The organism is Kribbella sp. NPDC048915, from assembly GCF_040649595.1.
Classification (GTDB): domain Bacteria; phylum Actinomycetota; class Actinomycetes; order Propionibacteriales; family Kribbellaceae; genus Kribbella.
Genome location: NZ_JBEZFT010000004.1, coordinates 112,151 through 168,737, shown reverse-complemented (window position 1 = coordinate 168,737; position 56,587 = coordinate 112,151). Strand labels below are relative to the sequence as shown.

At 70.2% G+C, this 56,587-nt stretch carries 54 protein-coding genes (2 of these 54 cut by a window edge); 27 read left to right on the top strand and 27 right to left on the bottom strand.

The annotated features are described in order from the left end of the window. Positions 1-213, top strand: partial view of an MFS transporter gene (locus tag AB0B82_RS04095; protein ID WP_360162241.1) — the 3' portion only. The gene continues 1,008 nt to the left of window position 1, outside the view; only the last 213 of its 1,221 coding nucleotides appear in the window; its start codon lies off the left edge, out of view; its stop codon occupies positions 211-213. A gap of 69 nt (positions 214-282) precedes the next feature. On the opposite strand, the gene AB0B82_RS04090 is transcribed toward AB0B82_RS04095, so the two are convergent. Continuing rightward, positions 283-1,545 carry an HRDC domain-containing protein gene (locus AB0B82_RS04090; RefSeq protein WP_360162239.1) on the bottom strand — a complete coding sequence of 421 codons (1,263 nt, stop codon included), beginning with the start codon at positions 1,543-1,545 and terminating at the stop codon, positions 283-285. After that, positions 1,542-2,144: a DUF3000 domain-containing protein gene (locus AB0B82_RS04085; RefSeq protein ID WP_360162237.1), complete on the bottom strand. Its 603-nt coding sequence runs from the start codon at positions 2,142-2,144 to the stop codon at positions 1,542-1,544. Before AB0B82_RS04085 ends, AB0B82_RS04090 begins: the two co-directional genes overlap by 4 nt. Positions 2,145-2,276: 132 nt before the next feature. Between AB0B82_RS04085 and hemE the strand changes: the two genes are divergently transcribed. From hemE to AB0B82_RS04060, 5 genes are read left to right on the top strand one after another with little or no spacing between them, the layout of a single operon-like run. Beyond that, the gene (hemE, locus tag AB0B82_RS04080) at positions 2,277-3,326 is read left to right on the top strand and encodes a uroporphyrinogen decarboxylase (protein WP_360162235.1); all 1,050 of its coding nucleotides are present in this window, start codon (positions 2,277-2,279) and stop codon (positions 3,324-3,326) included. After that, complete coding sequence (locus AB0B82_RS04075) at positions 3,313-3,816, top strand: GNAT family N-acetyltransferase (RefSeq protein WP_360162233.1); 504 nt, start codon at positions 3,313-3,315, stop codon at positions 3,814-3,816. Before hemE ends, AB0B82_RS04075 begins: the two co-directional genes overlap by 14 nt. After that, positions 3,816-5,225, top strand: a complete 1,410-nt coding sequence (hemG, locus tag AB0B82_RS04070; protein ID WP_360162231.1) for a protoporphyrinogen oxidase — start codon at positions 3,816-3,818, stop codon at positions 5,223-5,225. Before AB0B82_RS04075 ends, hemG begins: the two co-directional genes overlap by 1 nt. Beyond that, a complete protein-coding gene (hemQ, locus tag AB0B82_RS04065) occupies positions 5,219-5,917 on the top strand; it encodes a hydrogen peroxide-dependent heme synthase (protein ID WP_360162310.1) in 699 nt (232 codons plus the stop codon). The genes hemG and hemQ overlap by 7 nt, the downstream gene beginning before the upstream one ends. A gap of 24 nt (positions 5,918-5,941) precedes the next feature. Next, complete coding sequence (locus AB0B82_RS04060; protein WP_360162228.1) at positions 5,942-6,340, top strand: VOC family protein; 399 nt, start codon at positions 5,942-5,944, stop codon at positions 6,338-6,340. Here AB0B82_RS04060 and AB0B82_RS04055 read toward each other — a convergent pair. From AB0B82_RS04055 to AB0B82_RS04030, 6 genes are all read right to left on the bottom strand, one after another. Beyond that, positions 6,337-8,367, bottom strand: a complete 2,031-nt coding sequence (locus AB0B82_RS04055; RefSeq protein WP_360162226.1) for an AAA family ATPase — start codon at positions 8,365-8,367, stop codon at positions 6,337-6,339. The genes AB0B82_RS04060 and AB0B82_RS04055 overlap by 4 nt on opposite strands. 110 nt (positions 8,368-8,477) lie before the next feature. Then, a complete protein-coding gene (gene msrB / locus AB0B82_RS04050) occupies positions 8,478-8,894 on the bottom strand; it encodes a peptide-methionine (R)-S-oxide reductase MsrB (protein WP_360162224.1) in 417 nt (138 codons plus the stop codon). Between the two features lie 73 nt (positions 8,895-8,967). Next, complete coding sequence (locus AB0B82_RS04045) at positions 8,968-11,379, bottom strand: lamin tail domain-containing protein (RefSeq protein WP_360162222.1); 2,412 nt, start codon at positions 11,377-11,379, stop codon at positions 8,968-8,970. 109 nt (positions 11,380-11,488) lie between these two features. Then, positions 11,489-12,859 carry an adenylate/guanylate cyclase domain-containing protein gene (locus AB0B82_RS04040; RefSeq protein WP_360162220.1) on the bottom strand — a complete coding sequence of 457 codons (1,371 nt, stop codon included), beginning with the start codon at positions 12,857-12,859 and terminating at the stop codon, positions 11,489-11,491. Then, positions 12,852-14,579, bottom strand: a complete 1,728-nt coding sequence (locus AB0B82_RS04035) for an FAD-dependent oxidoreductase (RefSeq protein ID WP_360162218.1) — start codon at positions 14,577-14,579, stop codon at positions 12,852-12,854. The genes AB0B82_RS04040 and AB0B82_RS04035 overlap by 8 nt, the downstream gene beginning before the upstream one ends. A gap of 117 nt (positions 14,580-14,696) precedes the next feature. Further along, on the bottom strand, positions 14,697-16,292 hold the full coding sequence (locus tag AB0B82_RS04030) for a M4 family metallopeptidase (RefSeq protein WP_360162216.1): 1,596 nt from the start codon (positions 16,290-16,292) through the stop codon (positions 14,697-14,699). 168 nt (positions 16,293-16,460) lie between these two features. Here AB0B82_RS04030 and AB0B82_RS04025 point away from each other — a divergent pair, with 168 nt between their 5' ends. Together AB0B82_RS04025 and AB0B82_RS04020 are read left to right on the top strand one after the other, a co-directional pair. Further along, the gene (locus AB0B82_RS04025; protein WP_360162214.1) at positions 16,461-17,549 is read left to right on the top strand and encodes a DNA primase small subunit domain-containing protein; all 1,089 of its coding nucleotides are present in this window, start codon (positions 16,461-16,463) and stop codon (positions 17,547-17,549) included. Positions 17,550-17,614: 65 nt separating this feature from the next. After that, positions 17,615-18,088: a carboxymuconolactone decarboxylase family protein gene (locus tag AB0B82_RS04020; RefSeq protein ID WP_360162212.1), complete on the top strand. Its 474-nt coding sequence runs from the start codon at positions 17,615-17,617 to the stop codon at positions 18,086-18,088. Positions 18,089-18,091: 3 nt separating this feature from the next. On the opposite strand, the gene AB0B82_RS04015 is transcribed toward AB0B82_RS04020, so the two are convergent. Together AB0B82_RS04015 and AB0B82_RS04010 are read right to left on the bottom strand one after the other, a co-directional pair. Beyond that, positions 18,092-18,856, bottom strand: a complete 765-nt coding sequence (locus tag AB0B82_RS04015; RefSeq protein WP_360162210.1) for an SDR family oxidoreductase — start codon at positions 18,854-18,856, stop codon at positions 18,092-18,094. 53 nt (positions 18,857-18,909) lie between these two features. Next, positions 18,910-19,704 carry an SURF1 family protein gene (locus AB0B82_RS04010; protein WP_360162208.1) on the bottom strand — a complete coding sequence of 265 codons (795 nt, stop codon included), beginning with the start codon at positions 19,702-19,704 and terminating at the stop codon, positions 18,910-18,912. A gap of 57 nt (positions 19,705-19,761) precedes the next feature. Between AB0B82_RS04010 and moaA the strand changes: the two genes are divergently transcribed. After that, positions 19,762-20,781 carry a GTP 3',8-cyclase MoaA gene (gene moaA, locus AB0B82_RS04005; protein ID WP_360162206.1) on the top strand — a complete coding sequence of 340 codons (1,020 nt, stop codon included), beginning with the start codon at positions 19,762-19,764 and terminating at the stop codon, positions 20,779-20,781. 84 nt (positions 20,782-20,865) lie between these two features. Here moaA and AB0B82_RS04000 read toward each other — a convergent pair whose 3' ends face one another. After that, positions 20,866-21,069, bottom strand: a complete 204-nt coding sequence (locus tag AB0B82_RS04000; protein ID WP_360162204.1) for a hypothetical protein — start codon at positions 21,067-21,069, stop codon at positions 20,866-20,868. 191 nt (positions 21,070-21,260) lie between these two features. Next, on the bottom strand, positions 21,261-21,671 hold the full coding sequence (locus AB0B82_RS03995; RefSeq protein ID WP_360162202.1) for a DUF3099 domain-containing protein: 411 nt from the start codon (positions 21,669-21,671) through the stop codon (positions 21,261-21,263). 84 nt (positions 21,672-21,755) lie between these two features. On the opposite strand from AB0B82_RS03995, the gene AB0B82_RS03990 reads away from it, so the two are divergent. The 5 genes from AB0B82_RS03990 to AB0B82_RS03970 all read left to right on the top strand — a co-directional run bounded on the left by AB0B82_RS03990 (position 21,756) and on the right by AB0B82_RS03970 (position 27,022). Next, complete coding sequence (locus tag AB0B82_RS03990; protein WP_360162200.1) at positions 21,756-21,968, top strand: dodecin; 213 nt, start codon at positions 21,756-21,758, stop codon at positions 21,966-21,968. Positions 21,969-22,893: 925 nt separating this feature from the next. Then, positions 22,894-23,598 (top strand): 3-oxoacyl-[acyl-carrier-protein] reductase, encoded by a 705-nt coding sequence (gene fabG, locus AB0B82_RS03985; RefSeq protein ID WP_360162198.1) that lies wholly within the window; start codon positions 22,894-22,896, stop codon positions 23,596-23,598. A gap of 57 nt (positions 23,599-23,655) precedes the next feature. After that, positions 23,656-24,432 (top strand): enoyl-ACP reductase FabI, encoded by a 777-nt coding sequence (fabI, locus tag AB0B82_RS03980; protein ID WP_360162196.1) that lies wholly within the window; start codon positions 23,656-23,658, stop codon positions 24,430-24,432. Continuing rightward, entirely contained in the window at positions 24,432-26,120 is a 1,689-nt protein-coding gene (locus AB0B82_RS03975; protein ID WP_360162194.1) for a Mur ligase family protein, read from the top strand. The genes fabI and AB0B82_RS03975 overlap by 1 nt, the downstream gene beginning before the upstream one ends. 50 nt (positions 26,121-26,170) lie before the next feature. Next, a complete protein-coding gene (locus tag AB0B82_RS03970) occupies positions 26,171-27,022 on the top strand; it encodes a hypothetical protein (protein ID WP_360162192.1) in 852 nt (283 codons plus the stop codon). On the opposite strand, the gene AB0B82_RS03965 is transcribed toward AB0B82_RS03970, so the two are convergent. From AB0B82_RS03965 to AB0B82_RS03935, 7 genes are all read right to left on the bottom strand, one after another. Continuing rightward, positions 27,023-28,081: a Dyp-type peroxidase gene (locus AB0B82_RS03965; protein ID WP_360162190.1), complete on the bottom strand. Its 1,059-nt coding sequence runs from the start codon at positions 28,079-28,081 to the stop codon at positions 27,023-27,025. A 58-nt stretch (positions 28,082-28,139) separates the two neighbouring features. Continuing rightward, positions 28,140-30,944 (bottom strand): cyanophycin synthetase, encoded by a 2,805-nt coding sequence (gene cphA, locus AB0B82_RS03960; RefSeq protein WP_360162188.1) that lies wholly within the window; start codon positions 30,942-30,944, stop codon positions 28,140-28,142. A gap of 6 nt (positions 30,945-30,950) precedes the next feature. After that, positions 30,951-31,988 carry a cyanophycinase gene (locus tag AB0B82_RS03955; protein ID WP_360162186.1) on the bottom strand — a complete coding sequence of 346 codons (1,038 nt, stop codon included), beginning with the start codon at positions 31,986-31,988 and terminating at the stop codon, positions 30,951-30,953. A gap of 25 nt (positions 31,989-32,013) precedes the next feature. After that, on the bottom strand, positions 32,014-33,417 hold the full coding sequence (locus AB0B82_RS03950; protein ID WP_360162184.1) for a glycoside hydrolase family 16 protein: 1,404 nt from the start codon (positions 33,415-33,417) through the stop codon (positions 32,014-32,016). A gap of 148 nt (positions 33,418-33,565) precedes the next feature. Continuing rightward, positions 33,566-34,462: a GNAT family N-acetyltransferase gene (locus AB0B82_RS03945; protein WP_360162182.1), complete on the bottom strand. Its 897-nt coding sequence runs from the start codon at positions 34,460-34,462 to the stop codon at positions 33,566-33,568. Between the two features lie 32 nt (positions 34,463-34,494). Then, positions 34,495-35,712: a phosphoserine phosphatase SerB gene (gene serB, locus AB0B82_RS03940; RefSeq protein ID WP_360162180.1), complete on the bottom strand. Its 1,218-nt coding sequence runs from the start codon at positions 35,710-35,712 to the stop codon at positions 34,495-34,497. A gap of 63 nt (positions 35,713-35,775) precedes the next feature. Beyond that, a complete protein-coding gene (locus tag AB0B82_RS03935; protein WP_360162178.1) occupies positions 35,776-36,510 on the bottom strand; it encodes a hypothetical protein in 735 nt (244 codons plus the stop codon). Positions 36,511-36,571: 61 nt separating this feature from the next. Here AB0B82_RS03935 and AB0B82_RS03930 point away from each other — a divergent pair, with 61 nt between their 5' ends. The 4 genes from AB0B82_RS03930 (at position 36,572) to AB0B82_RS03915 (ending at position 40,792) form a co-directional block, all read left to right on the top strand. Further along, positions 36,572-37,354: an ABC transporter ATP-binding protein gene (locus AB0B82_RS03930; protein ID WP_360162176.1), complete on the top strand. Its 783-nt coding sequence runs from the start codon at positions 36,572-36,574 to the stop codon at positions 37,352-37,354. Between the two features lie 677 nt (positions 37,355-38,031). Then, positions 38,032-38,553, top strand: coding sequence for an NfeD family protein (locus AB0B82_RS03925; protein ID WP_360162174.1), 522 nt, complete (start codon positions 38,032-38,034; stop codon positions 38,551-38,553). A 147-nt stretch (positions 38,554-38,700) separates the two neighbouring features. Then, positions 38,701-39,897 (top strand): SPFH domain-containing protein, encoded by a 1,197-nt coding sequence (locus AB0B82_RS03920; RefSeq protein ID WP_360162172.1) that lies wholly within the window; start codon positions 38,701-38,703, stop codon positions 39,895-39,897. 148 nt (positions 39,898-40,045) lie between these two features. Next, a complete protein-coding gene (locus AB0B82_RS03915) occupies positions 40,046-40,792 on the top strand; it encodes a sulfite exporter TauE/SafE family protein (RefSeq protein ID WP_360162170.1) in 747 nt (248 codons plus the stop codon). Here AB0B82_RS03915 and AB0B82_RS03910 read toward each other — a convergent pair. Continuing rightward, complete coding sequence (locus AB0B82_RS03910; RefSeq protein WP_360162168.1) at positions 40,776-41,456, bottom strand: TetR/AcrR family transcriptional regulator; 681 nt, start codon at positions 41,454-41,456, stop codon at positions 40,776-40,778. The genes AB0B82_RS03915 and AB0B82_RS03910 overlap by 17 nt on opposite strands. Positions 41,457-41,518: 62 nt before the next feature. Between AB0B82_RS03910 and AB0B82_RS03905 the strand changes: the two genes are divergently transcribed. Both AB0B82_RS03905 and AB0B82_RS03900 read left to right on the top strand, forming a co-directional pair. Further along, positions 41,519-42,472 carry a zinc-binding dehydrogenase gene (locus tag AB0B82_RS03905; protein ID WP_360162166.1) on the top strand — a complete coding sequence of 318 codons (954 nt, stop codon included), beginning with the start codon at positions 41,519-41,521 and terminating at the stop codon, positions 42,470-42,472. 9 nt (positions 42,473-42,481) lie between these two features. Next, positions 42,482-42,913 carry an organic hydroperoxide resistance protein gene (locus tag AB0B82_RS03900; RefSeq protein ID WP_360162164.1) on the top strand — a complete coding sequence of 144 codons (432 nt, stop codon included), beginning with the start codon at positions 42,482-42,484 and terminating at the stop codon, positions 42,911-42,913. Between the two features lie 18 nt (positions 42,914-42,931). Here AB0B82_RS03900 and AB0B82_RS03895 read toward each other — a convergent pair whose 3' ends face one another. From AB0B82_RS03895 to AB0B82_RS03875, 5 genes are all read right to left on the bottom strand, one after another. Next, positions 42,932-43,753 carry a helix-turn-helix transcriptional regulator gene (locus tag AB0B82_RS03895; protein ID WP_360162308.1) on the bottom strand — a complete coding sequence of 274 codons (822 nt, stop codon included), beginning with the start codon at positions 43,751-43,753 and terminating at the stop codon, positions 42,932-42,934. Positions 43,754-43,849: 96 nt separating this feature from the next. After that, entirely contained in the window at positions 43,850-44,962 is a 1,113-nt protein-coding gene (locus AB0B82_RS03890) for an NAD(P)/FAD-dependent oxidoreductase (protein ID WP_360162162.1), read from the bottom strand. Positions 44,963-45,051: 89 nt separating this feature from the next. After that, on the bottom strand, positions 45,052-46,602 hold the full coding sequence (locus tag AB0B82_RS03885) for a LuxR C-terminal-related transcriptional regulator (RefSeq protein ID WP_360162160.1): 1,551 nt from the start codon (positions 46,600-46,602) through the stop codon (positions 45,052-45,054). Positions 46,603-46,628: 26 nt separating this feature from the next. Beyond that, complete coding sequence (locus AB0B82_RS03880) at positions 46,629-47,159, bottom strand: YbaK/EbsC family protein (protein WP_360162158.1); 531 nt, start codon at positions 47,157-47,159, stop codon at positions 46,629-46,631. After that, the gene (locus tag AB0B82_RS03875; protein WP_360162156.1) at positions 47,156-47,452 is read right to left on the bottom strand and encodes a GNAT family N-acetyltransferase; all 297 of its coding nucleotides are present in this window, start codon (positions 47,450-47,452) and stop codon (positions 47,156-47,158) included. The genes AB0B82_RS03880 and AB0B82_RS03875 overlap by 4 nt, the downstream gene beginning before the upstream one ends. 104 nt (positions 47,453-47,556) lie before the next feature. Here AB0B82_RS03875 and AB0B82_RS03870 point away from each other — a divergent pair, with 104 nt between their 5' ends. The 5 genes from AB0B82_RS03870 to AB0B82_RS03850 all read left to right on the top strand — a co-directional run bounded on the left by AB0B82_RS03870 (position 47,557) and on the right by AB0B82_RS03850 (position 53,663). Further along, complete coding sequence (locus AB0B82_RS03870; protein ID WP_360162154.1) at positions 47,557-49,140, top strand: MFS transporter; 1,584 nt, start codon at positions 47,557-47,559, stop codon at positions 49,138-49,140. A gap of 72 nt (positions 49,141-49,212) precedes the next feature. Beyond that, complete coding sequence (locus tag AB0B82_RS03865) at positions 49,213-50,664, top strand: cobyric acid synthase (RefSeq protein WP_360162152.1); 1,452 nt, start codon at positions 49,213-49,215, stop codon at positions 50,662-50,664. Further along, positions 50,661-51,221: a DinB family protein gene (locus tag AB0B82_RS03860; protein WP_360162150.1), complete on the top strand. Its 561-nt coding sequence runs from the start codon at positions 50,661-50,663 to the stop codon at positions 51,219-51,221. Before AB0B82_RS03865 ends, AB0B82_RS03860 begins: the two co-directional genes overlap by 4 nt. 161 nt (positions 51,222-51,382) lie before the next feature. Beyond that, positions 51,383-52,510, top strand: coding sequence for a CaiB/BaiF CoA-transferase family protein (locus AB0B82_RS03855; RefSeq protein WP_360162148.1), 1,128 nt, complete (start codon positions 51,383-51,385; stop codon positions 52,508-52,510). 10 nt (positions 52,511-52,520) lie between these two features. Beyond that, on the top strand, positions 52,521-53,663 hold the full coding sequence (locus AB0B82_RS03850; RefSeq protein ID WP_360162146.1) for an acyl-CoA dehydrogenase family protein: 1,143 nt from the start codon (positions 52,521-52,523) through the stop codon (positions 53,661-53,663). Positions 53,664-53,666: 3 nt separating this feature from the next. Here AB0B82_RS03850 and AB0B82_RS03845 read toward each other — a convergent pair whose 3' ends face one another. Both AB0B82_RS03845 and AB0B82_RS03840 read right to left on the bottom strand, forming a co-directional pair. Next, positions 53,667-54,380 carry a GAF and ANTAR domain-containing protein gene (locus tag AB0B82_RS03845; protein WP_360162144.1) on the bottom strand — a complete coding sequence of 238 codons (714 nt, stop codon included), beginning with the start codon at positions 54,378-54,380 and terminating at the stop codon, positions 53,667-53,669. After that, a complete protein-coding gene (locus tag AB0B82_RS03840) occupies positions 54,377-55,012 on the bottom strand; it encodes a GAF and ANTAR domain-containing protein (protein WP_360162142.1) in 636 nt (211 codons plus the stop codon). Before AB0B82_RS03840 ends, AB0B82_RS03845 begins: the two co-directional genes overlap by 4 nt. A 466-nt stretch (positions 55,013-55,478) precedes the next feature. On the opposite strand from AB0B82_RS03840, the gene AB0B82_RS03835 reads away from it, so the two are divergent. Continuing rightward, entirely contained in the window at positions 55,479-56,075 is a 597-nt protein-coding gene (locus tag AB0B82_RS03835; protein ID WP_360162140.1) for a sulfite oxidase-like oxidoreductase, read from the top strand. Then, positions 56,045-56,587 carry the 5' portion of a ferredoxin reductase gene (locus tag AB0B82_RS03830; RefSeq protein WP_360162138.1) on the top strand. Its footprint extends 213 nt past the window's final position, so the window shows 543 of its 756 coding nt (coding positions 1-543); the start codon lies at positions 56,045-56,047; its stop codon lies beyond the right edge, outside the window. Before AB0B82_RS03835 ends, AB0B82_RS03830 begins: the two co-directional genes overlap by 31 nt.

Below are 56,587 nucleotides of genomic sequence, written 5' to 3'. Positions count from 1 at the left end.
GTGTCGACGGCGGCCGAAGTACTGCTGTCCACGCCGCAGGCGATCTCGCTCGCGCTCGGCAGCCTGCTGGTCAGCCTGCTCAGCTACCGCCAGATCTTCGTCGTGATCGCGACCGTGATCATGCTCGGCGCGATCCAGATCGTGCTGACGCTGCGCGACCAGATCCGCCAGGACCTGACCAAGGACGAGGAGCTGGTCAGTCCAGTGGCTTGAGGCCGGCCGCCGTCCGGAACAGGGCCGCGCGGCGGGTTCTTCGACGACGCCGGGCCGGTGCCGTGGTGATCAGTCGAGCGGTTTGACCGCGGCCTCGGAGTCCATCGCGTCGGTGAGGACCTCGGCGGTCAGGGCGATCTGCCAGGGGCGGGCGTGGTGCTCGCGGAGGAACGAGGTGACGACCTCGACGTTCACGTCCCGCGGCGGGGACCAGGCCAGCCGGCGGATCGTGTCCGGGGCGAGCAGGTTCTCGGTGGGGAGGCGGTGCGCCTCGGCGATCTCGGCGACCGCGGCGCGCGCGGCGGCCAGGCGGGCGGCGGCGTCGGGGTCGCGCTCGGCCCAGGCGCGCGCCGGCGGCGGACCGTCGTACCGCGGGCCCTGCTTGGGCAGCTCGGAATCGGGCAGCCGGCGGGCGTGGTCGATCGCCTCCCACCAGACCCGCATGTGGCGGTGCGCGCCGCGGCCCTTGAACGCGGTCAGCTTCTGCAGCGTGTCCCGGTCGGTGGGCATCGCGGACGCGGCCTCGACGATCGCGGCGTCCGGCAGGATCCGACCGGGGGAGATGTCGGCGGACGCGGCGATCTGGTCGCGGGCCTCCCAGAGCGCGCGGACCACGGCCAGGCTGCGGCGGTTCCGGACGCGGTGCATGCCGGAGGTACGGCGCCACGGGTCCGGCTTCGGCTCCCGCGGCGGGGCGTCGAGGATGGCTGCGAACTCCTGCTCGGCCCACTCCCACTTGCCTTCGCGGCGCAGCTCCTGCTCGATCGCGTTCCGCAGCTCGATCAGCATCTCGACGTCGAGCGCGGCGTACACCAGCCACGGCGCCGGGAGCGGCCGGGTCGACCAGTCGGCGGCCGAGTGCTCCTTGCGCATCCGGTAGCCGAGCACTTCGCTGACCAGCGACGCGAGGCCGACCTTCGGGTACCCGAGCAGGCGGCCGGCCAGCTCGGTGTCGAACACCTTGCGCGGCACCATGCCGACCTCGGCCAGACAGGCCAGGTCCTGGTTCGCGGCGTGGATGATCCACTCGGCGTCCACGATCGCGTCGCCGAGCGCGGACAGGTCACCGAACGGGATCGGGTCGACCAGCGCGGAGCCGGAGCCCGCACGGCGCAGCTGGACCAGGTACGCCCGGTGCGAGTAGCGGTAGCCGGACGCGCGCTCGGCGTCGACCGCGACCGGACCCGCGCCGGACCGGAAGGCCTCGACGGTCTCGGTCAGGGCCGCGTCGGAGTCGACGACGGCGGAGAGCCCGTCGCGAAGCTCCAGGAGGGGCAGGTGAGCGGTCGGGTCGTCCGGTGCGGACGGCTGCTGGGTGTCGGCTGGGCTCATCGGCCCCGCTGTCCACGCCGCGTCGGCATCGCGACCACTCCCGGCGGAACCGGCGGCAGCCCGGCCGCCGTACACAGCACTTCGCCCCAGGCTTCGGCGTGCCGGGTCACGTCCACGTGTCCACCGGGTCCGGGCACGGGGCTCCAGGACGCGCGGATCTCGATCTCCGCCGTCGCGTCGTCGTCGGCCATTCCGCCGAAGCTTTCGGATACCACTCTGGTGACGGTACCGCTCGGGGCCAGGAAGTCGGCACCCCGGTCGGCCAGGGCCTCCATCAGCCACGTCCAGCCCACGCCACCGAGCAGCGCGTCGGTCACCATCTCCGGCTCGACGGCGGCGCGCACGTACGCGACACAGCGGAAGGTCGACTGCCAGGCGTCGTTCCCGGCCGGATCGTAGAGGACGACCAGACGGCCGGTGGCGACATCGTCACCGTCGACCGTCACGTCGGCGCTGACCGCGGCCGCATGCGGTGCGATCCGCTGCGGTGCGGGCATCTCCTCGACGAATACCTCGGGCCGGAACCGGGCATCCCGTAACTGCGAGACTGCCTCGGCGAACTCCGCGGGTGGCGCGTCGACCTGCTTGCGGGCACCCATATCCGCAGCCTACGACCGATTACTCACCGCCGCGCGTCAAGACGCGCCGGTAGCTGTCCGTATTGCCTCGCCTACACCCGACCGGCCGACCGCGCCGTCGGGCCTGGTGGGGCCGCGTGGGATCATCGCTGTGTGACACGACCGCCGGCTCTGGAGTCCTCCGCCTACCTGCTCGCTGCTCGGGGACAGCCGGTGCCGCACACCCCGGTGTGGTTCATGCGGCAGGCCGGGCGGGCCCTGCCCGAGTACCGCGCGGCGCGGGAGGGCATCTCGATGCTCGAGTCCTGCATGCGGCCCGATCTCGTCGTGGAGATAACGCTGCAGCCGGTCCGCCGTTACGGCGTGGACGCGGCGATCTTCTACTCCGACATCGTGCTGCCACTGCGCGCGGCCGGCTTCGACGTCGAGATCAAGCCCGGAGTCGGCCCGGTCGTCGCCGATCCGGTCCGGGACGCGGCGGGCGTCGCCAGGGTCCGCCCGGTGACGCCGGGTGACGTGCAGTTCACCACTGATGCTGTGCAACAACTGGTCTCCGAGCTGGGCGGTACGCCGTTGATCGGGTTCGCCGGTGCGCCGTTCACGGTCGCGTCGTACCTGGTCGAGGGCGGCCCGAGCAAGGACTTCGCCCGCACCAAGGCGATGATGCACCGCGACCCGGACCTGTGGCACGCGCTGGCCGACCGGCTCGCCGACGTCGCGATCGCGTACCTGGCGGTGCAGGTCGAAGCGGGCGCCTCGGCGATCCAGCTGTTCGACTCCTGGGCCGGTGGGCTGTCGCTGCGCGACTACGAGCGGTTCGTGATGCCGCACACCGCGAAGGTCTTCGAGGCGATCGGGCAGTACGGCGTACCGCGCGTGCACTTCGGTGTGAACACCGGCGAGCTGCTCGGGCTGATGAGCGCGGCCGGGGCCGACGTGGTCGGGGTCGACTGGCGGGTGCCGCTCGACGAGGCGGTGCGCCGGACCGGCCCGAAGCCGCTGCAGGGCAACCTCGACCCGGCGCTGCTGTTCGCCGGCTGGGACGCGATCGCGCCCGAGATCGACCGGATCCTCACCGAAGGCACGGCCGCGCCCGGGCACATCTTCAACCTCGGCCACGGGGTCCCGCCGGACGCCGACCCCGACGTCCTGCACCGGATCGTGAAGTACGTCCAGGCGAAGTCGGCCCATGTACCTGCCTGACCACGGGGTGACGGTCGAGCCGATGCGCGCCGACCACGCGGACGCGATCCTCGCCTTCGAGCGGGACAACCGCGCGTTCTTCGCATCCTGGATCGCTGACCGCGGCGACCAGTACTTCACCGACTTCGCGATCCGGCACGCCGCCCTGCTCGCCGAGCAGGAGACCGGCATCTGCCGCTTCCACGTCCTGGTCGACGACGCCGGCGCCGTGGCCGGCCGGGTGAACCTGATCGATCTCGAGAACGGCTCGGCCGAGCTGGGCTACCGGATCGCCGAGAAGTGGACGGGCAAGGGGCTCGCATCGGCCGCGGTGCGCGCGGTGATCGAGTTCGCGCGCGACTACGGGCTGACCAGGCTGCAGGCCGGGGCTTCGGACAGCAACCCGGCCTCGCAGGCGGTGCTCACCCGTGCGGGCTTCCGGCCGGTCGGGAGCAGCAGCACCGAGTTCGGGCCGGGGACGAGGTACGAATTGAGCTTGGAGGAGCAGTAGTGAAGCGTGTCGTGGTGGTCGGCGGCGGGATCAGCGGACTCGCAGCGGCGCACGCGCTCGCGACCGGCCCGAACCCACCACATCTCACGGTGGTCGAAGGCTCGCCACGGCTCGGTGGGAAGCTGGCCGGTGACGCGATCGAGGGTGTCCCGGTCGACCTGGGCGCGGAGTCGGTGCTGGCCCGGCGTCCGGAGGCCGTCGACCTGATCCGGGCGGTCGGCCTCGGCGACGATCTGGTGCATCCGGCGACGACCTCGGCCGGCCTGTGGGTCGGGGACCGGATCCGCGCGATCCCGCCGACCGTGATGGGTGTCCCGGTGGATCCGTCGGCGACCGCCGACGTCCTCGGCTCCGAGGCTGCGGAGCAGGTCGCGCACGAGGCCGAGTTGCCGCCGCCCGCGCTGACCGAGGATGTCGCGATCGGGCGGTTCGTCGCCGAGCGGATGGGATCCGCGGTGACCGACAAGCTGATCGATCCGCTGCTCGGCGGGGTGTACGCCGGGAAGGCCGAGGAGATCTCCCTCGCCGCCGCGGTCCCCGACCTGTACGCGAAGCTGCGGACCGCGCCGAGCCTGCTGGCCGCCACCGCCGAGCTGCGTGACCTGGGCAAGCAGCGCGCCGGTCAGCCGGTGTTCGCCGGCATCGTCGGCGGCATCAACCGGCTCATCGGGGCGCTGGAGTCCGACCTGGTGGCTCGCGGCGTCGACATCCGCACCAAACTCGCCGTACGGCGGATCGCGCGCACCGCCGACGGCTTCGAGCTCGAGGCGGGACCGGTGCCGGCGCCGACGCTGCTCACGGCCGATGCGGTCGTGGTCGCCGTACCGGCCACGCCGGCGGGGCGGATGCTCGCGGACCTGGTGCCGGCGGCCGCGGCCGAGCTGGCGGCGATCGAGTACGCCAGCATGGCGATCGTCACGCTCGCGGTCCGGAAACGCGATTGGCCGGCGACCGCGACCGGCTCCGGGTTCCTCGTGCCGTCCGTGGAGGACCGCACGATCAAGGCGTCGACGTACTCGCACGCGAAGTGGGCCTGGTCCGCGGAGGCCGGGGGAGAGCTGGCGGTGTTGCGCGCCTCGGTCGGACGGCTCGGCGAGGAGTACGTGCTGCAGCGCTCCGACGAGGACCTCGTGCAGCTGGCGGTGTCCGACCTCCGCAAGGCGATCGGCCTGGACGCGGAGATCGTCGGGCCGTTGGTGACCCGGTGGGGCGGCGGCCTGCCGCAGTACGCCGTCGGGCATCTGGATCGGGTCGACCGGGTGGAGGCGGCGGTGTCCGGCGTACCGGGGCTGGCCGTGTGCGGAGCGGCGTACCGCGGTGTCGGGATCGCGGCCTGTGTGGCATCGGGTGGCCGGGCGGCCACCCGGGTGCGGGAGCACCTGAACGCATTGGAGACAATGACATCGTGACTGGTAAGCCGAAGGCCCGTGAGCTCAACAACGTCATCCGCTACACCCTGTGGTCGGTCTTCAAGGTCGAGACGCCGCTCGGCGACGCGAACCGCGACGAGCTGACCGCGGAGCTCCAGGAGCTGGTCGGCAAGCTCGCGGCCGACGACGTGGTGATCCGCGGGATCTACGACGTGGAGGGCTTCCGGGCCGACGCCGACTTCATGATCTGGTGGCACGCGCCGTCGTCGGACGCGCTGCAGCAGGCGTACCACGCGCTGCGCCGCTCGCGCCTGGGCCGGCACCTGGTCCCGATCTGGTCGCAGTTCGCGCTGCACCGGCCGGCCGAGTTCAACAAGAGCCACATCCCGGCCTTCCTCGCCGACGAGGAGCCGCGGACCTACGTCTGCGTGTACCCGTTCGTCCGGTCGTACGAGTGGTACCTGCTGCCGGACGATGAGCGCCGGGCGATGCTCGCGGAGCACGGCAAGATGGCCCGTGGCTTCCCGGACGTGCGGGCCAACACGGTGGCGTCGTTCGCGCTCGGCGACTACGAGTGGATGCTGGCGTTCGAGGCCGACGAGCTGCACCGGATCGTCGACCTGATGCGTGATCTGCGGGCGTCGACCGCGCGGCGGCACGTCCGCGAGGAGGTCCCGTTCTACACCGGCAAGCGGACCGAACTCGGCGACCTGATCGCCAATCTCGTCTGACCGGGGCGGTGGGGTGGGCCAGGAATGACATCGCTCATGGGCAAGGCGTTCCCGGTGGTGTACGTCGCCGACGTCCGCCGGTCCGTCGCCTTCTACACGCTGCTCGGGTACGCACCGACGTACCAGTTCCCGCTGGAGGGTGAGCCGCACTACGTCGGGATGGACCGCGGCGACGCGTCGCTCGGTCTGTCCGACGTGAACTGGCCGGAGGCGCAGCTCGGCATCACCGTCGGTACGGCGCCGCGCTTCGAGCTGTTCGTGTACGTCGACGATGTCGAGGCCGAGGTGGGGCGCTTCCGCGAGGCCGGGTACCGGGTGCTGCAGGAGCCGGCCACGATGCCGTGGGGTGAGCGGCAGGCGTACCTCGCCGACCCCGACGGCAACCCGGTGGCCCTCGCCATGCCGGTCTCGGGCCCGGCCTAAGTGCCGGGCTTCTGCAGCAGGTAGTCCTCGGCGCGCATCGACGTCGGCGGCCGGACGTCGGCCGGGATCAGCTCGCGCAGGTCCCGCTCGGTGAGCGTGTCCGGGTCACTCGCCGACAGCCGGGTGGCCTGGTTGGAGATGGCCTCCTCGAGCACGTTCCGGATGAAACGACCGTTGCCGAAGCTGTGGCCGCGCGGTGCCGGCGGGATCACGCTGCGGACCTTGTCCAGCACTTCCTCGCCGTAGATCATGCCCTTCTGCCGGGCCTGCAGCTCGAAGATCTGCACCAGTTGGTCGGTGTCGTACTCGCTGAACGACAGCAGCTTCGGGAATCGGGACGCCAGACCGGTGTTGGACTCCATGAAGCGCTGCATCTCGCGGTGGTACCCGGCCACGATCACGATGCAGTCGTTGCGGTGGTCCTCCATCATCTTCAGGATCGTCGCGACCGCTTCCAGGCCGTAGTCGCCGGGCGTGTTCTCCGGGGTCAGCGTGTACGCCTCGTCGATGAACAGCACGCCGCCGAGCGCCTCGCGGAACTTGGCCGCGGTCATCGGCGCGGTCGAACCGACGGACGCACCGACCAGGTCCGAGCGGTCGACCTCGACCACGTGGCCCTTCTCCAGGACGCCGAGCTGGTGGTAGATGCGGCTGAGCAGTCGCGCGATCGTGGTCTTCGCCGTACCGGGCTTGCCGACGAACACCATGTGCCGCGCCCGCTCGTGACTAGGCAGGCCGAGCTCTTCGCGGCGCACGTTCGTCTTCACCTCGGCGACCATCCGACGGACCGCGTCCTTGACCGACTCCAGGCCGATCAGCGAGTCGAGCTCGGCCAGCGGGTCGTTGCTGAAGTCGAGCGGCTCGGGCAGCGACTCGTCCCGCGCCACGTCCTCGGTCTGTGCCTTGGGCTCGTCGTCCTTGACGCTCTTCCAGGAGGCCGACAGCGACGCCTCGTTCTGGGCGGCCGCTTGGCTCTCGATCGTGCTCCACCGCTCCCGGTCGAGAATCCGGAACAGCGTGGTCAGGTCCGGCACTTCGCTGTCCGGCCACGGTCCCTTCGCGAGCACCCCGGACAGGTGTACGCCGACGCGCGCGGCCGCGGCGCCCCACGAGCGAGCCAGCGCCGACTGCCCGTTGCGGATGGCGCGGGACATCCACTGGTTGACGTGTCCGTGCCAGGTCTGCACCGAGAACGCCGGGTGGATCTCCTCGAGCGCCTTGTGGACGTCGATCGCGGCGTCGCCGAGGATGTTCGCGACCGACTGCGGGATGCCGCGCAGGCCGGTGGCGAGGATCAGCTCGGCCAGCACCTGGGCGAAGTCGCCGGCGTACTCGTCCGGGCTGAGCATCAGCATCCGTGCGTGGGTGTCGCGCACCGAGTTGATCGAGTAGCGCAGCGCGGCAGTCGGGCCGGCCAACTCCGGCAGGACGGCGCGTTCGGAGTCCGTCAGCGCCGCGGAGCGCCAGTACTTCGCGATGTCGTCGTACGCGCCGGTGATGTGCAGCTCGGTGAGGTCGCGGTCCGCGAGGACCCGGTCGAAGGCCGCGGTCAGCGCCTGGGCGCGGGCTGCCATCGGGGGCGCGTCGAGGAACAGGCTGACGACGTTGCGGGACAGGTGCAGTGCGTGCCGGCGGCCCTGCTCGCGGAACCCGCGCGCGCCGGCGATCGCCTGTAGCTGCCAGTCCGTCGGGGCGACGTAGATCACGTGGCCGTTGCCGCCGAGGCGCGCCGACGGCCGGTAGAACTCGCGGGTCAGTTCGGCCGGGAGGTCGGCGTACTCACCGTGCAGGACCGGGATCCACCCGGTCAGCAGCGGCGCCACCTGGTGGGTGAACCAGACCGCCGCCGGGGTGCCCTTGACGAAGTCGGGGAACGCGTCCGCTCGCAGCGGCCGGAGCGCCTCGGGGTCGTCGGCCCAGGCTCTCAGCTGGCCTTGAACCCGGCTCACCCACGCGTCCGGCACCTCCCAAGGCTCCTCCGCCGCCAGCACATCGAGAACCCGCGGTCTACGGACGTCGTCAGCCACCGAACTCCTTCCCCTGCCTGCACCGGACGCCTCAGTCTAGAACTCGACCGGGCGACCGGTGCGCAGGTCAGGCGGGGTTGGGCGGGGTTGGACGGGGCTGTCCGGTGGGGTCAGGCGGGGTCCAGCGTCAGGCTGATGCTGTTGATGCAGTAGCGGAGGTCGGTGGGGGTGCCGTAGCCCTCGCCCTCGAAGACGTGCCCCAGGTGCGAGCCGCAGTTCGCGCACCGGACCTCGACGCGCTTCATGCCCAGCGTGGTGTCCTCGATGTACTCGACCCGGTCCTCGGCCAGCGGCGCGAAGAACGACGGCCAGCCGCAGTGCGAGTCGAACTTGGTCTCGCTGCGGAACAGCTCCGCGTCACACGCCCGGCACTTGTACACCCCGACCGTCTTGGTGTCGGTGTACTCACCGACGAACGGCCGCTCCGTCCCGGCCTGGCGCAGCACGTGGAACTCCGCGGGGGACAGCTGCGCCCGCCACTCCGCCTCGGACTTCTGAACGGCGTACTGCTTGGTGGAATCAGTCACGTCTCAAGTATCGGCGACCGGGCAAGGAAAACCCCGCCCGGCCGCCGCTCGTCAGGCTGCCGTAAGCGTCCGGTCAGCGCACCCAGGACGGCAACGGGATCAGCTTCACCACCTGCGGGTCGTGGTCGGAGATCTGGTCCGGGAACTCGGCGTTCATGTGCACCACGTCGTACGCCGCGGCCGGCCGCAGGTTCTGCGAGATCAGGATGTGGTCGAGGAACTGGCTGTTGCCCTCGAACACGTAGCTGTACCGCTCGCGCACCGGCAGTGTCCGCGGCAGGTCGATCAGCGCGGTCTTGCCCGACCCGACCAGGATGTCCGTGGTCTCGGAGAAGTCGAAGTCGTTCAGGTCGCCGAGGACGACGACGTTCGCGCCCTTGTCCTTGGCCAGGATCTGGTCAACGAATCCGCGGACCGCGGCGGCCTGCTGGTGGCGCTTGGCCGCGGTCGACTGGACCGGCGGCTGGAACCGTCCCCACAGCGGGTCGTCGCCGCCCTTGGAGCTGAAGTGGTTCACGACCACGAACACGGTCTGCCCGTGCCACTTGAACTCGCCCGCGAGCGGCACCCGGGTGGCTGCCCACGCCGGGTTCGCCGGGTCGATCCGGCCCGGAGACGAGCTCAAGTGCGGTCGGCCGGCCGGATCGGTGACAATCGTGGTCGGGACCGTCGAGCCGCCGCCCGGACGGTCGACGAACTTCAGTGGCTTGTCCGTCCGGTACAGGAACGCGACCCGGATGTTGCCGCCCGGCTCACCGCCCTCGGCGTTGTTCACCGGGTCGATCTGCCGCCACGCGTACCGCGGGCCGCCCGCCCGGACGATCGCGTCCGTCAGCAGCTGCAGCGTCTTCTCCGCCGACGTCGTACCGGAGTTGACTGCACCGTCGTCGTCCTGGACCTCCTCGAGGCCGAGGACGTCCGGCGCGGCGAGGTTGCGGACGACGGCCTGCGCGAGCCCGTCGAACTTGGCGTCACCGTCGGACGGGTCGAGGTTCTCGACGTTGAACGTCGCCACCGACAGCTGCACCGGCGACGAGGGCTTGGTCTTCTCGCGCTGGACGCCGCCGTCGATCACGATCGGCGTGGTGATCGGCAGGAACTTGAAGTTCCCGAACGAGTAGTCCAGGACACCGCTGACCACCCCGGCCAGCTTGTCGCCGGTCTTCGCGTCCGGGATCGGCGCGAGGACGTCGTCCAGCAGTACCCGCTCCGGGTTGCTGTCGTTCGCCTGCAGCACGATGCCGCCGCGGATCGTCCGTACGCTCGCGCCGGCCGGTACGACGGACAGCTCACGGAACGAGCTGGTCGGACCGGTGACCTCGGGCCGGTTGATACCCAGCCACATCCCTTCCAGCGACTCCCAGAAGTCCAGACCGTCCTCGGCCGGGTCGAAGGCCGTACTCGTCGTCTCCACATCGCCGGACGCGTCGTCCTCGATCACGGTCGACGGCGGCACCCGGCCGCCCGGACCGACGAGGGTCGGCGCCGGGACCGCGGCGGAGCCCGTGACGGTGATCTCGGCGTTGGTCAGCTCGGTCGTGGTCAGGTTGTCCGTACCGCCGGAGCCGCCGGGGCGGAACTCGGCGACCGAACCCGCGACCGACACGGCGTCGCCCACGTTCACGGTCGGCGCGGAGCTGGTGAACACGAACAGGCCCTCGCTGGTCGCGGGGTCGGTGTCCGGTTGCGGGTCCTGGAACCAGAAGCCGTTGCTGCCCTTGGCGGTCACCACGCCGGTGACGTTCGTGACCTTCTTGCCCTCCAGCGGCGACCGGTGCGCGGCGCCCTGGATGTCATGGATTTTCGCCTCGACCGGTGGGTCGTTGGGAACCGACGTCAGCGTGCCCGGCGACGGGTTGCCGGCCGCGAAGTCGGCGCCGTTGTTGTCGGTGTCCTGCGTCGGATCGGTCCGCGCGGCCGACGTCGTGTTCGACAGGCCGGGCGCGGGCGCGGCCTCGGAGTCGGTCGCGGCGCCGTAGCCGACGTAGTCCTTGACGCTCGCGTCCGCGTGACAGGTGGCGCCGCAGGCGAGCGCGGTCTGCGTCGTCACCAGCGCGACCTTGCCGGAGGTCGCGGACATCGGGATGGTGCCGGTGACGTTCGGCGTCGGCAGCGGCTGGCCGTTCGTGCCACCACTCTCCTGGACCAGGTAGGCGGCCCCCGGCTCGATGGTGCCGGTCAGCCGGGTGACCTGCCAGGTCGAGCCGGCCGCCGACGCGTACTGGATCGACCAGCCGCTGACATCGATCGGGGCCGAGCTGTTGTTGGTCAGCTCCACGAAGTCGTTGGTGTACGGCGCCCCGCTGTTGCCGCCACCGCCGTACACCTCGGTGATGACCACATCGGTCGACGCGGCCTGCACGGGGGAGGCGAGGATCGCCGCCGTCGCCCCGGAGGCGAGCACACTGGTCGTGACCACGAGGGCGCCCACGCGGCGCCGCGGTCGGAACTGAGCCCACAACTGGGCAGGCAACTGGGCAGACATGGCCCGGATTCTCACACCGGGACGCGGCCGATCCAAGGGGTCACACCTGAACATCCGGTGGCCACCGGAAAGGCACGGGTGAACCTTCGCGTGCTCAGCGCGGCTCAGGTCAGCGCAGCTCGATCAAGTGGTAGACCTCGACCGGCTCGGTCTTGCCCTTGAGGCTGACCATGCCGAGCGACTCGGTGCGGGCCTGCGGCAGCCGCTCCTTGGTGGCCGGGCCGATCGCGACCCCGCCGCCGGGCGCCTTGCCCTCGATCCGGGAGGCGACGTTCACCGTGTCGCCGATGACCGTGTGGGTCCGCCCGCCCTCGGTACCGAGCAGGCTGACCGAGGCGATGCCGGTGTTGATCCCGACCCGGAACCGCGGCCAATTCGGGTGTTCGGCCTGGACAGCGGCCGCGGCCTCCTGCAAGGCGAGTCCGGCCGCGGCGGCCCGGCGCGCGTGATCCGGCTGGTCGCCGCGCTTGTTGAACGTCACCATCAACGCGTCGCCGATGATCCGGTCGACGTCACCGCCGTGCCGCCGGACCACGGGCGGTACGACGACCTCGAAGTACGTGTTGAGCATCGCCGTCACCTCGACCGGGTCGTGCCGCTCGGAGAACGAGGTGAACCCCTGCAGGTCGGCGAACAGCACGCTCAACTCACGCTGCCCGGACACGGTGTCTTCCTGGTAGAGGTCCGCGAACCGTTCCTCGTGCCACTGGATCCGCACCCCGACCACAACGAGTACGAACGCGCCGAGCAGCAGCAGGTGCCACTCCCACCACGACAGCGCCCAGTTGGTCGCGAACACCAGCGCGATCATCGCCTCGGCGAGCAGCACGAACGCGGCGATCATCGACAGCAGCATCAACGAGGGACGCGCCCACCACGTCTGCAGGTACCGGCCCGCGGCGATGGCGTACAGCAGCACGGTCGGTACGGCGAGCACGGCGAGGATGCCGTCGGCAACTTCCGGGACCGCGGTCTGGTGCAGCGGCCACAGCCGGAGGACGGATGCCGCCGCCCACAACGCCATCAGCACGAGCAGCGCGACCCGCAGTCGTCGTCCCCAGGTGATCCCGGACCAGTGCAGGCTGGACAGGAACGCGAACACCGACGCCAGCGCGACACCCACCGGCGTCGCGAGCGTGAACCCGGCGTTCGGCGTGTCCAGCAGCACCTTCGGCGTCGCCAGCGCGTGCAGCCCGAGGAAACCGGCCGCCGAGAGGAAGGCCAGCGACACGAACAGCACCCGCGCGTCACCCCGCCGTACAGCTGCCGCACCGGTCGCGTACGCGAGGACGGCGCTGAGCGCGGCGGTCAGTAGCACCAGCCAGAAGTGCGCCGGGTGATGCTCCCAGTGCACATTGAGCCGCGGCCTGTTCAGCAGCAGGAGCAGGCCCGCGAGCGGAATCAGCAACACCAGCGCGGTCAGGCCGACCATCGCCGGCGAGTACACGAACTTGCGCTCGGACAGCTGGTGCTCAGACATGGGAACGCGCCTTCAGATGCGTATGAATCTGCGAAACCACCACCGATCCCTCCCCGACAGCGGACGCCACCCGCTTCACCGACTCACTGCGGACGTCACCGACCGCGAACAGACCGGGCACCGTCGTCTCGTACGGCTGCGGCGGCCGGGCCTCGTGCCAGCGTGGATCCACACCCGCATCCGATCCGGTTAGTACGAACCCGCGCGGATCCCGCGCCACCTCGGCCGGCAGCCAGTCGGTCCCGGGCACCGCGCCGATCATCACGAACAACCCGTCGACCGGTACGGTCTCCTCGGTGCCGGACCGCCGATCCCGCAGGACGATCTCCTGCAGCCGGCCGTCACCGCCGCCACCGACCACCTCGCTGGACGCCCGCAGTACGACGTTGTCCGCGGCATCGATCTCGTCGATCAGGTACTGCGACATACTCGCCGACAGGTCCTCGCCGCGGATCACCAGCAGCACCTGGCGGCAGTACCGTGCGAGGTGCAGCACGGCCTGTCCGGCCGAGTTCCCGCCGCCGACCACGCACGCGTCCCGGCCCTGCAGTCCGTGCGCCTCGGACACGCTCGCGCCGTAGTACACCCCGGCTCCGACGAGCTTCTCCAGCGACGGTACGGCGAGCCGCCGGTACGAAACGCCGGTCGCGAGGACGACGGCGCGCGCGGTGACCTCGCCGACGCCGCCGATCGTGGCGCCGAACTCCTCGCCGCGCGCCTCCAGCCGTTCGACAGTCCGCATCAGTACGAAGTGCGCACCGAACACCCAGGCCTGCTGGTAGCCGCGCTGCGCCAGCTCCGAGCCGCGGATGCCGCGCGAGAAGCCGAGGTAGTTGCGGATCAGCGAACTCGTCCCGGCCTGGCCGCCGATCGACTCGCGCTCCACGACCAGCGTCCGCAGGCCCTCCGACGACCCGTACACGGCGGTCGCCAACCCGCCCGGCCCGGCGCCGATCACCAGCAGGTCGAACGAGCGGTCGGTGTGGGCTGGCAGGGTCGTTGGCACCCCCCACGCTTCGGCGATCTCCACGTCGGTGGGGTTGTGCAGCACCGGACCGCCCACCGCGGGCATCCAGACCAGCACGCCATCACCGGGATCCGGCTCGCCGATGTACTCGAGCGCGTCGTTCGCGAGCGGCGATCCGCTCTCCCGGAACGCGCTCGGGATCCCGTTGCGTGCCAGCAGGCTGCGGATCGCCTGACCGCGGACCGACGTCGCGGCCGCGATCACGACCACCTCGCGGAGGTTCGCGACCTCGTACCGCGACCACTCCTGGACGAACTCGGCCACCGTCCGGTGGAACAGTTCGTCGTGGTCGATCCACGGCTTCAGCACGTAGTAGTTGATGTCGCCGACCGACATCGCGGACAGGATCGCCGACGCCGTCGTCCGCTCCGCCCAGGCACCCCACTCGATCAGCAGCGCCCGGCGGGCATCGGGGTGCAGGCTCCGCGACGCGGCCAGGACCGCGGCCCGATCGTCCGCGGGCAGCGAGTGGTCGACCATCACCACGGCGACCCGTTGCTCCCAGTCGTGCGCTCGTTGCAGCCAGTCGAGCGCGGCAGTCGCCGTCACCTCGCCGCGGACCCGGAAGTCCGCGCCGAAGCCGCGATGCAGCTCTGTCTCGCACCGCTCCAGACGCTCCGGGTCAGCGTCCACCACGAGCAGTAGCGGCCGCGCCGTACTGAGGCGCGGCTTGCCCCCGGGCTCCCCACCCATGATGTGACGGTAGGTCGGGACCCGGCGGCTGGCAATGAATAAAAGGTTTGATCACCGGGTCCTGTCCGCCCCAGTGGGACAGGACCCGGTGAACATTCAGTGGGCCGGCTCAGCGAGTCAGTTGACGCTGACCGCCGACCACGCGGCCGCGACGGCGGCCCGCTCGGGGCTGTTCGCGCCGTACGCGTCGGTGGCCGCGTTCAGCGTCGCGGTCCGGGCCTGCGCGTACGTCGTACCGCTGGTCATGTACGTCGACAGCGCGCGGTACCAGATCTTCGCGGCCTTGTCCTTGCCGATGCCCTGCAGCGTGCTGCCGTTGCACGCCGACGAGTTGTGGGGGAGACCACCGATCGTCTTGGCGCCGGTGCCCTCGGACAGCAGGTAGAAGAAGTGGTTGGCGATACCGGACGAGTAGTGCACGTCGAGGTTGCCGACCCCGGAGTACCAGCAGTCGACCGAACTGCCGTCCTTGCTCGGCTTGTCCATGAACCGCAGCGCCGGCCGGTCCTTCATGATCTCCTCGCCGATGTAGTAGTCACCGGGGTCGGAGGAGTTGTTGGAGTAGAACTCGACCATCGTGCCGAAGATGTCGCTGGTGGCCTCGTTCAGGCCGCCGGACTCACCGGAGTAGGTGAGGTTCGCGGTGTGCTCGGTGACGCCGTGGGACATCTCGTGGCCGGCCACGTCGATCGACACCAGCGGACCCGCCACGACGTTGTCGCCGTCGCCGTAGGTCATCTGCTTGCCGTCCCAGAACGCGTTCACGTAGTTGTTCCCGTAGTGCACGCGGCTCGGGACACCCTTGCCGTCGCCGAAGATGCCGTTCCGGCCGTGCACGAACTTGTAATAGTCGTACGTCGTCGCGGCGCCGTAGTGCGCGTCGACCGCCGCCGAGGCGCGGTCAGAGTTGGTGCCGTTGCCCCAATGGTTGTCCGCGTCGGTGAACCGGGTCGGCACCGGACACCCGAAGCCGAACAGCTGACACAGAATCGAGTCGGTCTTGTTGTTCGCGTCGGCCGTGTAACCGCCGCCGCGGGTGGCGTCGGTCAGCGTGTAGCCGCCGGATGCGGTGGACGTCTCGAGCGGCACGGTCCCGCTGTAGAGGCTCTTGCCGTCGCCGGACGCGGTCTGGATGTGCTGCTCGCGGACCAGCGTGGCGCCGGTCAGGGCATCCACGGTGGTGGTGACGCGGCTCGGCGTACCGTCGGCCTGGGTGCCGCCCGAGGTGACCTGGTAGGCCAGTCGTGGGGCACCCTTGCGGGCCTCGATCACCAGACTCGGTCTGCCTTCGGCCTTCAGGCCCTTCGCGACACCCTTCGCGAGCGCGGCGGCGCTGCTGAGTTTCGGCGTCCGGGCGACGTTCGCGGGTCCGCCCAGCGTCAGGCTGGCACCCTTGAAGGCGCCGTCCTTCGTCTGATGCACGACGACGTCGCCGCCGAGCACCGGCAGGCCGCCGATCGTCCGGTCCATCCGGACGTGGCTGCTGCCGTCGGAGTCGACAATGACGTCCTTGACCACGAACGCGTCGGCTGTGGTGGCCCGAAGGGCGGTCAGGTTGTGCCCGATCGCTTCCTTGGCCTGGGCGACGGCCGCGGCCGGGCTCGGGGCGGGTGACGCCGACGGAGTGCCGCTGGCAGTGGTTGCGCTGGTCAGTCCGAGGGCGGTGGTGGTCGCCACTGCGGTTGCAGCGGCGAACAGGGCGGATCTGTTCATCCTCGCGCTCCTTGTCAGGTGTCCCGGGGGCCTCACGCCCCAGGAACGAGGTGCAGGAACGTTACCGCTCGGTCACCTACCGTGGCCAGGGGTTGGAAAAACTTGCCTTTCCCGTGCGGTGCACGGAAATCCGGCCGAATTGTCCGGCCCGAGCGGTACGGTCGCGGCATGGCGAAGAGCACGGCGGTGACGCTCACCGTGGGGGAGCGGGAGGTCCGGGTCAGCAGTCCGGAGCGGGTGGTCTACGAGGCCACCGAGTGGGCTCCGGAAGTGACCAAGCTGCAGGTCTGCGAGTACTTCGTGCAGGTGGCGCCGGCCTTCCTGCGCGCCTCCGGCGACCGGCCGGTCGCGCTCGAACGCTGGCCCGGGGGCTGGCGGGAGGGCATGAAGCTGTCCGTCGACACGTCCGGCCGGCAGACCGGGGACGGGTTCTACTCCAAGCGCCTGCCGAAGGGCGCGCCCGAGTGGCTCGTCACCTGCCGCGTGCTGACACCGAACGGGCGCCCGATCGACGAGCTGTGCCTGACCGAGCCCGCGGCGGCGGTCTGGGCGGCCCAGATGGGCACGCTCACGTTCCACCCGTGGGCCGTCCGCCGCAGCGACCTGGAACACCCCGACGAGTTGCGCATCGACCTCGACCCGCAGCCCGGCGCCAAGTACGCCGACGCGCGGCGGGTGGCCGGCGTGGCCCGGGAGTTGCTCGAGGAGCTCGGACTGCGTGGGTACGCCAAGACCAGCGGCAACCGCGGCATCCACATCTACGTGCGGATCCGGCCGGAGTGGACGTTCGACGAGGTCCGGCACGCGGCGATCGGCTTCGGCCGCGCGCTGGAACGCCGCGACGACGCCGTCACCACCGCCTGGTGGAAGGAGGAACGCGGTGAGGCGTCGATCTTCCTCGACTTCAACCAGAACCTCCGCGACCGCACGGTCGCCGGCGCCTGGTCGCTCCGCCCGCGTCCGGGCGCCCCGGTCAGCACGCCGATGACCTGGGAGCGGCTCGCCGAGATCGACGACCCACGGGCGTTCAACCTGCACACGATCCCCGACTACCTGGCCGACGGCGACCCGTGGGCGGACATCGACGACACGGCGTACTCGCTCGACCCGCTGCTGCGGCTCTGGGAGGAGCTGCCGGGCGGCGAGCTGAACTTCCCGCCGGACTACCCGAAGATGCCGGGCGAGCCGCCGCGGGTTCAGCCCAGCAAGAAGGTCGCCGCGCATTGGGATGAGCAAGGCAACAGAATTCCCGACTGACACTTGGGGCGGCTGTCTCGTCGGGTGGGTGTCAACAGGCTCAATCGCTAGGAGAGACACCCACTATGGACGCTCGTCTGGATCTGTTCACCAGTCCGGTCCTCGGCAAGTTCGTCAAGCACCTCAACAGCGCGGCGTACGTCGCGCGGTCGGCCGGCGTGCCGATCACCACCCTGGAACTGATGGAGCTGCGGGTCAGCCAGATCAACGGCTGCGCGTACTGCGTCGACATGCACTCCAAGGACCTTGCCCACCACGGCGAGGAGACGGTCCGGATCAACCTGGTCGCGACGTGGCGGGAGGCAACCGTCTACACCGAGGCCGAGCGTGCCGCGCTGGCCCTGGCCGAGGCCGGTACCCGGATCGCCGACGCCGGCGGGGGAGTCCCCGACGACGTCTGGGAGAACGCAGCCAAGCACTACGACGACGAGCAGTTGGCGGCACTGGTCGCGGTGATCGCCGGGATCAACACCTGGAACCGGCTCAACGTGATCACCCAGCAGCCCGCCGGCAGCTACGTTCCCGGCCAGTGGGGCTGAGGATCAGAGCGCGCGCAGGGCGCCGCCGTCGACCGGCAGGATCGTCCCGGTGACGTACGACGCGGCGGGCGAGAGGATGAACGCAGCCACCCGGCCGAACTCGTCCGGATCGCCGTAACGCCGCAACGGGATGGTCTTCTCGGAGGCCCGGCGAGCCGCGGCGGGGTCACCGCTGCGGGCGTCGAGCTCCGTCAGCCGGTCGGTGGCGATCCGGCCCGGCATCAGTCCGTTCACCCGGATGCCGTTCGGCCCGAGCTCGTCGGCGAGTGTCTTCGCCACCATGGCGAGCCCGGGCCGCAGGCCGTTCGAGATCGCCAGCCCGTTGATCGGGGATTTCACCGACGACGACAGCACGAAGGCGATCGAGCTGTCCGAAGCGCCGGCCCGAGCGACCGCGCGGGCGATCCGCAGGCCACCGAGGAAGACGCTGTCGAAGGCTGCCCGCCAGTCCTCCTCATCGGTGTCCATCGCCGTCCCGGCGCGCGGTCCACCGACGCTGATCAGCGCCCCGTGCAGCGCGCCCCACTTGGCGATCGCGGTCGCCGCCAGCCGCTCCGCGCTGTCCGGCTCGGCGTTGTCGACGGAGATCCCGACGACCTGGCCGCCGAGCTCCTGCAGTTCGGTTGCGGCCCGCTTGATCGAATCCTCGTTCCGGCTGGAGATCACCAGGCGGGCGCCTTCGGCGGCCAGTGCCTTCGCGGTGGCGAAGCCGAGCCCGGCACTCGCGCCGGTGACGATGTAGGTGCGATCGCGCAGTCCAAGGTCCACGGGACCATCCTGCCGTACCGCACGGTGCTGCGCATGTCAGGAGCTGTGCGGTCTCAGGTCCGGTCTCCGGGACCGACCGGTTCCGGTTCTTCGTTGCGGGCAGCAACGACAGGATCCGCGGCCGCCGGCGTGAGCACCTGCTGCCGGGAGAAGTAGACCAGCCCGCCGAGCGCCAGCAGAGCGAAGAAGAACCACTGCAACGCGTAGAAGAAGTGCGGCCCGTCGTCGATCTCCGGACCGGGGAACCCGCTGAACGCCGGATCGTTGGCCGGCTGCTGTTTCTCCACGGTGAGGTAGCCGTCGTAGAGGTTCAGCCCGAGCACCTTCGCGTAGTCGGGCCCATTGATGAGTCGCGCCGTACCGTCGTCCGGGGTGCCGCCGTTGGTGTGACCGCCGCGTTCACTGCGCTGCAGCCGGCCCGTCACGGTCACCTCCCCGGTCGGTACGGCGGGGACGTGCAGCGGCATCAGCTCCGAGCTCTGCCGGGCGAGGAAGCCGCGGTCGACCAGGATCGCCTTGCCGTTCGCGAGCACCAGCGGGGTGACGATCTCGAAGCCCGGCCGGTCCTGGACGTTGCGGTACTTCAGCACCACCTGCTTCGAGGCGTCGTAGTGCCCCGTGACCACCGCGGTGCGCCAGGCGTGCTGGTCGCCGACCACCCCCTGCGGCCCGACGATCTGCTCGACGGGTGCCGGTGGCGCGGCCAGATTGGTCCGGGTCACTTCGTTGCGTGCCTTGCGTTCATCGAGGCGGTGCAGCTGCCAACGACCCAGCTGCACGCACACGCCGGCCAGGATCAGCACGCCCAGTGCGGCGGTGATCCAGCGGATGTTCATCAAGCGACCCACGGTTCGAACTTAAGCCATACCCTGAAACGACCGGCGTCCGGCACGTAGGCTGGGGTCGTGACGGCGATCCAGGAAGCAGCGCGGACGGGGCTCGCGGACCGGTACGGCCGGGTCGCGACGGACCTGCGGGTGTCTCTGACCGACCGGTGCAACCTGCGCTGCACGTACTGCATGCCGGAGGAAGGCCTGGACTGGCTGGCGAAGCCGGAGCTGCTCACCGACGACGAGATCGTCCGCCTGGTGTCGATCGCGGTCACCCAGCTGGGCGTGCACGAGATCCGCTTCACCGGCGGTGAGCCGCTGCTGCGCCGCGGCCTGGTGGACATCGTCGGCCGGACGACGGCGCTCACCCCGCGCCCCGAGGTGTCGCTGACCACCAACGGGATCGGACTGGCCCGGCAGGCGGTGGCGCTGAAGGAGGCCGGGCTGGATCGCGTGAATGTGAGCCTCGACACCATCGATGCGGAGAAGTTCCGGACGCTGACCCGGCGTGACCGCCTGAAGGACGTGATCGCCGGGCTGGAGGCCGCGCACGACGCCGGCCTGACGCCGGTCAAGGTGAATGCGGTCCTCATGCGCGGCCTGAACGACACGGATGCGCCGCAGCTGCTGCGTTTCTGCCTCGACCGCGGGTACGAACTGCGATTCATCGAGCAGATGCCGCTGGACGCGCAGCACGGCTGGGACCGGAGCACGATGATCACCGCGGACGAGATCCTCGGCATGCTCGGCGAAGAGTTCGAGCTGATCCCGGAAGACGCCTCGCGCCGCGGCAGCGCACCGGCCGAGTCGTTCCTGGTGGACGGCGGGCCGCAGAAGGTCGGCATCATCGCGTCGGTGACCCGCCCGTTCTGCGGAGACTGCGACCGGGTCCGGCTGACCGCCGACGGCCAGGTCCGGGACTGCCTGTTCGCGCGCACCGAGTCCGACCTGCGGACGGCGCTGCGGGCCGGTGCCGACGACGCCGAGCTGGCCGACCGCTGGCGGCGCGCGATGCGCGGCAAACTGCCGGGTCACGGCATCAACGACCCGAGCTTCCTGCAGCCGGTCCGCCCGATGTCCGCGATCGGTGGCTGAGCGCCAAACTGCTCAATCAGTCCGGCCCAATCCGGAAATATGCTTTTTCGGAGTTGAGCGACGGTCAACTCCGCCACGCCGCATTCAGCCGGTGAATGGATCGACTTCGCGCAGGAATGACCGGCGCTCGAGGAAGTCGGACAAGCTGCCCTTGTGTTCGTCACAGGCCAGCCAGGTCTTGCGCCGGTCCGGCGTGTGGATCTTCGGGTTGTTCCAGCGCAGCGCCCAGGCGGCAGCCGCGCCGCAGCCGCGCGCGGAGCAGACGGCCGGTTCGGCGGGTTCAGTCATCCGCGGGCGCCATTCCTGTGCATTCCTGATCTCTCAATAATCAAAGGCTGGGGACAAAATGAAGCGACGTCGGACAGCCACGGGGGGAGCCGTCCGACGCCGCATCAAGTCCCTGAATTCCACTCGTGAACTTCAGAGCACGCGGGAGATTCTGACATGGATGCGTCCAAGTTTTCCAGTCCCGATCAAGATCACTTTTCGGTGTCGGCCGATGGGCCGGTCGAAGGGTCGGCTCGGGGGGCGGTTCCCGGACTGTCCGCAGGTGCGGCCGGCGGGGTGGTGTCGTCGGTCGGGACGACGATCGTCGGGCGCTCGCCGATCGCGGTGCGCGGGGGTGCCAGGTACGGATCGGCGGCCGGTTGGGTCGCGGACCGATGGGCGTTCGCCAGGACGACGGCGAAGTACGGCAGCGCGATCGCGCCGACCACGAACAGCCAGCGCCACGGCGACGGGGTGATCACCGCCAGGATGAAGCAGACGATCCGGATCGACATCATCCACGCGTAGCGGACGATCCGGCTGTCGAGGTCTTCGGACCGGCCGGGCTGCGCACTGGTCACCGAAATGACCGTGGCGCCGCTCCGCTCACCGCGTTTCGACATCTATCCTCCTCACCAGGAACAACGGTACGCCGCGCCGTCGGCGGAACGGAGGCCGGGCGCAGCCAGGCAAGGGAGAGATACGTCATGACGGATCGCACCTACCGAGTGACCGAGATCGTCGGTACCTCCAAGGAAGGCCTGAACCAGGCCATCACGAACGGCCTCGCCCGGGCCGCCGAGACCCTGCGGCACCTTGACTGGTTCGAGGTCACCGAGATCCGCGGGCACCTCGTCGACAACCAGATCGACCACTACCAGGTAGGCATGAAGGTCGGCTTCCGCCTCGAAGACTCCTGAGCCGCCCACCCCGTCCCACACGCCGCCCCGCCCCTACCCGCGCGGCGTCGGCTCGCCGAGCCGACCCAACCACGAACGGATAGCCGGCTCTCGTGACCGGTCCATGGGTGGGTCCGGGTGGCCGAGTCGGCGCCCGCGCTGGCCGACCGCGCTGTACGCCCGCGCGCGTTCCCGCACGGTGGGTTTACCCATCGTGTTGTGGGTTCCTGACCCGTGTGAAGGGTGCGGAACCCACAACACCGTGGGTGAACCCACCGTGCGGCGGAGATCCGGAAACTCCTACGACCACATCGCACCACCACGCCGTCTCGCCGTCTCGCCGTCTCGCCGTCTCGCCGTCACGCCGTCACGCCGTCACGCCGTCACGCCGTCACACCGCACCATCACCGCGTGCCGACACCGACCAGATCACCGCGTGCCGACACCGACCAGATCACCGCTGACCAGATCAACGCAGGCTGATCGGCGGCACGGCGTACGAGTGGATAACCCCGCGAGCTGGGTGTCCTGCACCGGTATACCGGCGAAGAACCCCCGACTCGCGCGGATATCGGCTCGTGCGAGGTTGGCTGCGCCGGTCGTCGTGCGGGCTGAAGACGGAGGCTCGAACAGGTTGTGGTGGGTGTGGACTGGTTATTGCTTGTGCAAGGTCCCGGCACGGGGTGCACGGTCCCGGTTGGGGGTTCGCGGAAGGCGCGGACGAGGGAGGCGCGGGCCGAAGGCGGGCGCCGCGCCCGGACGAAGGCGTGGGTGAGGCTGGGATGAAAGCAGGGCGGGGTGTGGGGAAGGCGGGGTGGGGCGTGGCGGGGTGTGGAGAAGGCGGGGTGGGGCGTGGCGGGGTGTGGGGAAGGCGGGGGTGGGGCCTGGCGGGGTGTGGGGTGGTTCTGGGATAGCGTTCCTCCGTCCGGCGATGTGAGGAGGGCTTGTGGGTAGGTCTGTGTTGGTGACCGGCGGTAGCCGGGGAATCGGTCTGGCGATCGCGCACGCGTTCAAGGAGGCCGGCGACCAGGTCGCGGTGACCTACAACACCAGTCCGCCGCCGGAGGGTTTCCTCGGCGTCAAGTGCGACATCACCGACCAGGAGCAGGTGGACGCCGCGTTCGACGCGATCGCCGAGCAGCAGGGGCCGGTCGAGGTGCTGGTGGCCAACGCGGGCATCACCCGGGACACGCTGCTGCTGCGGATGTCGGACGACGACTGGGACACGGTCCTGCAGACCAACCTGACCGGATCGTTCCGGGTCGCCCGCCGCGCGGCCAAGGGTATGTTGCGGCTGCGCAAGGGGCGGATCGTGTTCATCTCGTCCGTGGTCGGCCTGCTCGGCTCGCCCGGTCAGGTGAACTACGCGGCCAGCAAGTCCGGCCTGATCGGGATGGCCCGCTCGATCGCCCGCGAGTTGGGCAGCCGTGGCATCACCGCGAACGTGGTGGCGCCGGGCTTCGTCGAGACCGACATGACCGCGGTGCTGCCGGAGGAGACCCAGAAGCAGTACCTGAGCCAGATCCCGCTCGGCCGCTTCGGGCTGACCGAGGAGATCGCGAACGCGGTCCGTTGGCTGTCGTCGGACGAGGCCGGCTACATCACCGGCGCGGTGATCCCGGTCGACGGCGGCATCGGCATGGGCAACTGAGCCCGCACCACCCCACCATTTCCAGACTCCTCTGGAAACAGAACGTCTAGAAAGGGCATGCCGATGGGCATCCTCGACGGCAAGCGGATCCTGGTCGCCGGAGTCACCCTGGACTCCTCGATCGGGTTCGCCACGGCCAAGGTGGCGCAGGAGCAGGGCGCCACCGTGCTGATCTCGAACTTCGGCCGCGCGCTGAGCATCACCAAGCGGATCGCGAAACGCCTTCCGCAGGAGCCGCCGGTGCTCGAGCTGGACGTGACCGACGCCGAGCATCTGGCCGCGCTGCCGGACGCGGTCCGCGAGCACGTGGACGGTCTGGACGGTGTCGTGCACTCGATCGCGTACGGCAACCCGGAGACGATCCTCGGCGGCAAGTTCCTGGACGGACCGTGGGACGACGTGGCGCAGGCCGTGCACGTGTCGGCGTACAGCCTGAAGGCGCTCGCCGTGACCTGTGCGCCGCTGATGAGCCGTGGCGGCAGCATCGTGGGGATGACCTTCGATGCCACTGTCGCCTGGCCCGGGTACGACTGGATGGGTGTCGCCAAGGCTGCGCTCGAGTCCACGAACCGGTACCTGGCGCGTGACCTCGGCGCGCAGGGGATCCGCTGCAACCTGGTTTCGGCCGGTCCGCTCAAGACGCTGGCGGCGAAGGCGATTCCGGGCTTCGAGAAGTTCGAGGAGCCGTGGCTGGACCGTGCCCCGCTGGGCTGGGACCCGTCCGACCTGGAGCCCACCGGGCGGACGATCGTCGCCCTGCTCAGTGACTTCTTCCCCGCGACCACCGGCGAGATCGTGCACGTCGACGGCGGCTACCACGCGATGGGAGCCTAGTGGCCACATCGCTGGTTGAGCTTCGCGTTCTGGACGGAGCCAACCTCTACTTCAGTCGAGCGGCGGTCAAGCTGACCCTGGACGTGTCGGCGCTCGCGGACGCGCCGGCTCCCGCCGCAAAGGCGTACGCGCAGGCCATCGGCCTCGGGGCGACGCGTCCGGGCCGGATCGGCTCGGGTTTCCGGCAGCGGTTCGCGATCCGGGTGGTCGGGCGCATCGTCCGCCGGATCGCCCGCGAGGCGGGGATCGGCCGGCTCGGCGTCCGGGTCCGCCCGGAGGCCGATGTACGGCGGCTCGTGGTCGCGTTCCCGTGGGCACACGAGGGCCGGGCGCGGGCGCTCGGTGCCGCGATCGTCGAGGTGCTGGACGCTTTCGGGGCGGACGACCTGACCGAGCTGCTCTCGCGTGCCGGTGAGCGGGTCCGCGACGAGCCGCCGGGCAACCCGCCGCCGACGCTGCGGCCGAAGGTCCCGGTCGTCGCGGTGACCGGCACGAACGGCAAGACCACCACGTCGCGGATGATCGCGCACATCGGCCGCGCCGCCGGGCTGCACGTCGGCTGGTCGAGCACCGACGGCGTGTACTTCGACGGCGAACTGGTCAAGTACGGCGACTTCTCCGGGCCGAGCGGTGCGGGCCAGGTGCTGTCCCAGCCGGGGATCCAGCTCGCGGTCACCGAGACCGCCCGTGGCGGGATCCTGCGCCGCGGCATCGGCGTGGCGTACAACGACGTCTCGGTGGTCACCAACGTGACCGCGGACCACCTCGGGCTGGGCGGAATCGACACCGTCGACCAGCTCGCCGAGGTGAAGGCGGTGATCACGCACATCACCCGTCCGCGCGGCTGGTGCGTGGTCAACGGCGACGACCCGCGGACGTTCGCGATGCGGCTCGGATCGCCGGCCAAGTGCTGGGTGTTCTCCCGCGATCCCGACTCGCCGTCGATCCGGACCGTGCTGGAGGAGGGCGGCCGGGCGACGACCGTGCTGGACGGGTTCGTCACGGTGCTGGACAACGCCCGCGACCCGGAGCCGCTGCTCAAGGTCGTCGACGTACCGATGACGCTGTCCGGGCTGTCGCACTACAACGTCGAGAACACGCTGGCCGCGGCGTCCGCGGCGCTCGGTCTCGGGCTGCCGCGGGCAGCGGTGATCGAGGGCCTCAGTACGTTCGCGCCGAACGAGAACAACCCCGGCCGGATGAACATGTACTCACTGCCCGGCGACGTCACGGTGATCATCGATCTCGCGCACAACGAGGCCGGGCTGGAAGCGCTGCTCGAGATCATGAACGGCGTCCGCCCGCCGGAGGGGCGGCTGCTGCTCGCGCTTGGATCGCCCGGGGATCGCGCCGACGACATGGTCGCGGCGCTCGGTGCGATGGGCGCGCGGGCGACCGACCGGGTGGCGATCGGGCACAAGGACGAGTACCTGCGCGGCCGGCCGCCCGAGGAGCTCGACGCGGTGTTCCGTGCGGGCGCGGCGTCTGTCGGCGTGGACGACGTACCGTCGTTCCCGACCGAGTTGGAGGCAGCGCAGGCACTGGTCGCCGAGGCCCGTCCGGGCGATGTCGTCGCGGTGATGAGTCTGCAGGACCGGGCGCGTCTTGACGCCTGGTTGCGGTCCGAGGGAGCTACTGTCGACACACCGGAGATCTTGAAGAGCAAGGTCGAAAGAGCCCAGCACTAAGCCCCGGCGCCGCCGCCCGTCGGCCCGGCCGGGGTGGAACGGGGTTTGTGATGCGCTACCTCTGGTCGGTTCCGGCCGCGGTGGTCGCCTGGTTCGTGGGCGGCTTCTCCGCGACATACCTGAAAGGTCTGCCGGAGGGTACGACGTCGTTCGTGCCGCCGCGGATCGACCTGCTGGTGCTCGGCGGCGTGGCCGGCGGGGTCCTGGCCGGGCTGCTGATCGGCCGGGCGCGGATCGCCGTACCGGTGCTGCTGGTCGTTGCCGCGGGCATGTGGTGGCTGACCGGGAACTCCTTCGCCGAGCGGGATCTGCTGATCACGCTGCTGGTGGCGAGCGCGCTCGGCGGGATGTTCGGTGCCTGGGGCAGCAGAAGTTCGGTGGTCGCCGCATTCGCGCTGGCGCTGCCGGTCGCGTGGAGCGCGCTGCGGCCGGCCGAGCAACTCGCCGAGTGGAGCTGGCTGTGGCAGCTGAACGGCCTGCTGGTCGGCGCCGGGCTGGCCGTTCTGCTTTACATCGCCTGCTGGAAGCGTGGCTGGCGCTCGGTGGCGTACTGGGTCCCGCTGACCGCTTGGTACCTGGTGTGCTTCGGCATCGTGGCCTCGGTCCGGCTGATCACCCGATCGGCCGGCAAACCGCTGGACGCGATCGGCGACGCGTCGACCGAGGCGTTCTTCCAGTCGTTCGAGCCACTGCTGCGGGAGTACTGGCCGTGGATGGTGGTCGGCGTGCTGTTGGCGATCCCCATGGTCGCCCTGAAACTTCGCGCGCTCCCGCCGCCGCCACCGCCCTTGGACCCGTACGCCGAACGCTCGAACGACGCGATCCTCTCCGACGACCTGGACTGGATCGACCGCGACGAACCCCGCCGCCGCCTGCTCCCGAAGCGCCAGCCGGCGTCCTGATCAGCTGAGCAGCTGCTCGGCCAGCCAGCCGCCCGGACCGAAGCCGGGTGGGAGGGCGAAGACCGCGGACCCGATGGTGGTGGTCCAGGTGTTGAGGGCGTCGACGGCGTTCAGCCGGGCCAGGATCGGGAGGAATTGGCCGGCGATGTCGGCCTGGTGGCTGAGGAAGATCAGACCGGACTCGCGGGTCGTGCCGGTGTCGTGGAGGTAGTTGAGGCCCTTGCGGAAGATGCGGCGACCGTCGTTCTCGGAGGGGTGCGCGAGCCGGGCGTGGGCGTTCTCGGGGATGACGAGCCGGCCGTCGGCGGCGCGCGCCTCGAGGTCGAGGTCGTCGTGTTCGGCGGTGCCGGTCAGTGGAGCACCGGTGTCGAGCCTGCGGCCGATCACACGCTCTTTCGCGGCCTCAGGCAGCTCGTCCCAGGCGTCCAGGTTCATCCGGATCCGCCGGACGACCAGCGTCGTACCGCCGGTGAACCGGCCCTCGGTCGACCAGACCGTCTCGTCGAACTCCGGCGTACCGAAGGCGGGGTTGCCGGTGCCGTCGACCTGGCCGAGGAGGTTGCGGCCGGTGACCGGTTCGCCGTTCGGGCCGGTGCCGTCCCAGAAGCCGGTCTGGCGCCACACCGGCGTCGCGTACGGTCCCGCACCGGCGATCAGGCGGCGTACGGCGTTCACCACGCTCAGCGTGTCGTCGGCGCCGACCATGACGAGCAGGTCACCGCCCGACCAGGCCGCTTGCAGACGGTCGTGCGAGAGAACCGGGAGATCGTCGAGCCCGCGCGGTCGCTGCCCGGTCAGCTCGAAGGCGCGCAGGCCGAACCCGACGGTCACCGTCAACCGTCGACCCGCCTCGGTGAGCGCGACGATCTCGCTCGTCCACAAGCGCATCAGTCGCCCCAGCCCAGCCCGATCCGTGCTCAGCTTCAACGCCACCAGCTCGGCGGCGGCAGGAGCCGCCATTGCGATCCCGGGCTGATGCTCGCCGTACGGCGAGATCGTCCGGGCGGCAGGCTGTGCCGGGGAATCGTCGCCCAAGGCAACAACGCCGGTACCCGCCACGACCGCACCCGCCGCGGCGGCTCCCGCGAGCCCGACGACCTGTCGCCGCGACGGCCGGCTACGCAAGTTCCCGGGTGGGGTCTTCGGCCGTCTCCTCGTCGGGCTGGATGTAGTCCGGGTCGCCGCCTTCCTCACCCGGGCGGGCACCGGCCTGCGCCAGGTGCGACACCGATTCGAGCTCGGCCAGTACGGTCTGGTGCTGGTCGACGCAGAGGACGACGAGATCACCCGGGTTCGACCGTTGCAGCGCGAACCTGACCGCTTCGAGCTCGTCGAGGACGACGTCCACCCGCCGGCACCGCGCACCGCTGTCCATCGCGGCCCGAACACCGGCCGTCACCAGCTCCGCGGACTCGCCGCGCTTGCGTCCTCGCAGCCGGGCGTCCTCGCGGACGACGACCACGTCGAAGTGCTGCGCCGCGACCTCACCCAGCTCGCGGATGTCGTCGTCGCGCCGGTCGCCCGCCGTCGCGACCACACCGATCCGCGACGGCCGCCCGACCTCGGACGACGCGCTCAGGCTCTCGCCGATCCGGTCGACGAAGTCGCCGAGCATCCGCATCGCGGGCGCGTTGTGGCAGTAGTCGACGATCACGCTGCGTCCGTCGACGTCGATCTCGTTCAGCCGGCCGGGGGAGAGGTAGTACGACGTGTTGAACGTGCGCAGGCCCTGCCGGATGTCGTGCAGCGACGCACCGGCCGCGAAGGCCGCCGCGGCGGCCGCCATCGCGTTCTGCACGTTCATCATCGCCCGCCCGCCGAACGTTGCCGGCAGCAAATGGGTCCAAGCGAGCTGCATCGACCGGCGGCCGTGCTTCACCACGATCATGTCGCCGAGATCCGAGCGCTCCAGCACCACGGCCCGCCCGCCGCGCCGGCAGTGGCCCTCGATGTAGTCACGGATCTCGCTGCCCTGCTCGGCCATGCTGAACCACACCACCTGGCCCGAGCACTTGCGGCGCATCTTGCGCACCAGCGGGTCGTCGGCGTTCAGGACGGCGTACCCGGTCCGCGGTACCGCCTCGACCAGCACCGCCTTCACGTCGGCGAGCTGCTCGAGCGTCTCGATCCCGCGCAGACCGAGGTGATCGGGCTGTACGTTGAGGACGACGGCCACGTCGTTGCGCTCGTAGCCGAGGCCTTCGCGGAGGATTCCGCCGCGGGCCACCTCGAACACCGCGAAGTCGACCCGCGGGTTCTGCAGCACCATCCGCGCGGACTTCGGTCCGGACGCGTCCTGCCGGATCACCAGCCGCTCGTCGATCACGATGCCGTCGGTCGACGTCATCCCGACCTTGCGGCCGAGCCCCTTGAAGACGTGGCTGATCATCCGCGCGGTGGTGGTCTTGCCGTTCGTCCCGGTGACCGCGACGATCGGGATCCGGCTGGTCGCGCCGGGCGGGAACAGCATGTCCACCACGGGTTTCGCGATGTACTGCGGCTCGCCGATCGTCGGGTTGGTGTGCATCCGGAACCCGGGCGCCGCGTTCACCTCGCAGATCGCGCCGCCGGTCTCGCGCACCGGCTGGGTGATGTCCGGGCAGATGAAGTCGATCCCGGCGATGTCCAGCCCGATCATCCGGGCCGCCTCCTCGGCGATCTCGACGTTCTCCGGGTGCGCCTCCCAGGTCCGGTCGATCGAGATGCCGCCGGTGGACATGTTGCCGGTGAGCGTCAGCTTCACCATCACGTCCTCGGGCGGTACGTCGTCCAGCTCGAAACCCTGATCACGGACGAGTTGCCGGGCAGCGTTGTTGATCGTGATCCGGGTGAGGATCTTCTCGTGGCCGACACCGCGGCGCGGGTCGGCGTTGGTGATGTCGACGAGCTCGGCCACGGTGTGGATCCCGTCACCGACCACATGCGCCGGGACGCGCTCCGCGATCGCCTCCATCCGCCCGTTGATGATCAGGCAGCGGTAGTCCTTGCCGGTGACGAAGTTCTCCACGATCACCCAGCCGCGCCGGGACTGCTCGGCCGCGATCGGGAACGCCTCCCGGAGCGCGTCCGCGTCCGCCAGGTTCAGGCAGACACCGCGGCCGTGGTTGCCGTCCAGCGGCTTGCACACGACCGGGTACCCGATCTTGTGCGCGACCGCGAGCGCGTCCTCGACGGTCCGGACCGACTCCGACCGCGGCACCGGCAGGCCGGCGGACGCGAGCAGCCGCGTGGTCAGGTCCTTGTCGCCGGCGATGTCGACCGCGATCGACCCGGTCTCGGACGTCATCGTGGCCCGGATCCGCTTCGCGTGCACGCCCTGCCCGAGCTGGACCAGGCTCGCCTTGTTGAGCCGGATCCACGGGATGTCCCGGGACACCGCCTCGTCGACGATCGCCTGGGTCGACGGGCCGAACGCGGTCCGCTCGGCCTGCTTGATGAACTTCTCCAGTTCGACGGTGAAGTCGAACGCCGGATCCGGATGGACGAGATTGTTCACGATCCGTACGGCGAGTTCGCCGGCCGCGAGGCCGACCGCTTCGTCGGCGTACGCGTAGGTGATGTTGTAGATGCCGGGGGAGCCCTTCACCTGCCGGGTCTTGCCGCGGCGCATGTCGTGGCCGGCCTCCTGCTGCAGTTGCAGGGCGACGTGTTCGGCGATGTGGCCGAGCCAGGTGCCCTCGTACAGCCGCTCGAGGAACCCGCCCTTGCGGCCGCGGGAGCAGTGGTGCTGGTCGAGACGGGGCAGATGCTCGAGCAGCCGCTCGGTGAAGCCGGGGATCGTGTTCGACGGGAAGTTCTCCAGCGAGCCGAGGTCCACGACCAGATGGATCGCGGGGTCGTAGCTCCAGACGTTCGGGCCGCGGTAGACGCGGGTCTCGATGATCTTCAGGTCAGGGGCGGGCGTGCCGTGCGTCTCGCTCATTCGGGGTCACTGTTCCGGTTGCGTGCGGTCGGGGGAGTCGGGGTCGGCGCCGGCCGGGATCGGCTCGGACGCCTCCGGTCTGGACTCCCCGGAGCGCTGCGCGCGGCGGCCCGCGCGCCGCTTCCGCTCGGCGTAGTACGCCGGGGACACCCCTTCCGCGGCGATCTCCTTGGCCAGTTTGCGCAGGTCCGCCTCGGCGGCCGCGCGCTCGGCGTACTCCGCGGCGGCCGGCTGCGGGCCGTACGACAGCAGCACGCGGTTCTGCAGGTCGAACGTCGCGGTGGCCGGCAGCACGTGCAGGATGACGCCGGACGCGAGCAGCGGCTCGGACCGCTTCGCGTTGTGGGCGTTCGACTGGATCCGGGTGCCGTCGAAGATCGTCACCGCGCCGCGGCCGACGACCTCCAGGTGGGTCCCGCGGACCACCGCCGCGGTGTCCTCGTCGACGCCGATCCCGAGCAGGCCGGGGGACTGCGCGACCAGTGAGAGCAGCCGGCCGTACCGGTTCCGCTGGGCGAAGTGCTGGTCGACGATCGCGCCCTGGACCAGGCCGAGACCGCCGGACAGCTGACTCATCCGCTGCCGCGGTGTGGCGCCGGAACGGCCGAACGCGATCATGTGCTCGGCCAGGATGCTGGCGCCGGCCGACGTACCGCCGACGGCCGCCCCGCGCGCGTGCGCGGCGGTGACCGCGCGGCCGAACGCCGTACCGGTGACGACTCCGGCGAGCTTGAGCTGGTTGCCGCCGGTCATGAAGATCCCGGTCGCGTCGTGCAGTGGCGCGATGAACGCCGGGTCGTCGGCGTCCTCCCGGTTCTCCGGGCGGACACCGACCACGCTCTCGGCGCCGAGCGCCGCGAACAGCGCGCGGTACACGTCGACGACGTCGGGCCCGAGCGCGGACGCGGTGGGTACCACCACGATCCGCGCCTTGGGCCCGCCCGCCGCCTCGACGAACTCCTGCAGCACCGTCCGCTTCTTGAGCTTGTCCTCGGCGCCGCCGATGGCGAACAGGGCTCCCGGCCCACCCGGCAGTTCAGGCATAGCCGAAGCTTAGGTGCTAGGTCCTTCAGTGACCGAACGTGAACCAGTTCAGGTTGACGAAGTCGGCCGGCTGGCCGCTGGTGAAGGTGATGTAGACGTCGTGTACGCCGGTCACCGAAGCCATGTTCGCGGGGACGGTCCGCCAGGACTGCCAGCCGCCGGTGTTGGCGATCGCGAAGCTGCCGATCGGTGCGTTGGAGCGGCTGTCGAGGCGTACTTCGACCAGCCCGCTGACCCCGCCCGCGGCGCCGGACGCGACCCGCGCGACGAACTGGGTGGCCGCCGTACTGCCGAAGTTGATCCCGCGGTACAGCGCCCAGTCACCGTTGCCGAGCTGCTTCAGGTTCTGCCCGCCGCCGGTGTCGCTCGTGGTCTCCACGCCCGTCCCGGCCTGTTGCGCGTACGACTCCGCCTCGAGCGTGCTGTACGCCGACGAACCGCCCGGCGGGGGTGTGGTGGGAGGCGTCGTGGGCGGTGTGGTCGGCGGCGTCGTCGTACCGCCCTTCGCCGTCACCGCGACGTAGTCCACCACCATCGGGTGACCGGGAACTGTCGAGGCCCGCGGCGTCGGGCCGTTCAGCGCGTCGGGGAACGCGCCACCGATCGCGACGTTCAGCAGGACGAAGTACCCGGCGTGCGAGGTCATGTTCGTCCAGGTGTCGGCCGGGAACTGGCTCTGGCTCAGCGAGTGGAACTGCTGCCCGTCGACGTACCAGCGCAACTGGTTCGGCGACACCGACGTGTCCCACTCGAACCGGTAGGTGTGGAACCCGGACTGGCACGTCGACCCCGGGCACGCCCGGCTCGCGCCGAGGCCGCTGGTCTCGTTGCACGGGCCGCCGGGGTTCACGCCGCAGTGCAGTACGCCCCAGACCGAGTTGAGGCCGTTGACGTTCTCCATGATGTCGAACTCGCCGATCCCCGGCCAGTTCCAGTAGTTCCCGCGGTACGGCGATCCGAGCGCCCAGAACGCGGGCCAGTACCCGAGGGCGGCATCGCCGGTGACGTTGGGCATCTGCAGTCGGCTCTCGATCGCCAGCACGCCGCCGGCGGGCGGCTTGAAGTCGCCGCGCTGGGTCTCGATCCGGGCCGACGTCCAGTTGCCGGCGCCGTCGCGCAGCGGCGTGATGCGCAGGTTGCCGGCGCCGTCGAGGGAGATGTTGCTAGGGCTGTTCGTGTAGTTCTGGATCTCGCCGGTACCCCAGTTCCCGGGGCCGCCGGGGTAGCCGTGACCGGTGTCGATGATCCAGTTGTTGCCCGACGGCAGGCTGCCGCTGGGTCCGTCGAAATCGTCGCTCCACACCGTCGTCCAGCCGGCGGGCGGCGTTGGCACGCTCGCGTCGGCGCTGACGCCGTACGAGACGGCGCCGATGGTGGCGGCGGCGAGGAGTGGGACGACCAGGGCGAGTGCGAGGGGGCGGATACGCATTTGTCGACCTCCAGGGGCGGTGGTTGAAGCCAATGTGAGCGCTCTCACGGTGCGTGTCAACAGCTCGCAACGCCCTGGTTGCCCCGTGTGGTCTTTTCAGGCGGTCTGTTCAGGCGGTCTGTTCAGGCGGTCCGGTCAGGTGGTGCCGTCAGAGCGCCGTGCGGTACACCGTCGTGCTGCGCCGGACCGACATCCCCAGCCGCTGGTACATGGCCAGCGCCGCGGTTCCGGAGTGTGTCCACAGCGTCAGCGTCTGCTTGCCCCGCCGGCCTGCGCCGAGGGCGGCGTACGTCAACATCGCGCGGGCCAGGCCGCGGCCGCGGACGTCTCGCCGGACGGCGACCTGCTCGACGTACCCGTCGGGGGAGTCGGGCAGGTCGAGGCTGATCACCGCGCCGACGATCTCGTCACCGGCGACCGCGACCGGGGAGAGTTCGGCGTCGAAGCTGGACCGCTCGATACTCGTCCCGGCCCACTCCTCGTACTCGTGCCGCCGCGGCTGCCACTCGTCGAACGCGTCCTGCACGACCTGGTGCACCGCGTGCGCGTCGTCCGGCGCGAACGAGCGCAGCGTGATCCCGTCCGGCAGCACCGGGGCGTCGCCGGTCACGGGTCGTTCGAGCAACCAGTTGGTCGCGAGGACGTCGTACCCGCGGCCGCGAAGCAGCTCCGTACCGGCCTTGTCCGCGTCGTCGACCGTCTGCGCGAGCCAGTCGCTGTCGTGTTCGCGCGCCCGCTGCTCGGCCCAGTCGAGCAACTGGGTGCCGAGGCCGCGACCGACGTACGACGGATGCACGTCGATCTGTGCGCGCCGGCCGCCGTGGACCCACGCCCAGCCCGCCACCTCGCCGCCCGCCGGATCGCTGCCTGCCGTCTCGGCCAGCCGGGTGTCGAGGTCGAGCGTGATCAGCGGCCGTTGCAGATCGGCCGCGACACCCGTCACATCGGTGCTGACCTGACCGTGCCAGTTCCGCTCCGCGGCCGCGATCAGACCGTGGATCGCGGGTGCATCGTCAAGCGTGGCAGGGCGAAACGTGAAGTCCATACGACCGATCCTGCCGCATCGGACCCGGAATATCAGGCCGGGTTCTCCGCGTCCGCGGCCTCGACTTCCTCGCGGGTGATACCGAGCAGGTACAGGATCGTGTCCAGGTAGGGGACGCTCAGATGCGTGTCGGCGGCCGCGCGGACGACCGGCTTGGCGTTGAAGGCGACACCCAGGCCGGCGGCGGCCAGCATGTCCAGATCGTTGGCGCCGTCACCGATCGCGACCGTCTGCGACAGCGGCGTCCCGGAGCGTGCGGCGAACTGCTTCAGCGCGACCGCCTTGCCCGGCCGGTCGACGATCTCGCCGGTGACGCGACCGGTCAGCCGGCCGTCGACGATCTCCAGGTCGTTGGCCTTCGCGTAGTCGATCCCGAGGTCCGCGGCCAGCTTGTCGGTGATCTGGCTGAACCCGCCGCTGACGATCGCGAACTGGTACCCGAGCCGCTTCAGCGTCCGCACCATGGTGCGCGCACCGGGCGCCAGTTCGATCGCGGCGTACACCTCGTCGAGGGCGGTCGCGGGCAGTCCCTCGAGGGCGGCGACGCGGTTCCGCAGCGACTCGGCGAAGTCCAGCTCGCCGCGCATCGCCTGCTCGGTGACCGCGGCCACCTCGGCGAGCCGGCCCGCGTGCGCGGCCAGCATCTCGATCACCTCGCCCTGGATCAGGGTCGAGTCGACGTCCATCACGATCAACCGCTTGGCCCGCCGGTACAGGCCGCCGTCCTGGACGGCGATGTCGAGGCCCTGCCGGACACCTTCCTGCGCGAGCACGGTCCGCAACGTCTCCGGGTCGGTGCCGGAGACGGCGAACTCCATCGCGGTCACCGGGTAGCGTGCCATCCGGCTGATCCGGTCGATGTTCGCGCCGGTGTCGGCGATCCGGCCGGCCACCGCGGCCAGCCCGGCGGCGGACAGCGGACGCCCGATCACGGTCACCTGGCTGCGGCCCTTGCGCCGCGGCTCGTTGTCGCCGACACCTTTCTTGACCGCGATGTCGACGTCCAGAACGGTGGCGAGCTCCTTGAGTTCGTCCTTCAGCGCCTTGTGGTCGCGCGGCGCGGACACCAGCACGCCGAGAATCAGCCGGCCGCGGAGCACGACCTGCTCGGCGTCGATCACCTCGACCCCGCGGGTCGCGAGCGTGGACAGGACCGCGGACGTCAGGCCGGGCCGGTCGGATCCGGTCAACGTCACCAGCAACGTCGGCCGTCCGGCCGCCGCCGTCTCGAATTCACTGAGCTCAGTCATCGCACCCCGAACGCTACCCAACCCGTCCTTGCCATCATGCGCCGGTTTACAAGGTGGACGGCGCTACAGGCTGGACGGCGGGGCGCAGGCCGCGACCAGTGCTCGGCGGGCCGCGGCCGCGAGGGCGAGCAAGGTACGCCGCCGCGCATCGGCCTCGGCACCCGTCACAGCCGCGCCGTCGTCCGCCAGCGCCGCGTCCGCGATCGCCAGACAGCGCCGGGCCGTGGCCGCGGTCTTCACGGCGCGCGGTTCGTACCCCGGTGCCAGGTCGTCGCCCTTGCCGCGACCGATCTTGCGGATGTCGATGAGCGCGTCCGCGACCTCCGGATTCCACCGCGCGACATCCAGATCCGCCAGCGATTCGGCCGCGTCGATCAGCGCCAGCCGCAGACCGCGATCCGCCTCACCGAAATCGGCCGGCAGCGGCGACGTCGCCGGCAGCACAGTCCATTGCACGGCGGGACCGACGTACGACGGGACCAGCCCGAGCTCCGGCCCGGTGAGCAGGACGGCCTCGCCGCTTTCGAGTGCTGCCTCGTTGAACGTCGGCGGTCCGGCCAGGCCGATCGGATCACCCGGAACAGGGAGCGCGAGATGGGCCTGCTTGGTGCCCGCGGCGCGCAGCAGGTTCAGCGCGACCGGGAGGGTGGCGGGCTCGGGATGTCCCGCCACTCCGACCACGTGGTGACCGACGTCGTCGCCGAGAATCTTCAGCGCGGCGGTGTCGGGATCGCAGGCACCGGTGAGCATCGCGTTGGTCCAGACCGTGAACCGGACCGAGGCGGAGGTCGTCAACACGCCCGCAAGTCTCTCACCACCCGGCGACATCACAGCGAGGCCGACCCCTTAGGTTTTGAGCATGACTGCAGTGGTGGAGCTGGCCGGGGTGACGATCGTCCGCGGTGGGTCGCGGCTGATCGACGGGATCGACTGGACGATCGACGAGGCCGACCGGTGGGTGGTGATCGGCCCGAACGGCGCCGGCAAGACGACCCTGCTGCAGGTTCTCGCGGCACAACTGCACCCGACCTCCGGTGTCGCCGGTCTGCTCGGTGAGGTGCTCGGCGCGGTCGACGTCTTCGAGTTGCGCCCGCGGATCGGCCTCACCAGCGCGGCGCTCGCAGACAAACTCCCGAAGAGCGAGCGGGTCTCCGACGTCGTCGTGTCCGCGTCGTACGCCGTCCTCGGCCGCTGGATCGAGCAGTACGACGACCTCGACAACCAGCGCGCCGCCGCCCTGCTCGGCGAACTCGGGATCGCGCACCTGGCCGACCGGACGTTCGGCACGCTGTCGGAAGGGGAGCGCAAGCGGGTCCAGATCGCCCGCGCGCTGATGACCGACCCCGAGCTGATGCTGATGGACGAGCCCGCCGCCGGTCTCGACCTGAGCGGACGCGAGCAACTGATCCGGTCGCTCAGCTCGATCGCGACCGCCGACGGCGCACCGGCGATGGTGCTGGTCACCCACCACGTCGAGGAGATCCCACCCGGCTTCACCCACGCGCTGCTGCTGAAACAAGGCCGGGTCGTCGCCGCCGGTCCGATGGACGAGGCCCTCACCGCAGAGTCCCTCAGCGAAACCTTCGACCTCGCCCTCACCCTGAAGCAAGAGGACGGCCGCTACACCGCCCGCGCCCTCTGACCCACCCGTCGTACCGCGCACCGTCGTACCGCGCACCGTCGTACCGCGCACCGTCGTACCGCGCACCGTCGTACCGGCCGCACTGCCCGCTGCGCCTGACCTCACGCGGTGGGTTCACCCACCGTGTTGTGGGTTCCGTACTCGTCAGACGGGTCAGGAACCCACAACACGGTGGGTATACCCATCCAGTGTGAGCGGCGTGGGGCTGGGCCGCGCTTGCCGTACCGGCCGCACCGTCGTGCGCCTCACCCCGGCCGCACCGTCGTGCGCCTCACCCCGGCCGTACCGGCGTGCGCGTCACCCCGGCCGCACCGGCGCGCGCCTCACCCGGCCGTGCCGCCGCGCGCCTCACCCGGCCGTGCCGCCGCGCGCCTCACCCCGGCCGCACCGTCGCGCGTTCGCCCCGGCTGTACCGGCGCGCGCCTCACCCCGGCCGCACCGGCGCGCGTGTCGCGCCGGCTGTACCGGCGCGCGCGTCGTGAGTGGGTGCTGTCGCGCCTGACCGCACGCGGTGGGTTCACCCATCGTGTTGTGGGTTCCGCACTCGTCAGACGGGTCAGGAACCCACAACACGGTGGGTATACCCACCCAGCGGGAGCGGTGTGCGGGGCCCGGGAAGGCGCGGTGGCGGGGGCGGTCGGCCTGCTGTGTGGCCCTTGGGTCGGTAGGCTTGGGCAATGATGGATTGGCTGCGGGACAACATCTGGGTGGCGTGGTTGAGTATCGCTGCCGTCCTCGGTCTGGCCGAGCTCGCTTCGCTCGACTTCACGTTGCTGATGCTGGCCGCCGGTGCGCTCACCGCGGCCGGAGTGGCGGCGTTCTTCCCGGGTCTGCTCTGGTTGCAGATCGTCGTCGGCCTGATCACCGCGGCCGCGATGCTCGCCGCGATCCGGCCGATGATCGTCCGGAAGATCCATCACGGCCAGGAGCTGAAGACAGGTTCGGCGCATGTGATCGGCCGGACCGGCACGGTCGTCAAGGAGATCCATCCCGATGGCGTCGGTTCGATCCGTCTCGGCGGGGATCTGTGGACGGCGCGTCCGTACGACGAGGTGTCGACGATCCCGCCCGGCACGCGCGTCGAGGTGATGGGTGTCGACGGCGCGACCGCGATCGTGTACCCGATCGGCGAACCGCTGCATCATCAGCTGGACAAGGCCGAACCGCCGAAGGATCCGAACGACCCGCCCACGGTGTGACACCTGGTGGTCCCCTGGTCGCAGTAGGGTCGATGACAAGGACGGTCCGGGACGTCGGACGATCAGCACACCGGGGAACCGGGAGACCGGTCGGCGCGTCCCAGCGGAGACTGTCCGTCCTGAGCGTTCTGTCGAGTGGAGGGTCGAGTGACCGCGTTCCTCGTAGTGCTGGCATTGGTCGCCTTACTGGTGATCGTCACACTCATCAAGTCCGTCCGGGTGGTGCAGCAGCAGACCGTCGGCATCGTCGAACGGTTCGGTAAGTTCAAGACCGGCTTGCAGCCGGGCCTGAATCTGCTGACCCCGTTCGTCGACAAGGTCCGCTACACCATCGACATGCGCGAGCAGGTGGTCGCGTTCCCGCCGCAGGGCGTCATCACCGAGGACAACCTGATGGTGTCGATCGACTCGGTCATCTACTTCCAGGTGAACGACCCGGTGCGGGCGACGTACGAGATCTCCAACTACATCCAGGCGATCGAGCAGCTGACCATGACCACGCTGCGGAACATCATCGGTGGCATGGACCTGGAGCAGACGCTGACGTCGCGTGAGGAGATCAACGAGAAGCTGCGCTACGTGCTCGACGAGGCCACCGGCAAGTGGGGTATCCGGGTCAACCGGGTCGAGCTGCGCTCGATCGACCCGCCGCCGTCGATCCAGGACTCGATGGAGAAGCAGATGCGCGCCGACCGCGACAAGCGCGCCGCGATCCTCACCGCGGAAGGTATGCGGCAGTCCGCCGTACTGTCGGCCGAGGGTCAGAAGCAGTCCGCGATTCTCACCGCCGAAGGCGACAAGCAGTCCCGGATCCTGCGCGCCGAGGCCGAGCGGCAGGCCCGGATCCTCAAGGCCCAGGGTGAGGCGCAGGCCATCACCACGGTCTTCAACGCGATCCACGCCGGCAAGCCCGACCAGGGGCTGCTCGCGTACCAGTACCTGCAGATGCTGCCGTCGATCGCGCAGGGCGACGCGAACAAGCTCTGGATCGTGCCGAGCGAGATCGGCGACGCGCTCAAGGGCCTCGGCAGTGCGGTCGGCCAGGTGGCCGGTATCGCGCAACAGGCCGAGGGCAACTGGGAGGCACCGCAGATCGACGACACCGAGGTGGCCGAGCTCGCCGGTGCCGGCGCCGGTTCGGGTGCCGGTGGTGCGGCGGTCGCCGAGGCCGACAACGCGGTCCGCGAGGCGATTGCGGCGGCCGAGTCCGCCGCGGTGAGCAGCCGTAGTCAGTCCGCGGCCCCGAGCACGCCGTCGGTCCCGCCGCCGGCGCCGAGCCAGGAGCCCCCGTCGACGTCACCGTCGAACTCCCAGGCACCGTCGCAGGAGCCCCCGCAGCTCTGACCGCACGAACCAGCCGAAGAGCCCGTCCGGGACCTCCCGGGCGGGCTGTTCGCTGTCGCCGGGGGAGCGGCGTGTATACCTGGTATCCAGTGTTCAGTAGCCGGACAGTTCAGCGGAGCGTCGGTCAGGTGCGTAAAGTTCTTCAGCGATGACTTGGTACGAGGCGGTGTTCGTCCTGCTGGCGGGGATGGGCGCGGGAACGATCAATGCCGTGGTGGGGTCCGGAACACTGCTGACCTTCCCCGCGTTACTTGCCGTCGGCATCCCCCCGGTGCTGGCGAACGTCAGCAACACGGTCGGTCTGGCTCCCGGTACGGCGGCCGGCGCGATCGGTTACCGGCGTGAGCTCGAAGGCCAGCGCGGCCGGATGCTCCGGCTGATCCCGGCGTCGCTGGCGGGCGGCGTTCTCGGGGGCGTGTTGCTGCTCACGTTGCCGGACTCCGCGTTCCACGCTGTCGTACCGGTGCTGATCCTGCTCGGCTGTCTGCTGGTCGCGTTCCAGCCGTGGCTGTCGAAGTGGATCAGTACGCCGTCGCATCTGCATCGCGGCGCGTGGTGGGTGATTCCCGCGGTGTTCGCGACCGGCGTGTACGGCGGGTACTTCGGCGCGGCCCAAGGCGTGCTGCTGATGGCGATCCTCGGCCTCGGCCTGGACTCGAACCTGCAGCGGATGAACGGCCTGAAGAACGTCTTGTCGACGGTCGTGAACAGTGTCGCGGCGATCCTGTTCGTGATCGTGTCCGACGTCGACTGGCTCGCGGTGGTGTTGATCGCGGCCGGGTCGACGATGGGTGGATTCCTCGGCGCCCGCTACGGCCGGAGGCTGCCGCCGATGGCCCTGCGGGTGCTGATCGTCTGCATCGGCGTCCTCGCCATCGTCACGATGGTGTTCTGACCCGTTCGGTGGTCAGGTGGCCGGCCTTGAGTTGTAGTGCCGTGAGCAGGAGATCCAGGCCGTAGTCGAACTGCTCGTCGCCGCCGGTGGTCCGGGCGAGCTCGTGCGCCAGCGAGACGACGATCGGAAACTCCTGCGCCGACAGCGATTCCATCGACGCCCGGAGCTGTCGCCAGGCGTCGGGGTCGCGCCGCTCGGCCGCCATCTGGATCTCCCACGAGGTCGACCCCAGGACGTACGTGAACAAGGTGGTGTGTGTCCGGGCAGCGGTCTCCGCGTCGAACCCGGCGCCGCACAAGACACCGAGCAGACCTTCGGCGACCCGGGCCGACTCGTGCCCGCTCAACGGCCGGCTCGCCAGCAGATGCGCCAGGAACGGGTGCTGAAGCATCAGCGACCGCAACGACCGGCACACGGCGCGCGCCTGGTCCGGCCACGGCTCTCCCGTGGGCACCGGCGGGAGCAAGGACATCAGGTGATCGCGTACGGCGTCGTACAACTCGTCCTTGTTCCGGAAGTAGGTGTACAGCGCCATCGGGCCGACGCCGAGCTCGGCCGCGACCGCGCGGAGGCTGAACGCGCTGATGCCCTTCGACTCCATCAGAGCCATCGCCGTCCGCATGATCAGGTCGGCGCTCAAGGTGTTCCGCGGTGTCCGCGCCATGTGACCCAGCTCCCTCCCGCAGCCCTTCGGATGCCTATAACGTACAGCGTATAGTACGTTGTATGCGAGCGATACAGATCACCGAGTTCGGCGGTCCCGAGGTGCTCCGGGTCAGCGACGTTCCCGCGCCGGTGGCCGGCGACGGGCAGGTGCTGATCACGGTCGATCGGGCCGGCATCAACTACGCCGACACCCACCAGGTCGAGGACAGCTACCTGTCGAAGACCGAGCTGCCGCTGATCCCCGGCGCCGAGGTGGTCGGGCGGACCGCCGACGGCCGGCGGGTGGTTGCGTTGGTCGGTTCCGGTGGGTACGCCGAGCAGGCCGTCGCGCAGGCGCCGTACGCCTGGGATGTGCCGGACGGCGTGACCGATGGGCAGGCCCTCGCACTCGTTCTGCAGGGCACCACGGCGTGGCACCTGCTGAAGACCTCGACGCATCTGCAGCCAGAGGAGTCCGTCCTCGTGCACGCCGGTGCCGGCGGTGTCGGATCGCTGGCCGTCCAGCTCGCGAAGCGGTGGGGCGCCGGTCGGGTGATCGCGACCGCGTCCACCGACGAGAAGCGCCGGCAGGTGCTCGAACTCGGCGCCGACGCCGCGATCGACGGTACGCCGGAAGGCCTGAAGGACCGCATCATCGAGGCGAACGAGGGCCGCCGCGTCGACATCGTGCTGGAGATGGTCGGCGGCCCGACCTTCGACGAATCGTTCGCTGCGCTGGCCCGCTTCGGACGCCTGGTCACCTTCGGTGCCGCTTCCCGGCAGCAGGCCGCGGCGCTCGACCCGGGCCGGCTGATGAAGGGCTCGAAGACGGTCGCCGGCTTCTGGCTCGCCGACTGCTTCGCCGACCCCAAGCTGCTCGGCGGCCCGCTCGCCGAGTTGTTCGACCTGACCGCGGCCGGTGACCTCCGGCCGATCGTCGGCGGCGACTACCCGTTGTCCGCCGCGGCCACCGCCCACCAAGACCTGCGAGCCCGCCGTACCGTCGGCAAGCTCGTTCTCGATCCCTCCCACTAGGAGAACAGCATGACCATCGCAGTCGAAAAGGTTCTGTACACCGCTCACGCCACCGCGCACGGCGGCCGGGACGGCAAGGTTGCTTCCGACGACGGCAAGCTCGACGTGGTCGTCGCCCCGCCGGCCGAAATGGGCGGCAACGGCCAGGGCACCAACCCCGAGCAGCTGTTCGCGGCCGGTTACGCGGCCTGCTTCCAGAGCGCATTGCAGGTCGTCGCCCGGCGTGAGCGCGTCGACGTCAGCGGCTCGACCGTCACCGCCGAGGTCGGCATCGGCCCGGTCAACGGCGGTGCGGGCTACGGACTCGAGGTCGCCCTCGTGGTCAGCCTGCCCGGCGTCGACAACGCCGTCGCCGAGGACCTGGTCGCCAAGGCCCACCAGGTCTGCCCGTACTCCAACGCGACCCGCGGCAACATCAAGGTCGACCTCAAGATCGCCTGAACCACAACCCAGGCAGGGTCACATCCGCGCGAGGGCCTCCAGCAGGAGGCCCTCGGTAGCGGAGACCGGAGCCGCTGAGATCGTCAGGCCCTCCATGATCGCGACGTACTCGTCGACCTCTTCGACCTTGTCCAGGTAGACCGCGCTCGCCGCGTGCTCGATGTAGACGATGTCCGGCAGGTCGCCGTCGGCGAACCGCAGCAGGCTGAACGCGCCGCCCGCGCCCGGGTACCCGACGCTGCTGAACGGCATCACCTGGAGCGTGATGTTCGGCTGCTGCGACCACTTGAGCAGGTGCTCGATCTGCGCCCGCATCACGTCCTCGCCGCCGACCGGGCGGTGCAGCACCGACTCGTCGATCACGACCCACAGCCGGGCCGGGTTCGGCCGGGTGAGGATCTGCTGCCGGGTCACCCGGAACTCCACCCGCTGGTCGACCTCCTGATGCGGCAGGAACGACTTGCCCATCTGAACGACGGCGCGTGCGTACTCCTCGGTCTGCAGCAGGCCGGGGACGAACATCACCTCGTACGTCCGGATCAGCGTCGCGGCCACCTCGAGGCCGACGTAGTTCGCGAACCAGCTCGGCATCACGTCGCCGTACCGTGACCACCAGCCCGGGTTGTTCGCGGCCCGGGCCAGCTCCATCAGCCGGAACCGCTCGTGCTCGTCGGCCATCCCGTACAGGTCGAGCAGGTCGCTGACGTCCCGCTCCTTGAACCCGACCCGGCCGAGTTCCATCCGGCTGACCTTGGATTCCGAGGCGCGGATCTGCCAGCCCGCGTCGGCACGACTGATCCCGGCGGATTCGCGCATCCGCCGCAGTTGCCCACCGAGCATGATCCGGAGAGCGGTCGGACCACCGTCGCCGCCGCTCACCGTCTGCTCACTCACCCTGACCCACGCCCAGCCACGCACCCATTTCAGCGGGTGATGCTACCGGCTGTCTACAGGTATCGGCTGGTCGGTCGTCCGTCGGGCGAGTCGAGCGGCGCCCCGGCGGCGCAGATGTCTGACGAGGAAGCGAGCGTCGCGGTCCACACCCTGGATGCTGGCCGAGGCGATCGTGTACTGGAAGTCCAGCCCGAGGAACGCCAGCCCGGGAACGTCGGTGCTCACGCCGCGCTCGTGCCGCGGCCATCCGTGCTCGTCGAACACCGGCAGCTCGATCCAGCGGTGATCCGGGTCCGATCCGGTGCACCACACGACGGTCCCGATGCCGTCCAGAACTTTGCCGTCGGACGTGACCGGCTTGCCCTCGCGGACCTCGACGATGCGCTCGACGCGTTGGATCCCCGCCGCGTCCAGGTGCTCGAGCTTGTTGCGGGTCAACGGCAGCCCGTTGCGGACGGCGTTCGCGATCGCCTTCCGACCCATCGGCGTACCGCGGGTCAGCACGTACTTGAACAGGAACATCACGATCGGCGTCAGCAGGTGCCCGGCCCTGGAGTCGATGTCCACCGGTACCTGACCCGGATGCCGGCCCGCCAGCACGGTGCGATGCGTCTTCACGGCCTCCAGCGCGATGTCGGTACCGGAGTTGGCCGCACCAACGACCAGGACCGTGCCGTCCGCGAACTGCGACGGGTTGCGGTACTCCAGCGAGTGCAGCTGCCGGGTCGACGGATCGACCTCGGCCGCGAACGCCGGCCACCGCGGCACACTGTGCATCCCGGCCGCCACCACCACGTTGTCGGCCCGCCACGTGCCGCTCGTCGTCTCCACGAGGAACCCGTCGTCGTCACGCGTCAACCTCGTCACCCGGACGCCGGTGCGCACGGGCAACTGGTGATGGTCGACGTACTGCTCGAGGTAGTTGGCCATCTCGTCCCGGTTCGGGCAGTCCGCGGTGCCGATCCGCAACCCCGGCAGGCTCGCGTACCTCGGCAGACTGAACAGCCGCAGCGAGTCGTACCGCTTCCGCCAGCACTCCCCGACCCGGTCGTTGCCCTCGAGTACGACGAAATCGATGCGCGCGCGGCGCAGGTAGTACCCCATCGCCAGACCGGCCTGTCCCGCGCCGATCACCACAGTCCCCACTGTCTCCATGACCTCACGGTAGGTCGGGGAGTCGGGCCGCACATCAACCGATGACGCCAACCCCGGCCGCGCCGCATGGTCATTTCTACCCAACTGAGTCACCCGGTGAGGCCGTGCTCGTAGGCGTACGCCGTCGCGGCCGCGCGGGTGTTCACGCCGAGCTTCGCGAAGAGGTTGCTGACGTGCCGTGCCACGGTCCGCTCGCTGAGGAAGAGTTGGTCGGCGATCGCCCGGTTCGTCGCGCCGGTGGCGAGCAGACGCAGTACTTCAAGTTCGCGCGGACTCAGCCCCGCGCCGCGCTCCGGCTCCAGCGCGGCGAGATCGGCGACCGCCCCGAGCCGCTCGAAGACCGCCCGCGCACTGTCCAGCTCCATCTGCTCGGCGTCCACGTCACCGAGCAGTCGGCAGGCGCGGCCGACGAGCAGCCGGGTCCGGGCGCCCTCGTACGGCATCTCGAGTTGCTGCCACAGCGACCACGCGCGCCGCAGCGCGGGGATCGCCCCGCGCGGATCGTCGCACGCGATCCGCGCCGCGCCCTCCGAGTACGCCGCCAGCGCCTGCAGGTACGGCGAATCCGTCCGCGCCAGGTCATTCAACTGGGCGGCCGATTTGCGCGCTGTCTCGCGGTCTCCGGCGGCGATCGCCAGCTCGACCCGGGCCGCGAGCAGCATCGGCCGTCCGGGTGCGAACTCGTCCTCGGCGAGGGCGCGTTCGAGTCCGGCGACGGCCTGGTCCAGTCGGCCTTGCGCGGCGCGCAGGCGCGCGAGCCCGGGCTGTACGTCCACGCCGTCGGCGGCCGCCGCGAGATACGCGCGCTCCGCGGCTTCGTACTGCCCGCGCTGCCGTTCGACCTCGGCGAGCTGGTACCACGCCGCACCGACCGCGCCAGGTGCCAGGCGCCTGCACGCGTCCGTGGCCGCGTCGGCTGCGTCGGACCAGGCACCGCGCAGGTGCAGGATCTGTGCACGGTGCACCAGGCACGTCCCGCGGTACGGCACCAGGCCGGACTGCTGATCGCACCAGCCGGTCAACGCCTGCGTCCATTCCTGCGCGCGGCGGAAGTCGTACAGGTTCATGCACAGCGCGATCACCGCGCAGTACGCCATCCCGGCGACCTGCGGCTGGACCTCGCTCGCGGTGACATGCACCATCGCCTCGTCCAGCGCCTTCAGCGCCTCGTCACCACGGCCGAGCATGGCCAGGCAGTTGCCGCGGCCGAGCGCGGCCAGCACGATCGCGTCGGGCTCGGCGGCCCAGGCCATGTTCTGCTCGAACAGCGGCAGGGCAGCGGCCGCGTCGCCGGAGTTCATCAGCAGCGCCGCGTTCGCCATCGCGACCATCCCGGCCAGCTGCGGTACGTCGGCCGGCACCAACCGCTCGATCCGCGCTTGCCAGCCGGCCGCGCGGGCGAGCTCGCCGCGCTGTTGCAGATGGAACCCGAGCCAGAACCCGCTCTGGATCGCGGCCACCACGTCGCCGCCGGCGAGATGACCTTCGTAGGCCCGCTCGCGGTAGCCGACGACCTCCTCGTCGTGGCCGAGGACGAACGCGGCCACCGCGAGCCGGTCCAGCTCCGCGGGCGGCAGCGGCGAGCGGCGATCGGCCGCGGTCAGCGCGGCGTACTCGGCCGGCCAGTCACGGTGCTCCATCCACACCAGCCTCGTCGTTCAGCGGCTCAGTGTTGCGCGAGGTCCAGCACCGTTGCTGTGGGCAACTTCGCGAGCGCGGCGGCGTCGATCAGGATCTTCGAGCCGCGGATCCCGCTGCCGATCACCACCGGCCCGGCCTGGACGACCGCCTCGTCGATCAGCACTGGCCAGTCCGTGGGCAGCCCGATCGGCGTGATCCCGCCGTACTCCATGCCGGTCGAGCTGACCGCGTCGTCCTGCGCCGCGAACGAGATCTTCCGGACGCCGAGGTGCTTGCGGATCACGCCGTTCACGTCGGCGCGGTCGGTGGCCAGCACCAGGACCGCGGCGTACGACTGCTCGCCGGCGCGCTTGCCGAGGACGATCACGCAGTTCGCGGAGGCGGCCATCGGGACGTCGTACTCCGCGCAGAAGGCGGCGGTGTCGGCCAGCTCCGGGTCGATCGGGGCCGCGTACGCCGGCAGCTCGCCGAGCGCGTCCCGCACCGGCGCCGCCAGCAACTCCGGAACGTCACCGGCGGGCCGCCACTGCACCTTGCCGAGAACAGGAGCCGTCATCGGGCGGCCTCGACCAGGTCGGCGTACTCGGTGTGGCCGGCGAGGTAGTCCTGGTAGAACGGGCAGGCCGGCTTCACCCGGAGCCCGAGCGCGCGGGCGTCGTCCAGCGACTTGGCGGCGATCGTGCCGGCCACGCCGCGGCCGCGGAACTCCGGCAGCGTCTCGGCGTGGCGGAAGATGATGACGCCCGGCTGCAGACGGTAGTCGACGAAGCCCATCAGCGTGCCGTCGGCGTCGTGCGCCTCGTAGCGGCTGTGGTCCTTGGCGTCCACCACGGTGATGTCGTTCTCCATGCTCGCCACTCTAGCCGCCGGGCGATGACCCAGGGTTTGGAGTCCGTCGCTCACGGGGTACCGGCCATTCGGCTTCGCAACTGCACAGGTCGGGAGGAGCTGGGATGAGCGATCAGGCGTTGGAGCACGGCAAGGCGATACCAAGTCTGGTACCGGCCCGGATGGACCGGCTGCCGTGGACGAAGTTCCACTGGATGATCGTGGTCGGTCTCGGTGTCTCGTGGATCCTGGACGGTCTCGAAATCCAGCTGGTGTCGCTGGTCGGGAACGTGCTGAAGGAGACCGAGACCCTGGGTCTGACCACGGCCCAGGTCGGTCTGATGGGGTCAATCTACCTGGCCGGTGAGGTGGTCGGAGCGCTGTTCTTCGGCCGCCTGACCGACCGGCTCGGCCGCCGCAACCTGTTCATCGTCACGTTGCTGGTCTACCTGATCGCCTCCGGCGCGGCCGGTCTGTCGTGGAACCTCTACTCGCTGCTGTTCTTCCGGTTCGTGGCCGGCATGGGCATCGGCGGTGAGTACGCCGCGATCAACTCCGCGATCGACGAGCTGATCCCGTCGAAGTACCGCGGCCGCGTCGACATCGGCATCAACGGCACGTACTGGGGCGGCGCCCTGATCGGTTCCGCGGTCGGCCTGGTGCTGCTGAACACCGACATCGTCGCGATCGAGTGGGGCTGGCGGCTGTGCTTCCTGATGGGCCCGGTGCTGGGCCTGGCGATCATCTTCCTGCGCCGGCACATCCCGGAGAGCCCGCGCTGGCTGATGACGCACGGCCGGGTCGAGGAGGCCGAGCGGACCGTCGACGCGATCGAGGCCAAGGTCCGCGAGCAAGGCGGCGAGCTGCGTGCGGTCGGCGACGACGAGGCCATCGAGGTGGTCGACTACCCGCCGGTGACGTACCGCGAGATCGCCCGCGTGATGCTGCGTGACTACAAGAGCCGGTCGTTCCTCGGGTTCTCGATGATGGTCACCCAGGCGTTCCTCTACAACGCAATCTTCTTCACCTACGCGCTGGTGCTGAAGTCGTACTTCGGTCTCAGCGACTCCAGCGTCGCGCTGTACTTCTTCCCGTTCGCGATCGGCAACCTGGCCGGGCCGCTGCTGCTCGGGCATCTGTTCGACACCATCGGCCGCCGGAAGATGATTTTGAGTACGTACGGGTTGTCGGCCATCGTGCTGTTCATCACCGCGCTGCTGTTCAACGCCGGCGTGCTGAGTGCCGCGACGCTGACCGGCCTGTGGTGCGTGGTGTTCTTCTTCGCCTCGGCCGGTGCGTCGTCGGCGTACCTGACGGTGAGCGAGATCTTCCCGATCGAGCTGCGCGGCCAGGCGATCTCGTTCTTCTTCGCGATCTCGCAGCTGACCGGTGGTGTGGTGGCGCCGTTCCTGTTCGCGTCGCTGATCGGCGAGGGTGAGAACCCGGCGCGCGGGCCGCTCACGGTCGGGTACATCATCGGTGCGGCCGTGATGCTGGCCGGCGGTCTGATCGCCTGGTTCTTCGGCGTGGACGCCGAGGGCCAGTCGCTGGAGAACATCGCCAAGCCGTTGTCGGCCACGTCCCGGGCAGGCGGCACCCGGTTCCAGGGTGCGACGCCGCGGCTGCCGAGCACCGACGCGCAGGGGCGCCGGATCACCCCGGTGAAGCCGGAGCCGGAGCAAGGGCAGCCACCGCAGGACGAACCCTAGGCCGGTCGCGCAAGACTGTCGGTGCAGGACTGTCGGTGCAGTTCTGTCGGTAGGCCCACCTAGGATCGCTGCGTGGGCTCACTGCTGATCGCCGGGACGACGTCGGACGCGGGGAAGACGACCGTCGTCACCGGGCTGTGCCGATGGTTGGCGCGGCAGGGCGTGCGGGTGGCGCCGTTCAAGGCGCAGAACATGTCGAACAACTCGATGGTCTGCGCGGACGGCACCGAGATCGGCCGCGCGCAGTGGATCCAGGCGGTGGCCGCCCGGGCCGAGCCCGAGGCCGCGATGAACCCGGTGCTGCTCAAGCCGGGCGGCGACCGTCGCAGTCACGTGGTCCTGATGGGCGAGCCGTGGGGTGAGCTGTCGTCGCGCGGTTTCCTGACCGAGCGGGCCGAGCTGGCGAAGGCGGCCTTCGCGGCGTACGACGACCTCGCGGCGCGGTACGACGTGGTGATCAGCGAAGGCGCCGGCAGCCCGACCGAGATCAACCTGCGGCAGTCGGACTACGTGAACATGGGGCTCGCGCAGCACGCGCGGACGCCCGTGGTGGTGGTCGGTGACATCGACCGCGGGGGAGTGTTCGCGTCGATGTTCGGCACGGTCGCGTTGCTCGACGCGGCCGACCAGGCGCTGATCAGCGGCTTCCTGGTGAACAAGTTCCGCGGCGACGTCTCGTTGCTGCAGCCCGGCATCGACATGCTGACGTCGGTCACCGGGCGGCCGACGTACGGCGTGCTGCCCTGGCTGCCCGAGCTCTGGCTGGACTCCGAGGACGCGCTCGACATTCCGGTCCGGCGCGCCGCGCCGGCCGACCTGCTGACGATCGCGGTGGTGCGGTTCCCGCGGATCAGCAACTTCACCGATCTGGACGCGCTGGCGGTCGAGCCGACCAACAGCGTGTTCTTCACCACGAGCGCGACCGAGATCCGCGATGCCGACCTCGTCGTCCTACCCGGCTCGCGGGCGACCATTTCCGACCTGGACTGGCTGCGGGCGAACGGACTGGCCGATGCCGTGGCGGCACGGGTGGCCGCCGGCCGGCCGGTGCTCGGAATCTGCGGCGGCTACCAGGCACTGGGCACGCTGGTCCGCGACCCGGAAGGTGTCGAGGCCCGCGGTGAGCACCCCGGTCTCGGGTTGTTGCCGGTGACAACGACCTTCGCGCGCGAGAAGGTGCTCGCGCGACCGGCGCCGACGGCGTACGAGATCCACCACGGCGTGGTCGACGTGACCGGCGCCGCGGATCCGTTCCCGGGCGGCTGCCGGTCCGGTGCCGTCTGGGGCACGATCTGGCACGGGCTGCTGGACGACGACGGCGCGCGGCACAAGTTCCTGCGCGAGGTGGCCGCTCTGACCGGCAAGCCGGCGCCGGACGGTTCGGTGTCGTTCGCGGCGCAGCGCGAGGCGCGGCTGGACCGCCTGGCCGACATGATCGACGAGTATGCCGACACCGGCGCGCTCCTGCGCCTGATCGAAGCCGGCGCACCCGCCGTACCGTTCGTACCCCCGGGAGCTCCATGAAGACCGTGCTGCAGGACTACCTCCAGGACACGCGGGCGCTGATGCTCGCCAAGCTCGACGGCCTGAGCGAGTACGACCGGCGGCGCCCGCTGGTGCCCTCCGGGACGAACCTGCTCGGCCTGGTGAAGCACCTGACCGGCGTCGAGTACGTCTACCTCGGCACCAGCGTCGGCAGGCCGCCGGCCGAGCAGTTGCCGTGGGAGGCCGACGGGTCCGTGTGGGAGGGCGCCGATCTGTGGGTGAAGCCGGACGAGTCGACCGAGTACATCACCGGCCTGTACAAGGAGGCTTGCGCACACAGCGACGCGTCGATCGCGCACTTCGAGCTCGATCACCCCGCCGAGGTGCCGCATTGGTCCGAGGACAAGCGCCGTACGACGTTCGGCGCGCTGCTGATCCGCGTGGTCGACGAGACCGCGCACCACGCCGGCCATGCCGACATCATCCGGGAGCTGATCGACGGGCAGGGCGGCAAGGACGCCGACCTGTTCGACGAGGCCGGCTGGTCCGAGTACTACGCCACCGTGCAGCGGGCGGCCGAGGCCTTTCGCGAGTGACCCGTCGACGACTTCGAGCGGTTGCGGGGCTCTCGTGCTCGGCGGGTGGCTGACGCTTGCTCCGAGGGGGTACGCCTCGACCGCTTGCTCGCATCGCCGGTCGCGCCCGCCTGACCTATGGTGCTTGACGATTGTGACAGTAGAACTGTCACAATAGGTCGATGGGTCCACTCGAGGGCGTGAAAGTGGTCGAGCTGGCCGGGCTCGGTCCGGCGCCGTTCGCGTGCATGCTGCTCGCCGAGCTCGGTGCCGAGGTGCTCCGGATCGACCGGCCGGGCGGTGCGTTGTCGATGGGACCGCCGGAGCTGGACCTGGTCGCCCGTGGCCGTCGGAGTGCGGCCCTGGACCTCAAACAGCCGGCCGCGGTCGACGTCGTACGTCGGTTGGTTGCGCAGGCCGACGTACTGGTCGAAGGGTTCCGGCCCGGTGTCGCCGAGCGGCTCGGGCTGGGGCCGACGGATTGTCATGCGATCAACCCGCGGCTGGTCTATGGGCGGATGACGGGATGGGGACAGGACGGCCCGCTCGCGCAGACCGCCGGCCACGACATCGACTACCTCGCCGTGTCCGGTGCGCTGCATCTGATCGGCCGGGCCGGCGGGCCGCCGCAGGTCCCGGCCAACCTGCTCGGTGATTTCGCGAGCGGTTCGCTGTACCTCGTGATCGGTGTCCTCGCGGCGCTGAACGAGGCGCAGCGCAGCCGCCGCGGCCAGGTGGTGGACGCCGCAATCGTGGACGGCGCCGCGCACCTGACCACGATGCTGCTCGGCGCCCTCGCGGCCGGCACGTGGCGGCAGGAGCGGGGGACGAATCTGCTCGACACCGGCGCGCCGTTCTACGACGTGTACGAGACCGCCGACGGCAAGCACGTCGCGGTCGGTGCGCTCGAACCGCAGTTCTACGAGGAACTCGTGGAGAAGCTCGGCGTCGACGCGCCGGACCGCAACGACCTGGCGAACTGGCCTGCACTCCGCAAGCTGTTCGCGGAGACCTTCCGGCAGCGGACCCAGGCGCAGTGGGCAGCGGCCTTCGACGGCTCCGACGCCTGTGTCGCGCCGGTGCTGCCGCTCGCGAACGACCATCCGCACCTGATGGCCCGGGGCACGTTCGTGGAGCATCACGGCGTCCGGCAGGCGGCACCCGCGCCACGCTTCGACCGGACATCCACCAGCCTGGGCCGGCCGCCCGCACGGCCGGGGGAGCACACCCGGGAGGCGCTGACCGACTGGGGCATCACCGATATCGACAGCCTGCTGGCCTCGGGGGCCGCCGTGCAGGCCAAGGATTGAAAGGACCCACGTGCATCGCAGACTCTTCGAGGCCGATCACGCCGCCTTCCGCGAGACCGTCCGGTCGTTCTGCGAGAAGGAGATCGTGCCGCACCACGACCGCTGGGAGGAGGACGGCATCGTGCCGCGCGAGCTCTGGACCGCGGCGGGCAGCGCGGGCCTGCTCGGCTTCATGATGCCGACCGAGTACGGCGGTGGGGGCGCGCGGGACTTCCGGTTCAACGCGGTGCTCAGCGAGGAGCTGACCAGGGTCCGGGCCAGCGGGGTCGGCTTCGCCATCCAGACCGACATCAACTCGGCGTACCTGCTCGACTGCGCGACGCCGGAACAGAAGGCCCGCTGGCTGCCGGGGTTCTGTTCGGGGGAGACGATCACCGCGATCGCGATGACCGAGCCCGGTGCGGGCAGTGACCTGCAGGGGATGCGGACGACCGCGCTGCGCAACGGCGACCACTACGTACTGAACGGGCAGAAGACGTTCATCTCCAACGGCATCCTCGCCGACCTGGTGATCGTGGCCGCCAAGACCGATCCGGACGCCGGCGCGCAAGGGATCTCGCTGCTCGTGGTCGAGCGCGGGATGCCTGGTTTCGAGCGCGGACGGAACCTGGAGAAGATCGGGCTGAAGGCCCAGGACACCGCCGAGTTGTTCTTCGACAACGTCGAGGTCCCGGTGCGCAATCTGCTCGGTGAGGAAGGGCAGGGTTTCCGGTACCTGATGGAGAAACTGCCCCAGGAGCGGCTGGCGATCGCGGTGGCCGCCGCGGCCGCGTGCGAGAGCATGCTCGACGAGACGCTGCGCTATGTGAAGGACCGGACGGCGTTCGGCCGACCGATCGGCTCGTTCCAGAACAGCCGGTTCGTGCTGGCCGAGATCGCCACCGAGACGCAGATCGCCCGGGTGTTCGTGGACCGCTGCATGGAGGAGCTGAACGCGGGCACTTTGACCGTGGCCGAGGCCGCGATGGCGAAGTGGTGGACCACCGAGCTGCAGAAGAAGGTCGTCGACCGTTGCCTGCAATTGCACGGCGGTTACGGGTTCATGGCCGAGTACCCGATCGCCAGGGCCTACCTGGACACGCGGGTCCAGACCATCTACGGCGGCACCACCGAAATCATGAAAGAAATCATCGGTCGCACGATGGGTGTCTGACCGTCAGGGCGTCAGCGTGAGGCGGCCCTCGACGACCTCGGTGGCGACGTCGGTCAGCCGGCGGTTGTTGGCGCGCGCGTACTTCCGCAGGATGTCGAACGCCATGTCCACGTCGAGCGACAGGCTGTGGCTGAGATAGCCCTTGGCCTGCTCGATCAGGATCCGGCTGTTCAGCGCCGTCTGCAGCTGCTCGGTGACGGTCTCGTGCCGCTCCAGCGTCCGCTGGTGGACGATGCCGATCGTCGCCGCGTCGGCCAGCGCCTGTGCGAGCAGGACAGTGTCCTCGTCCAGTGGACCGGACCGGCTGCTGAACAGGTTGACGGCGCCGAGCGTGCTGTCGCGCAGCCGCATCGGGATCGCATGGACCGCCAGATAGCCGGCCTCCAGTGCGGCTGCCGTGAACCGCGGCCAGGGCGCACTCTCGGCCCGCAGGTCGGCGTACTGCACGGGCCGGCCGGTGGTGAACGCGTCGAGACAGGGGCCTTCGAGGTTCTGCAGCTGGCCGAGCTCGACCATCCGGGCCTGGGCGCTGGAGGCCGCGACGAGGTTGAGTGCGCCCAGGTGGTCGACGAGCAGGATGCCGCAGGCCGACACGTCGAGCAGTTCGTTGCAGCGCGTCGCGAGCCGATCCAGGAACTCGATGATGTCGAAGTCGTCGACCAGAGTGTCCGACAACTCGATGAACACCTCACGGACTCGTCGGTCAGATGCACTCATGAGTCCTCCTGCGGATCCGCATGCTGGGTGTCAGTGTCCTTCGTTCCGGGGACAGCATGGTCGGACTCGAACAGGAGCCGGCGCGCCATCACCGCGGCGGCCACCTCCTGCAGAGACAGGCCACTGCTGTAGGCATGTGCCCGCAGCCGGGCGAGTGCATCGGTGACGCTGGTGCCGAGCTGCGCGGCGACCGCGCCGGTAGCCTGGTGTACTTCGGCGCGCCGGGCGCTGAACGCCGCCTCGACGAGCTCCTCGGGGCTGCTGTCCGCGCCGACGCGTTCGTCGAGCGCGAGCACGAGGACGGCGTCGGTGTACACCAATGCGTCCTGCAGCTGGTCCGCCGACAGCGGTTCGCGCTCGCGGCGGTACACGGTGAGAACGCCGATGCGGGCCGCGCCGATCCCGATCGGGAAGGCGAAGGCGCCGCCGATGTCACGGTCCGTGGCGGCCGCGGCGAACGCGGGCCAGCGGCGCCCGGCCGCGAGGCCGGCGAGATCGGATTCCAGGACCGGGATGCCGTCCCGGAGCGCGTCCCCGCTCGGCCCTTCACCGAGCGCGAACTGCGCGTCCTCCAGTTCGGTGGCTTCCGGGCTGCTCGCGATCAGCGGCTCCCAGGAGTTGTCGCGCGCCATGGCGAAGGTGACCCCGCGGCCGACAGTACGCGCGCACAGGCCCGCACCGCGTCCAGCAGCGTCGGATGCGAACCGGCAGCGTGTGCGGAGGCCTTGATCGACCCCCACACCCGTGCACTGCGATCCAGATCCACGCATTCCGTCCAGGTTCGTACCGCCGCCGAGTGAGTACACCACTCTAGCGGCCGGGCGACCATCGGATTGCTCATGGGCACAGGTGTCAAGGGAGGGTTCGGCCGGCCCGTCCTACGTTCGTCGTACGCAGCGGCCGCGCCTCCGGTACCCAATCGCCGACCGCTCAATCACCCAGCTCGACCACTCAGCTCGATCACCCAGCTCGATCACCCAGCTCGACCACAATGCTCGACCACACTGCTCGACCACACAGCGGGCCGGCGCCGTACGATGCGATGGTCAGTCCGGTGCGGAGCGGTGGGAGATCCGGCCCGCCGAGGGAGGGGTCGGCATGAACATCGTGTCGCCAGGATTCTCAGGCCGTCGTGGCGGCGGTGCGGACCTGCCGCCGGGGCAGTACCTGACGCGGGACTTCCCGGTGCTGTCGGCCGGGCCGACGCCGCACATCCTGACCGATCACTGGGAGTTCACGGTCACCACGGAGACCGGTGAGAAGTACAAGTGGGACTGGGCTGCGCTGATGGCGCTGCCGGCCGAGGAGATCACCAAGGACATCCACTGTGTGACCCGGTGGTCCAAACTGCAGACGTCCTGGAAGGGCGTGTCCCTCGACACGCTGCTGGCCGACGTCGAGACCGGCGCCGACTACGCGATGGCGCACAGCTACGGCGGCTACACCACGAACGTGCCGCTCGAGGACCTGCTCGACGGCCGGTCCTGGATCGCGTACGAGTACGACGGCGAACCGCTCGACCCCGAGCACGGGGGTCCGGCGCGGCTGCTCGTCCCACACCTGTACTTCTGGAAGAGCGCCAAGTGGGTGCGCGGTCTGGTGCTGTCCGACACCGAGGACCTCGGTTTCTGGGAGACCGCCGGCTATCACGAGTACGGAGACCCATGGAAAGAACAGCGATACGCCGGCGACTGAGGTGGCAGGTCGCCACGGTCACCGAGGTACGGCGGGAGACCGAGAGCGCCCGCACCCTCGTGCTCGACGTCCCGGACTGGCCGGGGCACCTCGCGGGGCAGCATCTCGACGTCCGGCTGACCGCCCCGGACGGGTACCGCGCGTCCCGGTCGTACTCGATCGCCTCGGCCTGGACAGGGCCGACGGGGTCGACAGGCTCGTCGGGGTCGACGATCGAGCTCACCGTGGAGCGGGTCGTCGACGGTGAGGTGTCGCCGTACCTCGTCGACGTGCTGAAGGCCGGCGACCCGCTGGAGATCCGCGGGCCGGTCGGCGGCTGGTTCGTGTGGAAGCCCGGCCAGGAAGGGCCGGTGCAGCTGATCGGCGGGGGATCGGGCGTCGTGCCGCTGCGGGCGATGCTGCAGGCGGCGGCCGGCTCCGGGACCCCGATGCGGTTGCTGTACTCGGTGCGGCGTCCGGAGACGGTGATCTACGTGCAGGACCTGAAGCAGCTGGCCGCGTCCGACGACGTC

Coding starts and splice junctions, on each gene's coding strand:
- AB0B82_RS04035 (WP_360162218.1), bottom strand. CDS start 14,579: ATGGGTGGGGAGCCCGGGGGCAAGCCGCGCCTCAGTACGGCGCGGCCG.
- AB0B82_RS03875 (WP_360162156.1), bottom strand. CDS start 47,452: ATGGAGAACGACATCACCGTGGTGGACGCCAAGGACCACAGCCGCTAC.
- AB0B82_RS03955 (WP_360162186.1), bottom strand. CDS start 31,988: ATGCCTGAACTGCCGGGTGGGCCGGGAGCCCTGTTCGCCATCGGCGGC.
- AB0B82_RS03880 (WP_360162158.1), bottom strand. CDS start 47,159: ATGACGGCTCCTGTTCTCGGCAAGGTGCAGTGGCGGCCCGCCGGTGAC.
- AB0B82_RS03990 (WP_360162200.1), top strand. CDS start 21,756: ATGACGGATCGCACCTACCGAGTGACCGAGATCGTCGGTACCTCCAAG.
- fabI (WP_360162196.1), top strand. CDS start 23,656: ATGCCGATGGGCATCCTCGACGGCAAGCGGATCCTGGTCGCCGGAGTC.
- AB0B82_RS03845 (WP_360162144.1), bottom strand. CDS start 54,380: ATGAGTGCATCTGACCGACGAGTCCGTGAGGTGTTCATCGAGTTGTCG.
- AB0B82_RS04085 (WP_360162237.1), bottom strand. CDS start 2,144: ATGGGTGCCCGCAAGCAGGTCGACGCGCCACCCGCGGAGTTCGCCGAG.
- AB0B82_RS03930 (WP_360162176.1), top strand. CDS start 36,572: ATGACTGCAGTGGTGGAGCTGGCCGGGGTGACGATCGTCCGCGGTGGG.
- AB0B82_RS03910 (WP_360162168.1), bottom strand. CDS start 41,456: ATGGCGCGGACACCGCGGAACACCTTGAGCGCCGACCTGATCATGCGG.
- cphA (WP_360162188.1), bottom strand. CDS start 30,944: ATGAGCGAGACGCACGGCACGCCCGCCCCTGACCTGAAGATCATCGAG.
- serB (WP_360162180.1), bottom strand. CDS start 35,712: ATGACTGAGCTCAGTGAATTCGAGACGGCGGCGGCCGGACGGCCGACG.
- AB0B82_RS04020 (WP_360162212.1), top strand. CDS start 17,615: ATGGACGCTCGTCTGGATCTGTTCACCAGTCCGGTCCTCGGCAAGTTC.
- AB0B82_RS03855 (WP_360162148.1), top strand. CDS start 51,383: ATGGGTCCACTCGAGGGCGTGAAAGTGGTCGAGCTGGCCGGGCTCGGT.
- AB0B82_RS04040 (WP_360162220.1), bottom strand. CDS start 12,859: ATGTCTGAGCACCAGCTGTCCGAGCGCAAGTTCGTGTACTCGCCGGCG.
- AB0B82_RS03945 (WP_360162182.1), bottom strand. CDS start 34,462: ATGGACTTCACGTTTCGCCCTGCCACGCTTGACGATGCACCCGCGATC.
- AB0B82_RS03870 (WP_360162154.1), top strand. CDS start 47,557: ATGAGCGATCAGGCGTTGGAGCACGGCAAGGCGATACCAAGTCTGGTA.
- AB0B82_RS03860 (WP_360162150.1), top strand. CDS start 50,661: ATGAAGACCGTGCTGCAGGACTACCTCCAGGACACGCGGGCGCTGATG.
- AB0B82_RS03835 (WP_360162140.1), top strand. CDS start 55,479: ATGAACATCGTGTCGCCAGGATTCTCAGGCCGTCGTGGCGGCGGTGCG.
- AB0B82_RS04075 (WP_360162233.1), top strand. CDS start 3,313: ATGTACCTGCCTGACCACGGGGTGACGGTCGAGCCGATGCGCGCCGAC.
- AB0B82_RS04045 (WP_360162222.1), bottom strand. CDS start 11,379: ATGTCTGCCCAGTTGCCTGCCCAGTTGTGGGCTCAGTTCCGACCGCGG.
- AB0B82_RS04060 (WP_360162228.1), top strand. CDS start 5,942: ATGACATCGCTCATGGGCAAGGCGTTCCCGGTGGTGTACGTCGCCGAC.
- AB0B82_RS03915 (WP_360162170.1), top strand. CDS start 40,046: ATGACTTGGTACGAGGCGGTGTTCGTCCTGCTGGCGGGGATGGGCGCG.
- AB0B82_RS03995 (WP_360162202.1), bottom strand. CDS start 21,671: ATGTCGAAACGCGGTGAGCGGAGCGGCGCCACGGTCATTTCGGTGACC.
- AB0B82_RS04025 (WP_360162214.1), top strand. CDS start 16,461: ATGGCGAAGAGCACGGCGGTGACGCTCACCGTGGGGGAGCGGGAGGTC.
- AB0B82_RS03890 (WP_360162162.1), bottom strand. CDS start 44,962: ATGGAGACAGTGGGGACTGTGGTGATCGGCGCGGGACAGGCCGGTCTG.
- AB0B82_RS04090 (WP_360162239.1), bottom strand. CDS start 1,545: ATGAGCCCAGCCGACACCCAGCAGCCGTCCGCACCGGACGACCCGACC.
- AB0B82_RS03885 (WP_360162160.1), bottom strand. CDS start 46,602: ATGGAGCACCGTGACTGGCCGGCCGAGTACGCCGCGCTGACCGCGGCC.
- AB0B82_RS03905 (WP_360162166.1), top strand. CDS start 41,519: ATGCGAGCGATACAGATCACCGAGTTCGGCGGTCCCGAGGTGCTCCGG.
- AB0B82_RS03970 (WP_360162192.1), top strand. CDS start 26,171: ATGCGCTACCTCTGGTCGGTTCCGGCCGCGGTGGTCGCCTGGTTCGTG.
- AB0B82_RS03840 (WP_360162142.1), bottom strand. CDS start 55,012: ATGGCGCGCGACAACTCCTGGGAGCCGCTGATCGCGAGCAGCCCGGAA.
- AB0B82_RS04030 (WP_360162216.1), bottom strand. CDS start 16,292: ATGAACAGATCCGCCCTGTTCGCCGCTGCAACCGCAGTGGCGACCACC.
- AB0B82_RS03900 (WP_360162164.1), top strand. CDS start 42,482: ATGACCATCGCAGTCGAAAAGGTTCTGTACACCGCTCACGCCACCGCG.
- AB0B82_RS03950 (WP_360162184.1), bottom strand. CDS start 33,417: ATGCGTATCCGCCCCCTCGCACTCGCCCTGGTCGTCCCACTCCTCGCC.
- AB0B82_RS03925 (WP_360162174.1), top strand. CDS start 38,032: ATGATGGATTGGCTGCGGGACAACATCTGGGTGGCGTGGTTGAGTATC.
- AB0B82_RS03895 (WP_360162308.1), bottom strand. CDS start 43,753: ATGCTCGGTGGGCAACTGCGGCGGATGCGCGAATCCGCCGGGATCAGT.
- AB0B82_RS04000 (WP_360162204.1), bottom strand. CDS start 21,069: ATGACTGAACCCGCCGAACCGGCCGTCTGCTCCGCGCGCGGCTGCGGC.